36 protein-coding genes and 2 pseudogenes are annotated in these 46,365 nt (G+C 64.0%); 25 read left to right on the top strand and 13 right to left on the bottom strand.

What is annotated here, in order from left to right:
* The 3 genes from ACZYOF_RS21850 to ACZYOF_RS21840 all read right to left on the bottom strand — a co-directional run.
* Nucleotides 1–742: phosphohexomutase domain-containing protein (locus ACZYOF_RS21850; RefSeq protein ID WP_463717068.1), on the bottom strand; the 742-nt coding region annotated here is incomplete at its 3' end.
* A gap of 125 nt (nt 743–867) precedes the next feature.
* Nucleotides 868–1,077, bottom strand: coding sequence for a hypothetical protein (locus tag ACZYOF_RS21845; protein ID WP_130584128.1), 210 nt, complete (start codon nt 1,075–1,077; stop codon nt 868–870).
* A 197-nt stretch (nt 1,078–1,274) separates the two neighbouring features.
* On the bottom strand, nt 1,275–1,676 hold the full coding sequence (locus ACZYOF_RS21840; RefSeq protein ID WP_463717067.1) for a VanZ family protein: 402 nt from the start codon (nt 1,674–1,676) through the stop codon (nt 1,275–1,277).
* Between the two features lie 235 nt (nt 1,677–1,911).
* On the opposite strand from ACZYOF_RS21840, the gene ACZYOF_RS21835 reads away from it, so the two are divergent.
* The 12 genes from ACZYOF_RS21835 to ACZYOF_RS21780 all read left to right on the top strand — a co-directional run bounded on the left by ACZYOF_RS21835 (nt 1,912) and on the right by ACZYOF_RS21780 (nt 18,773).
* Entirely contained in the window at nt 1,912–2,583 is a 672-nt protein-coding gene (locus ACZYOF_RS21835; RefSeq protein WP_282526265.1) for a response regulator transcription factor, read from the top strand.
* Between the two features lie 116 nt (nt 2,584–2,699).
* The gene (locus tag ACZYOF_RS21830; protein ID WP_463717066.1) at nt 2,700–4,073 is read left to right on the top strand and encodes an ATP-binding protein; all 1,374 of its coding nucleotides are present in this window, start codon (nt 2,700–2,702) and stop codon (nt 4,071–4,073) included.
* 130 nt (nt 4,074–4,203) lie between these two features.
* A complete protein-coding gene (locus ACZYOF_RS21825) occupies nt 4,204–5,607 on the top strand; it encodes a hypothetical protein (RefSeq protein WP_282526267.1) in 1,404 nt (467 codons plus the stop codon).
* A gap of 198 nt (nt 5,608–5,805) precedes the next feature.
* A complete protein-coding gene (gene ccmI, locus ACZYOF_RS21820; protein WP_394567052.1) occupies nt 5,806–6,912 on the top strand; it encodes a c-type cytochrome biogenesis protein CcmI in 1,107 nt (368 codons plus the stop codon).
* Nucleotides 6,913–6,941: 29 nt separating this feature from the next.
* Entirely contained in the window at nt 6,942–7,430 is a 489-nt protein-coding gene (gene ccmE / locus ACZYOF_RS21815; RefSeq protein WP_130582456.1) for a cytochrome c maturation protein CcmE, read from the top strand.
* A complete protein-coding gene (locus tag ACZYOF_RS21810; RefSeq protein WP_463717065.1) occupies nt 7,427–9,409 on the top strand; it encodes a heme lyase CcmF/NrfE family subunit in 1,983 nt (660 codons plus the stop codon). The genes ccmE and ACZYOF_RS21810 overlap by 4 nt, the downstream gene beginning before the upstream one ends.
* Complete coding sequence (locus tag ACZYOF_RS21805; protein WP_463717064.1) at nt 9,409–9,909, top strand: cytochrome c-type biogenesis protein; 501 nt, start codon at nt 9,409–9,411, stop codon at nt 9,907–9,909. The genes ACZYOF_RS21810 and ACZYOF_RS21805 overlap by 1 nt, the downstream gene beginning before the upstream one ends.
* A 177-nt stretch (nt 9,910–10,086) precedes the next feature.
* The gene (locus ACZYOF_RS21800; protein ID WP_463717063.1) at nt 10,087–11,430 is read left to right on the top strand and encodes a methyl-accepting chemotaxis protein; all 1,344 of its coding nucleotides are present in this window, start codon (nt 10,087–10,089) and stop codon (nt 11,428–11,430) included.
* Between the two features lie 231 nt (nt 11,431–11,661).
* Nucleotides 11,662–13,245 (top strand): Do family serine endopeptidase, encoded by a 1,584-nt coding sequence (locus ACZYOF_RS21795; protein WP_282526272.1) that lies wholly within the window; start codon nt 11,662–11,664, stop codon nt 13,243–13,245.
* 324 nt (nt 13,246–13,569) lie between these two features.
* A complete protein-coding gene (locus ACZYOF_RS21790; RefSeq protein ID WP_027581499.1) occupies nt 13,570–14,250 on the top strand; it encodes a response regulator transcription factor in 681 nt (226 codons plus the stop codon).
* Between the two features lie 105 nt (nt 14,251–14,355).
* Complete coding sequence (locus ACZYOF_RS21785; RefSeq protein ID WP_463717062.1) at nt 14,356–15,816, top strand: ATP-binding protein; 1,461 nt, start codon at nt 14,356–14,358, stop codon at nt 15,814–15,816.
* Nucleotides 15,813–18,773 (top strand): bifunctional [glutamine synthetase] adenylyltransferase/[glutamine synthetase]-adenylyl-L-tyrosine phosphorylase, encoded by a 2,961-nt coding sequence (locus ACZYOF_RS21780; protein ID WP_463717061.1) that lies wholly within the window; start codon nt 15,813–15,815, stop codon nt 18,771–18,773. Before ACZYOF_RS21785 ends, ACZYOF_RS21780 begins: the two co-directional genes overlap by 4 nt.
* A gap of 248 nt (nt 18,774–19,021) precedes the next feature.
* Here the strand turns inward: ACZYOF_RS21780 and ACZYOF_RS21775 are convergent, their stop codons facing one another.
* Genes ACZYOF_RS21775 through ACZYOF_RS21755 form a run of 5 tightly spaced genes read right to left on the bottom strand, consistent with a single transcriptional unit; the run spans nt 19,022 to nt 24,973 of the window.
* The gene (locus ACZYOF_RS21775) at nt 19,022–19,234 is read right to left on the bottom strand and encodes a formate dehydrogenase subunit delta (protein ID WP_165421207.1); all 213 of its coding nucleotides are present in this window, start codon (nt 19,232–19,234) and stop codon (nt 19,022–19,024) included.
* A complete protein-coding gene (fdhD, locus tag ACZYOF_RS21770) occupies nt 19,224–20,054 on the bottom strand; it encodes a formate dehydrogenase accessory sulfurtransferase FdhD (protein ID WP_463717060.1) in 831 nt (276 codons plus the stop codon). Before fdhD ends, ACZYOF_RS21775 begins: the two co-directional genes overlap by 11 nt.
* A 2-nt stretch (nt 20,055–20,056) precedes the next feature.
* Complete coding sequence (gene fdhF / locus ACZYOF_RS21765; RefSeq protein WP_463717059.1) at nt 20,057–22,933, bottom strand: formate dehydrogenase subunit alpha; 2,877 nt, start codon at nt 22,931–22,933, stop codon at nt 20,057–20,059.
* A gap of 10 nt (nt 22,934–22,943) precedes the next feature.
* A complete protein-coding gene (locus tag ACZYOF_RS21760) occupies nt 22,944–24,500 on the bottom strand; it encodes a formate dehydrogenase beta subunit (protein WP_463717058.1) in 1,557 nt (518 codons plus the stop codon).
* Entirely contained in the window at nt 24,497–24,973 is a 477-nt protein-coding gene (locus ACZYOF_RS21755; RefSeq protein ID WP_282526279.1) for a formate dehydrogenase subunit gamma, read from the bottom strand. Before ACZYOF_RS21755 ends, ACZYOF_RS21760 begins: the two co-directional genes overlap by 4 nt.
* A gap of 237 nt (nt 24,974–25,210) precedes the next feature.
* Between ACZYOF_RS21755 and ACZYOF_RS21750 the strand changes: the two genes are divergently transcribed.
* The 3 genes from ACZYOF_RS21750 (at nt 25,211) to mdoH (ending at nt 30,036) form a co-directional block, all read left to right on the top strand.
* Entirely contained in the window at nt 25,211–26,125 is a 915-nt protein-coding gene (locus tag ACZYOF_RS21750; RefSeq protein ID WP_130579997.1) for a LysR family transcriptional regulator, read from the top strand.
* Nucleotides 26,126–26,428: 303 nt separating this feature from the next.
* Entirely contained in the window at nt 26,429–27,898 is a 1,470-nt protein-coding gene (locus ACZYOF_RS21745; protein WP_463702531.1) for a glucan biosynthesis protein G, read from the top strand.
* On the top strand, nt 27,886–30,036 hold the full coding sequence (gene mdoH / locus ACZYOF_RS21740) for a glucans biosynthesis glucosyltransferase MdoH (protein ID WP_463717057.1): 2,151 nt from the start codon (nt 27,886–27,888) through the stop codon (nt 30,034–30,036). Before ACZYOF_RS21745 ends, mdoH begins: the two co-directional genes overlap by 13 nt.
* Before the next feature lie 3 nt (nt 30,037–30,039).
* Here mdoH and ACZYOF_RS21735 read toward each other — a convergent pair whose 3' ends face one another.
* From ACZYOF_RS21735 to ACZYOF_RS21725, 3 genes are all read right to left on the bottom strand, one after another.
* Nucleotides 30,040–32,355, bottom strand: a complete 2,316-nt coding sequence (locus ACZYOF_RS21735) for a sensor histidine kinase (RefSeq protein ID WP_463717056.1) — start codon at nt 32,353–32,355, stop codon at nt 30,040–30,042.
* 193 nt (nt 32,356–32,548) lie between these two features.
* Nucleotides 32,549–33,922 (bottom strand): cation diffusion facilitator family transporter, encoded by a 1,374-nt coding sequence (locus ACZYOF_RS21730; protein WP_463717055.1) that lies wholly within the window; start codon nt 33,920–33,922, stop codon nt 32,549–32,551.
* Nucleotides 33,923–35,089: 1,167 nt separating this feature from the next.
* Nucleotides 35,090–36,058, bottom strand: coding sequence for a helix-turn-helix domain-containing protein (locus tag ACZYOF_RS21725; protein ID WP_130580001.1), 969 nt, complete (start codon nt 36,056–36,058; stop codon nt 35,090–35,092).
* A gap of 195 nt (nt 36,059–36,253) precedes the next feature.
* Between ACZYOF_RS21725 and ACZYOF_RS21720 the strand changes: the two genes are divergently transcribed.
* From ACZYOF_RS21720 to ACZYOF_RS21690, 7 genes and pseudogenes are all read left to right on the top strand, one after another.
* Nucleotides 36,254–37,042, top strand: coding sequence for a DUF2092 domain-containing protein (locus tag ACZYOF_RS21720; RefSeq protein WP_130580002.1), 789 nt, complete (start codon nt 36,254–36,256; stop codon nt 37,040–37,042).
* Between the two features lie 354 nt (nt 37,043–37,396).
* On the top strand, nt 37,397–37,654 hold the full coding sequence (locus ACZYOF_RS21715) for a hypothetical protein (protein ID WP_130580003.1): 258 nt from the start codon (nt 37,397–37,399) through the stop codon (nt 37,652–37,654).
* A gap of 79 nt (nt 37,655–37,733) precedes the next feature.
* Nucleotides 37,734–38,225, top strand: coding sequence for a DUF992 domain-containing protein (locus tag ACZYOF_RS21710; RefSeq protein ID WP_394569523.1), 492 nt, complete (start codon nt 37,734–37,736; stop codon nt 38,223–38,225).
* Nucleotides 38,226–38,275: 50 nt separating this feature from the next.
* Nucleotides 38,276–38,629 carry an HdeA/HdeB family chaperone gene (locus ACZYOF_RS21705; RefSeq protein WP_130580004.1) on the top strand — a complete coding sequence of 118 codons (354 nt, stop codon included), beginning with the start codon at nt 38,276–38,278 and terminating at the stop codon, nt 38,627–38,629.
* 224 nt (nt 38,630–38,853) lie between these two features.
* On the top strand, nt 38,854–40,365 hold the full coding sequence (locus ACZYOF_RS21700; RefSeq protein WP_463717054.1) for a DUF1254 domain-containing protein: 1,512 nt from the start codon (nt 38,854–38,856) through the stop codon (nt 40,363–40,365).
* 1,473 nt (nt 40,366–41,838) lie between these two features.
* Nucleotides 41,839–42,156, top strand: a complete 318-nt coding sequence (locus ACZYOF_RS21695; RefSeq protein WP_130580006.1) for a hypothetical protein — start codon at nt 41,839–41,841, stop codon at nt 42,154–42,156.
* A gap of 174 nt (nt 42,157–42,330) precedes the next feature.
* Nucleotides 42,331–42,510 (top strand): annotated as a pseudogene (locus tag ACZYOF_RS21690) (alkene reductase); the annotation flags it as partial.
* Nucleotides 42,511–42,536: 26 nt separating this feature from the next.
* On the opposite strand, the gene ACZYOF_RS21685 reads toward ACZYOF_RS21690, so the two are convergent.
* Nucleotides 42,537–43,580, bottom strand: a complete 1,044-nt coding sequence (locus ACZYOF_RS21685; RefSeq protein ID WP_463717053.1) for an AraC family transcriptional regulator — start codon at nt 43,578–43,580, stop codon at nt 42,537–42,539.
* 291 nt (nt 43,581–43,871) lie between these two features.
* Here ACZYOF_RS21685 and ACZYOF_RS21680 point away from each other — a divergent pair, with 291 nt between their 5' ends.
* The 3 genes from ACZYOF_RS21680 (at nt 43,872) to ACZYOF_RS21670 (ending at nt 46,018) form a co-directional block, all read left to right on the top strand.
* Nucleotides 43,872–44,249 (top strand): carboxymuconolactone decarboxylase family protein, encoded by a 378-nt coding sequence (locus ACZYOF_RS21680; protein WP_463717052.1) that lies wholly within the window; start codon nt 43,872–43,874, stop codon nt 44,247–44,249.
* Between the two features lie 43 nt (nt 44,250–44,292).
* Complete coding sequence (locus ACZYOF_RS21675; RefSeq protein ID WP_130584139.1) at nt 44,293–44,799, top strand: YkgB family protein; 507 nt, start codon at nt 44,293–44,295, stop codon at nt 44,797–44,799.
* A gap of 349 nt (nt 44,800–45,148) precedes the next feature.
* On the top strand, nt 45,149–46,018 hold the full coding sequence (locus ACZYOF_RS21670) for a class II fructose-bisphosphate aldolase (protein ID WP_282526417.1): 870 nt from the start codon (nt 45,149–45,151) through the stop codon (nt 46,016–46,018).
* 240 nt (nt 46,019–46,258) lie between these two features.
* Here ACZYOF_RS21670 and ACZYOF_RS21665 read toward each other — a convergent pair.
* Nucleotides 46,259–46,365, bottom strand: a pseudogene (locus tag ACZYOF_RS21665) (IS5/IS1182 family transposase); the annotation flags it as partial.

Below are 46,365 nucleotides of genomic sequence, written 5' to 3'. Positions count from 1 at the left end.
AGACCGCATCGCGGATCGCGTGCAGCATCTCCATGTCTTCCGGGTTCGGATTGTATTTCGGAAAGGTATGGTCGAGCTCGGTGTCGAGCGGGATCACCTCGCAGCCGATCTTCTCCAGCACCTGCGGTGCAAACGCGCCGGCGGTGCCGTTGCCGCAGGCGGCCACCACCTTGAGCTTGCGCGTCAGCTTTGGCCGGTTGGTGAAGTCGGCGATGTAGCGCGCCGGGAAATTCTCGTGGAATTGATACGCGCCGCCGGCCTTGTTCTCGAAGCTCGCGCCGAGCACGATCTCCTTCAATCGCGTCATCTCGTCGGGGCCGAAGGTCAGCGGGCGATTGGCGCCCATCTTGACCCCGGTCCAGCCATTGTCGTTGTGGGAGGCGGTCACCATCGCGACGCAGGGCACGTCGAGGTCGAACTGCGCGAAATAGGCCATCGGCGTCACCGCGAGCCCGATGTCGTGCACCTTGCAGCCCGCAGCCATCAGGCCGGAGATCAACGCATATTTGATCGCGGCGGAATAGCCGCGGAAATCGTGACCGGTCACGATCTCCTGCTTGACCCCGAGTTCCGCGATCAGCGCGCCGAGCCCCATGCCCAGCGCCTGCACGCCCATCAAATTGATTTCCTTGCCGAACAGCCAGCGCGCGTCATATTCGCGAAACCCGGTCGGCTTCACCATCGGCTCGGATTCGAAGGCATAGGTGTTCGGGAGGAGCACCGGTTTTGGTCTTGGAAACATGCAGTCGTCTTTCTGAGAGACAGTCAGTTGTTCGGGAGATCAAATCGAGACAGCATCATCGCGATTGCACGACGCGCCCAGCGCGACCCACGCGGTCCTTCATCGCGGAAATAGAAACGCCTCAGCTAGACCGCCGCGCCCGTCGTGCCGAGGCCCAAGCCGACATCGAACAAGTCGCGCCGATCTGATAGCGCCAGGCTGCGCAATTCGCCGAGCGTGCCGCGCGCGGCCGAGCAATGGCTGCATTTGACGATCGCGGAGGGCGGGGCGAGCTCACCATCGTCGATCACCACGCCGATGCTGTCGCATTCAATGCATACGAGCTGAAAACTCATTTTCGAAATTCAATCCACCGGACGCTGCAAATTGTCGACGAAGCAAGCCTCATGCCAGCAATGCATCGCCATGCGGCCGAGGTTATCCGGACGATCGTGGCATTTCAATGTGACGTCTGTTTTAACCCTAAGCGCTCAGCGCAAACGCTCCGCGTTTGTCGCGAGGGAAAACCGGTCTCCACTTTTCCGGATCATGCTCAAGGCCGCAGCGCCGACGGCGGCTCCTGCGCACCGTCGGGGCGTATTCCCTTGAACCGGTTGAGCGGGCCGCGCAGCAGCAATTCCACGAAATGGGCGATGGCAATCCCGGAGAGCCCGCCGCCGGCCTTGACCAGCGCGTCGATGAGGCGGCCGTGCCGATCCGGCGTCAGCAGTTGCAGGGCTTCCAGCGCGAACGCGCTGCCGATGACGACTGCGATGATCAAGACCAGCCGGTTGGGATAGGCCCGCACGAATGCAAATCCCATCAGCGCGAACGCTGTGAAATGCTCGAACTGGGGACCTGCGACGACAGGGCGGTCTTGAAGCGGGGAAAGCGTCGCGAAGGCGATGAAGGCGAGCACCAGCCAGGCGGCGCCCAGGGACAGTCGTTGATTCATAGGTTGTTGCTAAGCAAAAACGGGGCCGAGCTCAACCCACGCACGATCGCTGCCGCACGTATGGCAGCGCTATCAGCCGATATCGTTAACCCGGCGGCTGTTCAGCCGGTCCAAATCTGCTATCAAGCCGCGGAAATGAACAAAAAGTAACATGACACCGTTCATCTTGTTCATAGCCCGTTCACGCCGGTGGGTCTCATCTTAGCTAAGCTGCGACTCGCCATCGGAGGCCAAATTGCGCCTACTCGTCGTTGAGGATGATCCGGATCTCAATCGCCAGCTTACGACCGCGCTGACGGATGCCGGCTATGTGGTCGATCGTGCTTTCGACGGCGAGGAGGGGCACTATCTCGGCGACAGCGAGCCCTACGATGCCGTCGTCCTCGACATCGGTCTGCCGAAGATGGACGGCATCTCGGTGCTGGAAGCCTGGCGACGCAACGGCCGCGCCATGCCGGTCTTGATCCTGACCGCGCGCGACCGCTGGAGCGACAAGGTGCAAGGTTTCGACGCCGGCGCCGACGATTACGTCGCAAAGCCCTTCCACATGGAAGAGATTTTGGCGCGCATTCGTGCCCTGCTGCGTCGCTCGACCGGCCACGCCCAGTCCGAATTGACCTGCGGCCCGGTGACACTGGATACCCGCACCGGCCGTGTCAGCGTCTCCGGCAACCCGGTGAAGATGACCTCGCACGAATACCGGCTGCTGGCCTATCTGATGCACCACACCGGGCGCGTAGTGTCGCGCACCGAGCTGGTCGAGCATCTCTATGACCAGGACTTCGACCGCGACTCCAACACCATCGAAGTGTTCGTCGGACGCATCCGCAAGAAACTCGACGTCGACATCATCCAGACCGTCCGCGGCCTCGGCTATCTCCTGACGCCGCCGCCGAGCGGCGCGTAACCGCCCCGGCGCCGCTGGTCGCCGGGCTTACTTTTTGATCGCAGCATGATCTTATCCGAAAACCGGTGCCCACCCCGCATCAAATGCGGGGCCAGCCTTTTCGGGATCATGTTCTGATGCGTGGAAGCTCGCTCGCCACCCGCCTGTTCCTGTCGGCGACCGCATGGCTGGTGGTGATCCTGGCGATCACCGGCTTCATCCTGTCCTCGGTGTATCGTGATGCGACGGAGCGTGCCTTCGACCGTCGCCTCAACCTCTATCTCCGCACCCTGATCGCCGAGGTCGCCACGCCTGACGAGCCGGCGGACCACCAGTTCCAGCTCGGCGAACCGCTGTTCGAACTGCCGCTGTCCGGCTGGTACTGGCAGATCCTGCGCACCGACGTGGAAAAGGGCGAGACGCGCGCTTCGCGCTCGCTGTGGGACAAGAAACTGCCGAAACTGGAGGATCAGGGTTTTGAGCTGACCCCCGCCGGCATTCGCATCGGCTATGTCGATGGCCCCGAGGGACAGACGCTGCGCATGGTCGAGCGTCCGGTCGATCTTGGCAGCGACGGCAGGTTCCTGGTCGGCGTCGCCGGCGACGCCAGCGAGATATTCGACGAGACGCGCAGCTTCGACTACTACCTCGGCGGCACCTTCACCTCGCTTGGCATCGTGCTGTTGCTGACTACGATCTTCCAGGTCCGTTTCGGCCTGGCGCCGCTCAAGCGCATTTCGGAGGCGATCGCCGATATCCGCTCCGGCCGCGCCGAACGGCTCGAAGGCAAGTTTCCGGTGGAGATCGCGCCGCTCGCGCGCGAGACCAACGCGCTGATCGACGCCAACCGCGAGATCGTCGAGCGCGCGCGCACCCATGTCGGCAATCTCGCCCACGCGGTCAAGACGCCCTTGTCGGTGATCGTCAACGAGGCCGCGACGCATGCCGCCGATCCCTTTGCCGCCAAGGTGCTGGAGCAGGCCGTGGTGATGCGCGACCAGGTCACCCATCACCTGGAGCGCGCCCGCATCGCCGCGCGCGTCACCATCGTCGCCACCGTCACCGAAGTGGCACCAGCGTTCGAGGCGCTGCAGCGAACCATGGAAAAGATCCACCGCGACCGCGACATCACCATCGAGCTGAAGGCCGACCCATCGGCGAAATTCCGCGGCGAGCGCCAGGATCTCGAGGAGATGGCCGGCAACCTCGTCGACAATGCCTGCAAATGGGCGGCCTCTCAGGTCTTCATCGAGGTCCTGGTCGAGCCGCCGGCGGAGCCGGGTGCGGGCCCGCGGTTGCATATTATCGTCGACGACGACGGGCGCGGCTTGTCGGCCGCCGAGCGCGCCCAGGTGTCGCGGCGCGGCCAGCGGCTCGACGAATCCAAGCCGGGCTCGGGGCTCGGGCTTTCAATCGTCACCGATCTCGCAGGCCTCTACGGCGGCTGCCTATCGCTCCGCAATGCGCCGATCGGCGGCTTGCGGGCGGAGCTGGAATTGCCGGGCGTTTGAAAGCCGGGGAGCCGCCGCGAGGGGCGCCCGTGCATCATTTCCTAAACGCCTTCTTAACGCGCGCCCTCCTATCATGCCGAGCCGATGCGCTTCTGCGTCGCCATCACAAGCACTCAATCACCCCAGGCCCATGAGCCAGACACCAATCGAGCGGCTGAGGGATTATCTCGCGCAGCTTCCGCCGCAATCGCAGGCGCTGCTGATGCGCGAGTTCGAGCGCGCGGTGGAGCGCGGCGAGGACGTCAACGTCGCCACCCTCGTGCTCGAGCAGTTACGCAAGATCGTGCGCCGGGCCGAGGAGGAGGCGACGCGCCCCCGCGGCGATGATCCGGCGCGCCTGCTGTTCCGTCCGCTCGAGCCGTTCCTGGCCGAAGGCAATTTCCCGATCCGGCCGGGACAGGTCCGCCGCACCTCGCTGCTGCCGATATGGCAGTGGCTCGGCCGTGAAGGCGCGCCTGATGCGACCCGCGAATTCGAGGCCGCGCTTGTGAAGGCGCATGACAGTGGCGCAACTTCGGCCGCCGAGGCCGCAGCCCGCAAATACCAGCTCGCCGCAGCGGAGGCGGTCGTCAAGGTCGCGACGCCAGTCCCGGGCGATGACAAGCAGCGGGCGCTGTCGCGCGTCGGCCCGCCCAATGTGGTCGAAGACCTGGTGTCGATCGGGCTGGTGTTGCGCACGCGCGAGGCGCTGGAGACGCTCGGCAGCCGGCTTCCCAGCCAGCTCCGGATGTTCGGCGAAACCCAGATCGCCTCCGTCACCGCGGCGCTCAACGTCCCTTCGCTGCAGACGCCGCAATTGCTTCCGTTCGCGCTGTCGCTGGTGATGCAGCGCCTGGTCGCGCCCTGGCAGATCATCCGCCTCGCGATCAAGATGGCGGCTTCCGACGACGAGATCCGCGTCGCCGCTACGCCCTATGGCGTCGCCGTCACGATCGCCTTGCACGATCTCTCCTATCTCGCGGCCTGCTTGCGCAGCGACATCCGGCGCGGTCATCTCGACAATGTCGGGGATCAACTGAAGACGCTGCATGACGGTGTGCGCGGCCTGCGTACGGAGCTCGATTTGCGCAACGAATCCACCTGGGGCAAGCAACTGACCTCGATCCGGGCCGACATCTCCAACTCGCTGCAATCGGAGATCGACAGCGTTTCCGGCCGGGTCCGCCGCATCCTGCGCCAGCGCCCGGACAAGGATATCTCCGCCGCCGCCCGGATCGACCCGACCGAAGTCGAGGAGGTCGCCGCCCTCATCGATTTCGTTGCGGTGTGCCGCACCTATGCGAGCGAGCTTGCCATCAACGAGGTGACGCTGCGCACCTATTCCGACCTGCAGCAATATGTCGAGCAGTCCACGGAGGCGCTGGTGCAGTCCTTGCGCGCCGGTGACCATCGGGTGCGCGGCTATCGGCAGCAACAGGCCAGCGCAGCGATCCGGTTCTGCGAGGTCCTGTTCGGCCATGACTACGCTTCGCTGATGAACCGCGCCGCGGAAAACGCCATGACCGGCGAGCGCAAGTCGTCCCGCGCCGGCTGATCCTCATTTTGACGGTTTTCCTTCTGCGAACCGATATCGGGTTCGCGCGAAAATACGGTTGCTCCCGCAATTTCGCCCTCCGGTCGGTTACGGAGGACGGTTCCGATCCAGCAATTGTCAATTGCTCCTCTTCCCGCCGGTAGTGTAAAGCGGCACATCGGTACCAGCTTTCGGTGCCGTTCGCCCGGGAACTCGTTGATGACACTGTGGTTTGTGTTCGCGCTGATGACGGTCGCGGCGATCTTCGCCGTGCTTTGGCCGCTTGGTCGCGCGACGCCTGCGACATCCGGCGGCAGCGAGGCCAATGTCTACAAGGACCAACTCGCCGAGATCGAGCGCGATCTCGCCTCCGGCTTGATCGGGGCATCGGAAGCCGAAGCGGCGCGGGTCGAGATCGGCCGACGCTTGCTTGCCGCCGTGGATAGCGAGGCCGCGGCGGCGCCGAAAGCCAACCTGCCGCTGCGGCGCTCGGCCGCCGTGGCCGCGCTGGTCGGACTGCCGGTGATGGCGGCGGCGTTCTATCTTGCCCTGGGCTCGCCACAGCTCGGCGATTTTCCGCTCGCCGCGCGCAGCCGCATGGCAGACGTCAATCAGCCGCTCGCCAATCTGGTGGCGCAGGTGGAAGCGCATCTTGAGAAGAATCCGACCGATGGACGCGGCTGGAACGTGCTGGCGCCGGTGCTCTCCAGGCTCGGCCGTTACGACGACGCGGTGCGCGCCTATCGCAATTCGATCACCTATAACGGCGACAGTTCGGAACGCCGCGCCGATCTTGGCGAAGCGCTGACCGGTGTGGCCGGTGGTGTCGTCACCGCGGAGGCCAAGGCCGAATTCGAACGCGCCGTGGCGCAAAATGCCGACGATCCCAAGGCGAACTACTTCCTCGGGCTCGCCGCCGAGCAGGACGGCCGCAAGGCCGACGCAGCTTCGATCTGGCGCGGGATGCTCGCCAAGGCGCCGGCGGATGCGCCGTGGCGGTCGCTGGTGCAGGCCTCGCTGACGCGGGTCGGCGGCGGTGTCGTCGCGCCAGCGCTGTCAGACGAGACCATGGCCGCGGCCAAGGACATGGGCGCGGACGACCGTTCCGCGATGATCCGCGGCATGGTCGACCGGCTCGCCACGCGCCTGAAGCAGGACGGCAACGATGTCGAGGGATGGCTGCGGCTGGTGCGGGCCTATATGGTGATGGGCGAGCGCGACAAGGCGGTTGCCGCGCTCACCGATGCCCGCCAGGCGGTTGCCAATGATGCCGAACGCTTGCGCCAGCTCAATGAAGGCCTGAAGAATCTCGGGCTGGATGGATGACATGCGCACAGACAGGACCATAGGGAACCATGACGCGTAAGCAGCGGCGTTTGGTGATGATCGGCGGCTCGCTGGCGGTGCTCGCAGTGGCGGCTGCGCTGGTGCTCAGCGCCTTGCGCGATTCCATTGTGTTCTTCTCCACGCCCTCGATGGTTGCCGAAAAGCACATCTCCGCCGGGAAGCGGTTCCGCCTCGGCGGCCTTGTGCAGCCCGGCTCGCTCAAGCGCGGCGACAACCTCGCGGTGACGTTTGAGGTCGCCGACGGGAGCGCCACGCTGCCGGTTGCCTACAAGGGAATTCTGCCGGACCTGTTCCGCGAAGGGCAGGGCGTCGTCGCCGAGGGCGCGCTCGATCAATCCGGCGTGTTCCGCGCCGACACCGTGCTCGCAAAGCATGACGAGACCTACATGCCCAAGGAGGTCGCCGACGCCCTGAAGAAGCAGGGCCACTGGAAGGACGATTACGGCAAGCCCAGCGCCTCGGCCGAGACGCAGCCGGTGCAGGGGGCGATGCGTTGATCGCGGAAGCCGGACATTACGCGCTGGTGCTGGCGCTCGGGCTGGCGCTGATCCAGTCGGTCGTGCCGATGCTTGGGGCCCGCTGGGGCGATGTCGCGCTGATGAACGTCGCGCGCTCCACGGCGCTCGCGCAGCTCCTGTTCGTTGGCGCCTCGTTCATGGCGCTGGTGACGCTGCACGTGACCTCGGATTTCTCCGTCGCCAACGTGTTCGAGAACTCGCACTCGATGAAGCCGCTGATCTACAAGATCACCGGCGTCTGGGGTAACCACGAGGGATCGATGCTGCTCTGGGTGTCGATCCTGGCGCTGTTCGGCGGCCTCGTCGCCGCCTTCGGCAACAACCTGCCGCTGACGCTGCGCGCGCATGTGCTCGCCGTGCAGGCCTGGATCGCGAGCGCCTTCTATCTCTTCATCCTGCTCACCTCGAATCCGTTCCTGCGCATCGCCAATCCGCCGATCGAGGGCAGGGATCTGAACCCGGTGCTGCAGGATATCGGCCTCGCCGTGCATCCGCCGATGCTCTATCTCGGCTATGTCGGCTTCTCGATTTCGTTCTCCTTCGCGGTCGCCGCCCTGATCGAGGGCCGCATCGATGCCGCCTGGGCGCGCTGGGTGCGGCCGTGGACGCTGCTGGCCTGGATATTCCTCACGCTCGGTATCGCGATGGGCTCGTACTGGGCCTATTACGAGCTCGGCTGGGGCGGCTGGTGGTTCTGGGATCCCGTCGAGAACGCCTCGCTGATGCCCTGGCTCGCCGGCACGGCGCTATTGCATTCGGCGGTCGTGATGGAGAAGCGGAACGCGCTAAAGGTCTGGACCATCCTGCTGTCGATCCTGACCTTCTCGCTGTCCTTGCTCGGCACTTTCCTGGTGCGCTCCGGCGTCCTGACCTCGGTGCACGCATTTGCGACCGATCCGGCGCGCGGCGTGTTCATCCTCTTGATCCTCTGCCTTTTCATCGGCGGCAGCCTGTCGCTTTATGCGGCCCGGGCGGCGTCCTTGAAGCAGGGCGGCCTGTTCGCGCCGATCTCGCGCGAGGGTGCGCTGGTGCTCAATAACCTGTTCCTGACCACGGCCTGCGCGACCGTGTTCATCGGCACGCTCTATCCGCTGGCGCTCGAGGTCCTGACCGGCGACAAGATCTCGGTCGGCGCGCCGTTCTTCAACCTGACCTTCGGGCCGCTGTTCGTGCCGTTGATGATCGCCGTGCCGTTCGGCCCCTTGCTGGCCTGGAAGCGCGGCGACCTGCTTGGCGCCGCCCAGCGCCTGACCGCGGCCGGCATCGCCGCGCTGATTGCGATCGCGGTGCTGTGGTCCTGGACGCATGGCGGCAGCACCTTTGCGCCGCTCGCGATCGGGCTTGCGGTATTCGTCGTCGCCGGCGCGCTCACCGACCTCGCCGAGCGCATCGGGCTGTTTCGGCTTCCGTTCGGCACCTCCGTGCAGCGGGCGCGCGGCCTGCCGCGCGCGGCCTGGGGCACGGCGTTCGCCCATGCCGGCGTCGGGATCGCCCTGATCGGGATCGTCTGCGAGACCACCTGGAACAGCGAATATATCGGCACCATGAAGCCGGGCGATTCCGCGAAAGTCGCCGGCTACGAATTGAAGCTCGACGATCTCGGCCAGCGCCAGGGGCCGAATTTCCGCGAAATGGTGGCGAGGTTCACGGTCGGCCTCGACGGCAAGACCCTCAGCGTCATGACCCCGTCGAAGCGCAATTTCACCACGCGTGGCGCGTCCACCACCGAGGCCGCGCTGCTGACGCGTGGGGTGAGCCAGCTCTATATCTCGCTCGGCGATATCGCCGCCGATGGCGGCATAGCCGTGCGCATCTATCACAAGCCCATGGTGCTCTTGATCTGGTTCGGCCCGGTCCTGATGGCCTTTGGCGGCTTCTTGTCGCTGTCCGACCGGCGCCTGCGCGTCGGCGCGCCAAAGCCGGCCAGGGCCGCGCGCGCATTGCAGGCGGCGGAGTGATGCGAAAGGCGCTTGCCGTTTGTGCGCTGGTGGTCGCCGTGTTGCTCGGCGCACCGGCGGCGTTCGCCGTGCAGCCCGACGAGATCATGGCCGATCCCGCCAAGGAAGCCCGGGCTCGGGAGCTGTCGCGCGAGCTGCGCTGCATGGTGTGCCAGAACCAGTCGATCGACGATTCCGAGGCGCCGCTGGCGCGCGACCTGCGCATCCTGGTCCGCGAGCGGATCGCGGCCGGCGACAGCGACCGGCAGGTGATCGATTTCCTGGTGGCGCGCTACGGCGAGTTCGTGCTGCTCAAGCCGCGCTTCAATCCGCATACGCTGCTGCTCTGGCTGGTGCCGCCGCTGGTACTGGTCGGAGGCGGCGTGGCGCTTTGGCGGCTTGGCCGCCGCCGGCCAGCCGCCCCGGCGGCCGCCACAACCGGCGCCCATCTCACCCCCGAAGAGGAGAGCCGGTTGGCTGCGCTGATGTCGGAGGAAGCGCCGGAGGAAAGGCGGACCTGACCTACGTACTGTTACGTAGGTCCATACGCTCCGGCTTCTGCCGCAGCATTCATCTAATCTTGACCTTTTGTGCGGAACTTGGCCTCGCCCCTTCGTCCAGAGCATGACCTGCGAAGATCGTGTTCACAAAGAGATGGAGCGTGATGATGCTTCGTCATAACGCTCTTGAGCAAGCCGATGTTTTCCAACAGCAATTTGACTATCCGCTTCCTCGTCGCATCCGTCGTCATTGCGCTTCTGGTGCTGCTTGGGATCGGCGGCGGCACGGGCTTCATCGCCGTGCTCTACCTCAACAACGAGATCACGGCGCTTGCCGCTGAGTTCAAATCGCTGAGCGGCCCGGGCCGCGAGCACGCCATGCAGATCTATCAGGAAGCGCAGACCGCGTTCTCCTACTTCCTGATCGCCTGCGGTGCGATCGCCGTGATCGCGCTTACGGTTTGCCTGACGACCTATTTCGCCGTTCGGGACGGCGTCATGCGGCCGCTCGCCGCCATGGTGCATGCGATGCGCGAGGTGGCCGAGCAGAAGTACGAGACGCCGATTCCGGGCCTCGGCAGGAGCAATGAAATCGGACTGCTCGCGGGCGCGCTCGAAGTGTTCAAGACCAACGGGATCGAACGCCAGCGGCTAACCGACCAGGAACTGCGCGACGCCCACAACCAGCGCGAGCGTACCCGCTACCTCGACGAGAAGATCCGCGACTTCAACGGCCTCGTCGCCAATGTCGTCGGCAGCGTCGCGGCATCGGCCGTTCGCCTCAGGGGTAACGCCGAAACGCTGTCGCGTGCCGCCAACGAGACCAGCCAGAAGGCGAGCGCGGTTGCCAGCGCAGCCGGCCAGGCCAGCACCAGCGTCCAGACGGTAGCGACTTCCACTGAGCAGATGACGACCTCGATCGCGGCGATCAGCCAGCGCGTCACCGACGCCACCCAGCGCGCCGAGGGCGCGGTGGCGCAGGCGCGCCAGAGCGCCGACACCATCCACGCCCTCTCGGACGCGGCCGAGAAGATCGGGGCCGTCGTGCAGTTGATCCAGACGGTTGCCTCGCAGACCAACCTGTTGGCGCTCAACGCCACCATCGAAGCCGCGCGCGCCGGCGAGGCCGGCAAGGGATTTGCGGTGGTCGCCTCCGAGGTGAAGAACCTCGCGAGCCAGACCAGCAAGGCGACCGAAGAGATCTCGCAGCAGGTCGCGAGCATCCAGGCAATCACGGCGGAAACGCGCGGCGCCATCGACGGGATCTCGAACACGATCGCCGAAATCAGCTCGATCATGTCGGGCATCGACGTCGACACTGCACGCCAGCGCAACGCCACCCAGAACATCTCCAGGAACGTCCAGGACGCGGCGAGGGGAACCATGGACGTGACCAACCACATCGTCCAGATCACCACCACCTCGTCCGACACCGGCCGCATGGCCGGCGAGGCCAAGGATTCCGCGGTCGACCTGTCGCAGCAGGCGGATATCCTCAAGCGCGAAGTCGAGGGTTTCATTGCCAGCGTCAGGGCGGTCTGACCGCTCGCGATTTTGCGACCCCGGAACCCTCCGGGCGGAGTTAGCCGCAAGCGCTGCAGCTCGCGGCTAACTCATTGGCGAAGCTGCGATATTCTGCCGCACCCGGTCTCGTCTCTATTACAAAAGTTTAATTCCGCAGCCAGCGCGCCGTAAGGCTGACGCCCCCATGTTTAAACACGTCCGGTGCTTGCCCCCGCACCTTTCGAATTCTGGCTCTTGGAGATTTTTAGAATGACCGAACGACCCACCGATCTTTCGTCTCTGCCGTCTTACGGCGCGCCGCGGCGTTCGCTGTTCTCGGCCCGCAGATTTGCGTTGATGGCTTCGGTCGTCGCCGGGCTCGGCGTCGCCGCCTATGGCTTGAGCCCGCAGCACACGCCGAGCGATCTGTTCGCCAGCCCGGCGCAGGCGCAGGTCAACAACGAGGTCCGCAAGGTTCAGCAGCCGGTCGGCTTTGCCGACATTGTCGAGCGCGTGAAGCCGTCGGTGATTTCGGTCAAGGTCAATATCGGCGAGAAGCTCGCCAAGGACGACAGCAATGAGGACTCGCCGTTCCCGCCGGGTTCGCCGATGGAGCGTTTCTTCCGTCGCTTCGGTGGACAGGATGGGCTCCCCCCGGGCATGCGCGGCGGACCGCGTGGCCGTGGCATCGTGACCGGCCAGGGTTCGGGTTTCTTCATTTCGGCTGACGGCTTTGCCGTGACCAACAACCACGTCGTTGACGGCGCTGATAAGGTCGAGGTCACGACCGATGACGGCAAGACGTATTCGGCCAAGGTGATCGGCACCGATCCGCGTACCGACCTCGCGCTGATCAAGGTCGAGGGTGGTTCCAACTTCCCGTTCGCCAAGCTGTCCGACACCAAGCCGCGGATCGGCGATTGGGTGTTGGCGGTCGGCAACCCCTTCGGGCTGGGCGGCACGGTCACCGCCGGTATCGTCTCGGCCTCCGGCCGCGACATCGGCAACGGCCCGTACGACGATTTCATCCAGATCGACGCGCCAGTGAACAAGGGCAACTCCGGTGGCCCGGCGTTCGACGTGTCCGGTGAGGTGATGGGCGTCAACACCGCGATCTATTCACCCTCCGGCGGCAGCGTCGGCATCGCCTTCTCGATCCCGGCCGCGACGGTGAAGAACGTGGTCGCTCAGCTCAAGGACAAGGGCACGGTCAGCCGCGGCTGGATCGGCGTCCAGATCCAGCCGGTGACCTCCGACATCGCCGACAGCCTCGGCATGAAGAAGGCCGAAGGCGCGCTGGTGGCGGAGCCCCAGGCCAATGGTCCGGCGGCCAAGGCCGGCATCGAGTCCGGCGACGTCATCACCGCCGTCAACGGCGAAACGGTCAAGGATGCGCGCGAGCTCGCCCGCACCATCGGCGGCCTGGCGCCCGGCAATGCGGTGAAGCTCAACGTCCTGCACAAGGGCCAGGAGAAGACCGTCAACCTCACGCTCGGCCAGTTGCCGAACACGGTTGAGGCCAAGGCCGATAACGACAACAGCGATCGCGGCTCTTCCTCCCGCGGCACCGACGTGCCGAAGCTCGGCCTGACGGTGGCCCCCGCCAACAGCGTGGCCGGCGCCGGCAAGGACGGCGTCGTGGTGACCGAGGTCGACCCAAAGAGCGCCGCGGCCGAGCGCGGCTTCAAGGAAGGCGATGTCATTCTTGAAGTCGCCGGCAAGAACGTCACCAGCGCCGGTGATGTGCGCGATGCGATCACCTCCGCACGGAACGACAACAAGAACAGCGTTTTAATGCGTGTAAAGAGCGGCGGTTCGTCGCGCTTTGTGGCAGTGCCGCTGGCGAAGGGTTAAATAAGAGATGGAAGGCGTCGCCGGCAATCGTCGCCCCCGCCGACGGCCCTTCCTGGGGAGCGAGCCGCAATGCTCGCCCCCTCTTGCTACCTTCCGGTGGAATGCGCCCCCCTCCGTCGGAAGGCCTAGGGCGGTGAAGTCCCCCAGCTTCACCGCCCACTCTTTCCCCTCCAGCATGATCCGGAAAAGCGGAAGCCGGTTTTCCGGAAGGATCATGCAAATCAACGCGAACGCGCGCGGCCGTCTTGCATGTGCAGGGCGGCCGCGCCATGCTGAGAGGAAACCAATCCCGTGACCGCCACCGCACCTTTAGCCGCACCCCAGATGCGCCTCCTGATCATCGAAGACGATCGCGAATCCGCCGACTATCTCGTCAAGGCGTTCCGCGAAGTCGGCTATATCGCCGACCTCGCCGACGACGGCGAGGAGGGCCTGTCGATGGCCGAAAGCGGCGACTATGACGTCCTCGTCGTCGACCGCATGTTGCCGAAGCGGGACGGCCTGTCCCTGATCGGAACGCTGCGCGAGAAGGGGAACCGCACGCCGGTGTTGATCCTCTCCGCGCTCGGCCAGGTCGACGACCGCATCAAGGGCCTGCGCGCCGGCGGCGACGACTACCTGCCGAAACCCTATTCATTCGCCGAACTGCTGGCGCGCGTCGAAGTGCTGTCGCGCCGCAATGTCGGCCCGGCGGAAGAGACGGTCTATCGGGTCGGCGATCTCGAGCTCGACCGCCTGTCGCACCGCGTCGCCCGCGGCAAGGACGAGCTGACGCTGCAGCCGCGCGAGTTCCGCCTGCTCGAATATCTGATGAAGCATGCAGGCCAGGTGGTGACGCGCACCATGCTGCTCGAGAATGTCTGGGACTATCACTTCGATCCGCAGACCAACGTCATCGACGTACACATCTCGCGCCTGCGCTCCAAGATCGACAAGGGTTTTGAGCGGCCGTTGCTGCACACGATCCGCGGCGCGGGGTACATGATCCGCGACGGGATACGGTAACAGCGGACGCGTTGAATACGTCTGCTACGCTCTGGCTCAACTTGCAGAACGCATACGACGCTCAGACAGCAACGCGCGGCAGCAACAGCTTGGGTAGCATCATCCGTGACGGCATTCGGTAAACTGATCCGCACCACGGCGTTCCGGCTGACGCTGGTCTATCTGTTCTTGTTCGCGCTGTTCGCCGCTTCGCTGCTCGGCTATTTCGCGTGGAATACGCGCCGCCTGATCACCGAGCAGATCACCTCCACCGTCAATGCCGAGGTCGGCGAGGTCACCGAGATCTACAACCGGCGCGGCCTGCGCGGCCTCGCGCTCACCATCGGCAACCGGGCGCTGCGGCCGGGCGCGAACCTCTACCTCGTGACCGCACCGAACGGGCAGGCGATCGCCGGCAATGTCGGCTCGTTGGCGCCGGGCGTGATGGGAATGGAGGGCTGGACCGAGACGGCCTATCGGCGGCTCGACGACAACGACAACACCGATCACCGCGCGCTGGTGCGCGTCACGGAGATGACCAACGGTTTCCGGCTGCTGATCGGACGAGACCTTGAGGAGCGGCGGCGGCTGTTCGGCATCGTCGCCAAAGCCGCGCAATGGTCGATCCTGGTCGTGGTCGTGCTCGGCATCGGCGGCGGCATCTTCGTGGCGCGGCGGGTGCTGCAGCGGATCGATGCGATGACCGGCACCGCGCAGCGCATCATGGCCGGCGATCTCTCCGACCGCCTGCCGGTCGGCCGCAGCGGCGATGAGCTCGACCGTCTCGCCGAGAACCTCAACGCCATGCTGGAGCGCATCGAGGCGCTGATGACGGGGCTGAAGGAGGTCTCCGACAACATCGCCCACGACCTCAAGACGCCGCTGACGCGCCTTCGCAACCGCGCCGAGGAGGCATTGGCGCGCGCCAGGAGCGAGGCGGATTACCGGGCGGCGCTGGAGCGCACCATTGAGGAATCCGATGGCCTGATCCGCACCTTCAATGCACTGTTGATGATCGCACGGGCGGAGTCCGGGCAGGCGCGCGGCAACATGGATGATTTCGACGCGGCCGACGTCGCCGCCGGCATCCATGAGCTCTATGAGCCGCTCGCCGAGGATGACGGCATGAGCCTGCATGTGAAGACCGCGCCCAGCGCGATGCATGGCAACCGTGAATTGATCAGCCAGGCGCTCGCCAACCTCGTCGAGAACGCGATCAAGTATGGCAAGCCGGTGGTGCAGCCGATCGACTCGGAGGCGGCCGCCGCAGCCAAGGAAATCCTGATCGAGGCGCGGCGCGAGGCCGACTCCGTGCTGCTCAGTGTCACCGACCACGGTCCCGGCATTCCCGAGGCCGACCGCAAGCACGCAGTCGAACGATTCGTCCGGCTCGAGGCGAGCCGCACGCTGCCGGGTTCCGGGCTCGGGCTGAGCCTAGCCGCGGCGGTCGCGACACTGCACGGCGGCGAGCTCAGGCTCGGCGACGCCCGTCCCGGCCTGGTCGCGACGCTGGTGCTTCCGGCGCGGGCCGGCGCGGCCGACAGGCTTGCGGCCCAAACGCAGGATGTGCCACAGAAGGCGGCATGAATGCTTCCGCGCCGGGCTCCGCGGGACATCGTCTGGCCGCGCGGTTCGCGGACGGACCGTATGTGTCCGCGCCCATCCAAGCCGAACAGCGCCTGACAGACTGGCTCGCCGAACTCGAGCCGGCGCAATCGGCTGCGCTCGCCGAACTGCTCGGCTATCCCTTCGCCAGGCGCATCCTGCTCGGTATTGCGGAATGCTCGCCGTTCCTGTTCGAGCTCATGCGCGTCGATCCGGCGCGGCTGATCCGGCTGCTCTCCTGCGACCCGGAGCCGCATCTGGCCGGCCTGATCGAAAAGACCTCGCACGACGTGTTCGCCGCCTCGGGCGAGGCCGAGGTGATGCAACTGCTCCGCCGCATGAAGGCGGAGGCGGCGCTCCTGATCGCGCTTTGCGACATCGGCGGCGTCTGGCCGGTCACACGGGTCACCGCCGCGCTGACCGACCTTGCGGTCGCCTCCGTGCAGTCGGCGCTGCGCTACCTGCTGCGTCAGGAGATGGCGCGCGGCCGCCTCCGTGCGCCCGACGCCGACCATCCCGAAGAGGGCAGCGGGCTGATCGTGCTCGCGATGGGCAAGATGGGCGCAGGCGAACTGAACTATTCCAGCGATATCGATCTCATCGTCTTCTACGATCCGGCCGCGACCTCGCTGGCCGACGACATCGAGCCGCAGCCGTTCTTCGTCCGCGTCACGCAATCGATGGCGCGCATGCTGCAGCAGCGCTCCGGCGATGGCTATGTGTTCCGCGTCGACCTGCGGCTGCGGCCTGATCCGGCGTCGACGCAGGTCGCGATCTCGACCGATTCGGCGCTGAACTATTACGAGCGGGAAGGGCGGACCTGGGAACGCGCCGCGATGATCAAGGCGCGCCCCTGCGCTGGCGACAGCAAGGCGGGCGAGGTGCTGGTTGCGGAAATCGCCCCCTTCGTCTGGCGCAAGCATCTCGACTTCGCCGCGCTTGCCGATGTCCACGACATGAAGCGGCAGATGCAGACCTACCGCGGCCAGAGCGAGATCGCGGTCGAGGGCCACAACGTCAAGGTCGGCCGCGGCGGCATCCGCGAGATCGAGTTCTTTGCCCAGACCCAGCAGTTGATCGCGGGCGGACGGCATCCGGAATTGCGGGTGCGGCCGACGCTCGAGGCGCTTACCATGCTCGCCTCCAGCAACTGGATCACCTTTGAGGCGCGCGACGAACTCGCTGCGGCCTATCAGTTCCTGCGCCGTGTCGAGCATCGCTTGCAGATGATCGCCGACGAGCAGACGCACACGTTGCCGGAGGATCCCGCGGCGATCGAGCGCTTCGCTCATTTCCTCGGTTATACGAGCAGGGCCACGTTTGCGATGGAATTGCTCGCGCATCTCAACATCGTGCAGGGCCACTACGCCAAGCTGTTCGAGGGCGACGAGCCGACCGGCACGGCAAAGCTGCCGAAGGCGAACTACGGCGCCGGCCCTGAAGACCAGCGGCTGCTCGAGCATCTCGTCAGTCTCGGCTTCGAGAAGCCGGTTGCGGTCGCAAAGACCGTGCAGCAATGGATCGAAGGCGACTATCGCGCGCTGCGCGTGGAGGCGACGCGCAACGCTTTCCTCGAATTCATTCCGGGCCTGATCGACGGCCTCGCGCATGCCGAGGAGCCGGACGCTGCGGTTGTGGCGTTCGACCGTTTCCTCGGGGCGCTACAGCGGGGCGGACGGCTGATCACCCTGCTCAGCCAGAACCGCGACCTGGTCGCGCTGGTGGCGCTGATCCTCGGCGCCGCGCCGCGGCTCGGCGACATGCTGGCGCGGCAGCCGCAGATCATGGACGGGCTGATCGATCCGCGCTTCTTCGGCGCGATGCCGGACCAGCGCGAATTGTCGGAGCGGCTCGCGATCACGCTCAAGGACGCCGGTTCCTACGAGGACTTCCTCGATCGCCTGCGGCTGTTCGGCCAGGAAAGCCTGTTCCTGATCGGCACGCGGATCCTCTCCGGCACGGTGTCGGCGCAGCAGGCGAGCGTCGCCTTCGCCGACGTCGCCGAAGGCATCGTGCACACCGTGCATGGCCTTGTCACCGACCAGTTCGCCACGCAATACGGCCGCATCAACGACCAGGAGACCGCGATTCTCGCCATGGGCAGGCTCGGCAGCCGCGAGATGACGGCGTCCTCCGACCTCGACCTGATCCTGCTCTACGACTACGACCACGAGCAGCCGGACTCCGACGGCGCCCGCGCGCTGCACGGCGCGCAGTATTTTGCCCGCTTCACCCAGCGCCTGATCTCCGCCTTCACGACACGGACCAATTACGGCGTGCTCTACGAGGTCGACATGCGGTTGCGCCCGTCAGGCCGCGCCGGCCCGCTGGCGTCACGGCTCGATTCCTTCGCCGAGTATCAGGAGCGCGAGGCCTGGACCTGGGAGCACATGGCGCTGACGCGCGCGCGCGTGATCTCGTCATCGCCGGCGTTCCGCGAGAAGATCGAAGACATCATCCGTCGCGTGCTGACGCGCAAGCGCGATGCGGCCGCGACCGCCAACGACGTCGTCGAGATGCGGCGCGCGATCGCGCTCGAGAAGGGCGAGGACGACATCTGGGACCTGAAGCTCGCCGCAGGCGGCCTCGTCGACATCGATTTCATCGCGCAATATCTGCAGCTCGTGCACGCTGCCGAGAAGCCCGACATCCTCAGCGTTTCCACATTGCAGGTGCTCGACAACGCCGCAAAGCTCGGCGTGCTCGGCCAGTCGGAGGCCGAAGTGCTGCGCTCGGCCGCGCGACTCTATCATGACCTGACGCAGATCCTGCGGCTTTGCGTGACCGGCAAATTCAATCCCGAAACCGCCGGTGACGATCTGCTACGCGTGATGGCGCGGGCAGGCGACACGCCGGATTTCTCCGCCCTCGAAGCCGGCGTGCGCGAGACGCAAGGTGAGGTGAGGCGGGTGTTCAACGCGCTGGTTGGCGGACGTTAGGCGCAGCGCCGATCGCCATAAATTCGGTGTCGTCCCGGGCTTGACCCGGGACCCCATAACCACAGGCGTTTGTAATGTGCTCCGCCACAACCGCTTGCTCGCGCCACAACGCGATCCTGTGGTTATGGGTCCCGGCGTTCGCCGGGACGACAGTGCCGTAGGGTGGGCAAAGCGGAGCGTGCCCACCACCCACGGTCGGTGAAGAAAGGTGGGCGCGCTGCGCTTTGCCCACCCTACAATTCCGTGGCTTACGCCTTCTTCAAGCTCTTGAGCGCCTCGTGGACGTACGGATCAAGCCCCGCGCCGCCGGCGTCGAGATGGGCGAAGATCGCCTTGCGCATCCTTGGGTCCCAGAACTTCTTGATATGCTCGGCGATCCCCGGCACCGCGCGCTCATGCCCCTGGTTCTGGAAGAACTTGCCGATCTGGTTGGCCATGTAGATCAGTCGGTCAGGCGACATGGACGGCCTCCCTGGCATCGGCGCGGGTCGCGATCCGCTCCGCATGCGTGAATACCTCGAACCCGTCGGTGCGCGCGATCGCCGCAAGCGTGATGCCGGCGGCGTCGGCCATGCGCACGGCAAGCGCTGTCGGCGCCGATACCGCGACCATCAGCGGCGCGCCGATGGTTGCCGTCTTCTGCACCATCTCGACCGAGACGCGGCTCGTCAACGGCACCATGCCCTCGCTGGTCGGCACTCTCGTCTGCGCCAGTGCGCCGGCGAGCTTGTCGAGCGCATTGTGGCGCCCGACATCCTCGCGCAGCGCGACGATGCCGCGCGCCGGCGTCCAGAACGCAGCGGCATGCACCGCGCGGGTCCTGAGATTGATCGCCTGCAGCGGCGCGATTGCCGCCATCGCGGCCATGATCTCGCGCGGCGAGAAGCTGCGGCCCATTGGCACGATCGCCGCCGGACGAACCGCTTCCGCGATCGAATCGATGCCGCAGATGCCGCAGCCCGTCGGGCCTGCGATGTGCCGCCGCCGCTCGTTGATCAGCGCGGCCTTTTCGGGCGCCAGCCACATCCGCAGCTCGATGCCGTCATCGAGTTCGATGACATCGAACGTCTCGATCTCCTCGGCGGACTGAACAATGCCCTCGCAGAGGCTGAAGCCGACGGCAAAGTCGCGCAGGTCTTGCGGCGTGCCCATCATCACGGCGTAGGTGCCGCCATTATAGGTCAGCGCCAGCGCCGTCTCCTCGGGGATCTGGCGCGTGCCTTCGCTCAGGCTGCCGTCGCGCCAGACCTGCCGTTCCGCGCTGGTGACGGGATCGTGCATCCTCACTCCGCGGCTTCCACGACCGGCGCGATCCGGCGCGAATGCTTCGCCTGCGCGTCATAGGCCTTCTGCCAGTCGGACGGACCGTTGGACGGCGAGACCTGGACTGCGGTGACCTTGTATTCCGGACAGTTGGTCGCCCAGTCCGAATAATCGGTCGTGATCACATTGGCCTGCGTGTCCGGATGATGGAACGTGGTGTAGACTACGCCCGGCGCGACGCGGTCGGTGATGAGCGCGCGCAGCGTGGTCTCGCCGGCGCGGCTCTTCAGGCGCACCCAGTCGCCGTCGCGCACGCCGCGCTGCTCGGCATCGTGCGGATGGATCTCCAGCAGGTCCTCGCTGTGCCAGACCACATTTTCAGTGCGGCGGGTCTGCGCGCCGACATTGTACTGGCTGAGGATGCGTCCCGTCGTGAGCAGCAGCGGGAAGCGCGGGCCGGTGCGCTCGTCGGTCGCGACATATTCGGTGACGATGAACTTGCCTTTGCCGCGCACGAAGCCGCCGATATGCATCACTGGCGTTCCCTCGGGCGCCTTCTCGTTACAGGGCCATTGCACCGAACCGAGCTCGTCGAGCTTGGCATAGGAGACGCCGGCGAAGGTCGGCGTCAACGCCGCGATCTCGTCCATGATCTCGGAGGGATGGTTGTAGTGCATCTCGAAGCCCATCGCCTTGGCGAGGCGGATGGTGACCTCCCAGTCGGCCAGCCCGTTCTTCGGCGTCATCACCTTGCGCACGCGCTGGATACGACGCTCGGCATTGGTGAAGGTTCCGTCCTTCTCCAGGAAGCTCGAGCCCGGCAGGAACACGTGCGCGTAATTCGCGGTCTCGTTCAGGAAGAGATCGTGCACGATCACGCATTCCATCGCCGACAGCGCCGCCACCACGTGGGAGGTGTTGGGGTCGGACTGCAGGATGTCCTCGCCCTGCACATAGAGGCCCATGAAGGTGCCTTCGATCGCGGCGTCGAACATGTTGGGAATGCGCAGGCCCGGCTCCGGGTTGAGCTTCACGTTCCACATCGCCTCGAACTGGTCACGCACCGCATCCGTCGCGATGTGGCGGTAACCCGGCAGCTCATGCGGGAACGAGCCCATGTCGCAAGAGCCCTGCACGTTGTTCTGGCCGCGCAGCGGGTTCACGCCGACGCCGGGACGGCCGATATTGCCTGTCACCATCGCGAGGTTGGCGATTGCGATCACCGTGGTTGAGCCCTGGCTGTGCTCAGTGACGCCGAGACCGTAATAGATCGCGCCGTTGCCGCCAGTGGCGTAGATGCGCGCCGCCTCGCGCAGTGCCTTCGGGTCGACGCCGGTGAGGATCGCGGTCGCCTCCGGGCTGTTGTTCGGCTGCGCGACGAACGCCGCCCATTCCTCGAATTCGCTCCAGTCGCAACGCTCGCGCACGAAGGCTTCGTTGACGAGGCCCTCGGTGACGATGACATGCGCGAGCGCGGTCATGACCATCACGTTGGTGCCCGGCATCAACGGCAGATGCAGCGCCTTGAGGTGTGGGGCTTCCACCATTTCGGTGCGCCGCGGATCGATCACGATCAGTTTTGCCCCCTGCCGCAGCCGCTTCTTCAGCCGTGAGGCGAACACCGGATGGGCCGAAGCCGGATTGGCGCCGATCACGATCACGACGTCGGTCTCTTCGACCGAATCGAAATCCTGCGTCCCGGCCGAGGTGCCGAAGGTCTGCGACAGGCCATAGCCGGTCGGCGAGTGGCAGACGCGGGCGCAGGTATCGACATTGTTGTTGCCGAAGCCGCCGCGGATCAATTTCTGCACCAGGTAGGTCTCTTCATTGGTGCAGCGGGACGACGTGATGCCGCCGACCGCGTCGCGGCCGTATTTCTGCTGGATCGCCTTGAACTTCGCGGCGGCGAAGGAGAACGCCTCGTCCCACGACACCTCGCGCCAGGGATCGGCGATCCGCTCGCGGATCATCGGTTTCAGGATGCGTTCCTTGTGGTTGGTATAGCCCCAGGCGAAGCGGCCCTTGACGCAGGAGTGGCCACGATTGGCCTTGCCGTCCTTGTACGGCACCATGCGCACCACTTCCTCGCCGCGCATCTCGGCCTTGAAGGCGCAGCCGACGCCGCAATAGGCACAGGTGGTCACCACGGAATGCTCGGGCTGGCCGATTTCGATCACCGATTTTTCCGTCAGCGTCGCGGTCGGGCAGGCCTGCACGCAGGCGCCGCAGGAGACGCATTCGGAGCCGAGGAAGCTTTCGCTCATGCCGGGCGAGACGCGGCTGTCGAAGCCGCGGCCGGCGATCGTCAGCGCGAAGGTGCCTTGCACCTCCTCGCAGGCGCGGACGCAGCGCGAGCAGACGATGCATTTGGCAGGGTCGTAGGTGAAGTAAGGGTTGGACTCGTCCTTCGGCATCCAGGCCGGATTGACCGCGCCATCGGACTTGGCGAACACATGGTTGTCGCCCTCATAGCCGTAGCGCACGTCGCGCAGGCCGACGGCGCCGGCCATGTCCTGCAATTCGCAATCGCCATTGGCGGCGCAGGTCAGGCAGTCCAGCGGATGGTCGGAGATGTAGAGCTCCATCACCCCCTTGCGCAGCTTCTTCAATCGGTCCGTCTGGGTGTGAACCACGAGGCCCGGCGCCACCGGCGTGGTGCAGGAGGCCGGCGTGCCGGCGCGTCCCTCGATCTCGACGAGACACAAACGGCAGGAGCCGAAGGCGTCGACCATGTCGGTCGCGCAGAGCTTCGGGATCTGGTGACCTGCGTCCATCGCCGCGCGCATGATGGAGGTGCCCTCGGGCACCGTGATGGGCTTGCCGTCGATGGTCAGCGTGACCATGGTCTCCGATTTGGAGCGCGGCGTGCCGAAGTCGATTTCCTCGATCAATGACATGGCGATTTTCCTATTCCGCGGCCTCTAAGCGGGCCGGTGCCGGGCCGAAATCATCCCGGAAATGCCTGAGGGCACTCAGCACGGGGTAGGGCGTGAAGCCGCCGAGCGCGCAGAGCGAGCCGAACTTCATGGTGTTGCAGAGGTCCTCGACGAGGGCGAGGTTTTCGGCCACGTGCTCGCCGCGGATGATCTTCTCGATGGTCTCCACGCCGCGGGTCGAGCCGATGCGGCATGGCGTGCACTTGCCGCAGGATTCGATCGCGCAGAATTCCATCGCAAAGCGCGCTTGCTTGACCATGTCGACGCTATCGTCGAACACGACGATGCCGCCATGGCCGATCAATCCGTCGCGTGCAGCAAAGGCCTCATAGTCGAACGGCGTATCAAAGAGAGCGCGCGGGAAGTAGGCACCTAGGGGACCGCCCACTTGCACCGCGCGCACCGGACGGCCGGTGAAGGAGCCGCCGCCGATCTCATCGACTAGTTCGCCGAGCGTGATGCCGAATGCGGTCTCGAACAGGCCGCCATGCTTCACATTGCCGGCAAGCTGGATCGGCATCGTGCCGCGCGAGCGGCCCATGCCGAAATCTGCGTAAGCCTTGGCGCCGTTGTCGAGGATGAACGGGATCGCCGCAAACGACAGCACGTTGTTGATGACAGTCGGCCGCCCGAACAGGCCCTTGTGGGCGGGCAGCGGCGGCTTGGCGCGCACGATGCCGCGGCGGCCTTCTATGCTTTCGAGCAGCGAGGTCTCCTCGCCACAAACATAGGCGCCGGCGCCGACGCGCACCTCGAGATCGAAACTATGTGCGGAACCGCCGATGCGCGCGCCGAGATAGCCGGCGCGCTTCGCCGCCGCGATCGCGGCATTCATCGCCTCGACCGCGTGCGGATATTCGGAGCGGGTGTAGATGTAGCCCTTGGTGGCGCCGACCGTGATGCCGGCGATCGTCATGCCCTCGATCACGACGAACGGATCGCCTTCCATGATCATGCGGTCGGCGAAGGTGCCGCTGTCGCCTTCGTCGGCATTGCAGACGATGTACTTCCGGTCGGCGCTGGCCTGCGCCACCGTCTTCCACTTGATGCCGGTCGGGAAGCCGGCGCCGCCGCGGCCGCGCAGGCCGGAGGCGGTGACGTCGGCAAGGATCTCGTCGGGGGAGAGCGTCAGCGCCCGCTCCAGGCCCCTGTAGCCGCCATGGGCGCGATAGTCCTCGACCGAGTGGGGATCCACCACGCCGCAGCGCGCGAAGGTTAGGCGGGTCTGGCGCTTGAGCCAGGGGATCTCGTCGGCAACGCCCAGCCGCAACGGATGCGGCCCGTCGGCGGCCATCGCATCGAGCAGGGAAGCTGCGTCCGCGGCGCTCACCGGGCCGAACGCGATCCGGCCCGCCGCTGTTGCGACTTCGACCATCGGCTCCAGCCAATAGAGCCCGCGCGAGCCAGTCCTGACGATCTCGATCGCAAGGCCGTGGTTCTCGGCGGCGAGCTGCAGCGCCGTCGCGACCTCATCAGCGCCAACGGCGACCGCGCCAGCATCGCGGGGGACAAAGAGTCGCATCGTCATCGCTGCGCCTCCCTGACCAGCGCGTCGAGGCGCGCCTCATTGAGCCGGCCGACCACGCGGCCATCCAGCATCGCTGACGGCGCGGTGGCGCAAAGGCCGAGGCAGTAGATCGGCTCCAACGTCACGCGCTCATCGGCCGTGGTGTTGCCGAGCGCAACGCCGAGCTTGGCTTCCGCGCGCGCGGCCAGCGCGTCGCCGCCGGCGGCCTGGCAGGCCTCCGCGCGGCACAGCTTCAGCACATGGCGGCCTGCAGGCGCCTTGCGGAAATCATGGTAGAAGGTGAACACGCCGTGGACCTCGGCACGCGAGAGATTGAGCGTGGAAGCGACCATCGGGATCGCGGGCTCGGGCACGTGGCCGAAGGCTTCCTGCAGGGCGTGCAGGATGACCAGCGTCGCGCCTTCGAGCTCGGCATGCTCGGCGATGATCTCGGCGCCGCGCGCTTCGTTCCAGGGTTCGTAGGCCGATGTCATCCATGCCTCTCAAATCGGAGGGTTTTCACTCGCGCCCATGAAAGTTGGAATCGATCCAGATATCAATAAAGCTGTCTCATGCTGCGATCGTGAACAGCGATCGATTGGGATATGAAATCGATCAATATAGAAATAGAATTGGTAGCAGAACACCTTGTGCGGTACGGCTTTTTCTCGTGTTCGTCCCGGCTGTGATCGTTATATTCGAAGTGGCATGCCAGAGCTGATGAGGCCTTCTTGATCGACAAGCTTGAACTCCTGTTGGCACTCGCAAAGGAGCGGCATTTCGGCCGCGCGGCGGAGGCGTGCGGCGTCACGCAGCCGACGATGTCGACGAGCCTCAAGCAGCTCGAGGATCTCCTCGGCGTGATGCTGGTGCAGCGCGGCTCCCGCTTTCAGGGCTTCACGCCCGAAGGCGAGCGCGCGCTCGACTGGGCGCGCCGCATCGTCGGCGATGCCCGCGCGATGCGGGAGGAGATCAACGGGCTGAGGCACAAGCTCTCCGGCGAGATCCGGATCGCGGCGATCCCGACTGTGCTCGGCATGGTGGCTTCGCTCACCACGCCGTTCCGCGCCCGTCATCCCGACGTGCGTTTCCGCATCCAGTCCTGCACCTCGTCCGACGTGCTCGGCCTCTTGGAGAACCTCGAGGTCGATGCCGGGCTGACCTATATCGAGAACGAGCCGATCGGCAAGGTTCGCACCATCCGTCTCTATAACGAGAGCTATCGGTTGCTGACATCGCCCGACGCCATGTTCGGCGATCGCGACTCTGTGACGTGGAAAGAGGTCGGCCAGGTGCCGCTGTGCCTGCTGACGCCCGACATGCAGAACCGCCGCATCATCGATCGGGCACTTCGTTCAGTCGGGGCGGAAGCAACGCCGACGCTGACCTCGAACTCGCTGCTCGTGCTCTACACCCATGTGAAGACCGGGCGCTGGGCAAGCGTGATGCCGGCAAAGCTCGCGGAGACACTCGGCCTCGCCGACGCCGTGCGCAGCATTCCGATCGTCGACCCCGTGGTGAACTACAGTATCGGCCTGGTGATCCCGCAGCGCGACCCGATGACACCCTTGATCGCCGCCCTGGTTCAGGTCGCGCGCGAAGTCGCCCCCACGCTGGAGTCGGTATCTCCAAATCATAGCGCGTGACCAACGCGCCACCGCCATTGCTTGCGAAAGATGGCGGTGAGCCACGACGCTGCCGTGGGCGGTTTGCTATTGCCTGAATTGCGGCTCATGTTGTTGACGAGTTCCGGACATTTTCGTGGCTGCGCCGCGGCCGGGTGCGGAGTTTTCCCAAACGACGGGGACGGAGATCGTCTGAGAGGAATCTTTAGCTGAACGTTCCAGCATTCATGGAACTTGCCGACGGCTTGGCTGTTTCCATGCGGCGCCTGGTCCAAATGCTGAGGAGTTCTCGTGAATCGTCGCCAGCTACTGCAAGGCTCGGCAGTGCTGCCGACACTCGTATTGTTTCCGGGAACCGAAGCGGTCGCGACTGTTCCGTTTGATGCGTCCACCGTTCGGGAGCTCGCGCGCAGCCTCGCGAGCAAATCGTTCGAGGCGCCCGACGAAAAGCTGCCGGCCGAGCTGAAGGATCTGAACTACGATCAATATCGCTCGATCCGCTTCATGCCGGAGCGCGCGCTCTGGCGCGCCGACAAGCTGCCGTTCCAGGCGCAGTTCTTTCACCGCGGCTTCTTCTACAAGAACAGGGTCAACATCTTCGAAGTCGTCGACGGCCAGGCCAACGAAATCCGCTATCGCAAGGACGACTTCTCGTTCGGCAACGATGTGCCGGCGTTCGCCGCTGATGATCTCGGCTTTGCCGGCCTTCGCATCCACGCGCCGATCAACAAGCCCGACTATTTCGATGAGGTCTGCGTCTTCCTCGGCGCGAGCTATTTCCGTGCCGTCGCCAAGGGTGAAACCTACGGATTGTCGGCGCGGGGATTGTCGATCGATACCGGCGAGGCGAAGGGAGAGGAATTTCCCACCTTCAAGGCGTTCTGGCTGGAACGCCCCGCGGCGAACGCGACCTCGCTCGTCATCCACGCGCTGCTCGACAGCAAGAGCTGCGCCGCCAGCTATCGTTTCACCTTGCGGCCCGGCGAGACCACGGTGTTCGACGTCGAGATGTCGCTCTATCCGCGGGCCGATCTCGAGCACGCGGGGCTGGCGCCGATGACCAGCATGTTCTTCTTCGGCCCCAATGACCGCAACGATGTCGACGATTTTCGCCCCTCGGTGCACGATTCCGACGGGCTCGCGATCTTCAACGGCAAGGGTGAAAGCCTGTGGCGTCCCCTGAGCAATCCGCGGGATCTTCAGGTCAGCACCTTCCAGGACCTCAATCCACGCGGCTTCGGGCTGATGCAGCGCGAGAAGAGATTCGCCGCCTACGAGGATATCGAGTCACGTTTCGAAGCACGCCCGAGCCTCTGGGTCGAACCGATCGGCGATTGGGGCGAGGGCGGCGTCGTACTGATCGAGATTCCGACCAAAGAGGAAATCCACGACAACATTGCCGCGTTCTGGCGGCCGAAGGTGCCGCTGAAGGCGAAGAGCGAAAACAATTTCACCTATCGCCTGCACTGGGGTCCGGATATGCCGAAGCCTCATTCGCTCGCCCGCTTCGTGCGCACCGGCATCGGAGCGCGTGGCGACGACAGCAAATTGTTCGTGCTGGATCTGATCGGCGACAACCTGAAGGGTGTCGATCCCAACAGCATCAAGGGCGTTGTGAGCGCCGAGAAGTCCGAGATCACCAACATCGTCACGCAACCAAATCCTGACACGGGTGGATGGCGGCTCAGCTTCCAATGCGCGGTGAAGAAGGATACGCCCATCGAGCTTCGAGCCTTGCTGGTGCAAGACGATAAACCTCTTTCCGAAGTGTGGGTTTATCGATGGGCTCCGTAGCGACGTCGTCGCCGCTGACGCCGGATGCGCCCACCGACGGGTTCCTGCCACGCGAATATCCGCTCGAGATGATCACATCGGACTTCGCGCATGCGCCGCAGGCGACGCGGCAGCCCGTGCCGGTGGCGTCAAGCATGTGGCTGCGGCGGACATTTGTCTTTGCAGCCACCATCGCGCTCACCGGCGCCGGCGCCTATGAGATGTACAAGGTGCTCGAAGTCGGGGGCGTGACCGTCCTGGAATGGATGGTGCTCGCGCTGTTCGTGGCGTTGCTTGCCTGGATCGGTTTCTCGTTTGCCTCCGCCCTTGCGGGCTTTTTCGTCCTGCTCGGCCGAAGAGGGAACGCACTGCAAATCGCCGCCAGCGGCGCCTTACCCGAAATCGCGAGCCGGACGGCGGTGCTGCTGCCGACCTATAATGAAAACGAAAACCAGTTGATGGCTCGGCTGCGTGCGATCTACGAGTCCGTCGAGGCGACCGGGCATGGCGAGCACTTCGACTGGTTTGTGCTGAGCGACACCACCGATCCCGATATCTGGATCGCCGAGGAACGCGCTTTCCTGAAACTGCGGCAAGCCTGCGGTTCCGATCGGCTCTACTATCGTCACCGCGCCAACAACGTCGCGCGCAAGTCCGGCAACATCGCCGAGTGGGTTTCCCGCTTCGGGAGCGGCTATCAGTTCATGATCGTCCTCGATGCCGACAGCCTGATGACGGGCGACACGATGGTGCGGATGGTTCATGCGATGGAGGCAAACCCCGCGGCCGCGTTGCTGCAGACGTTGCCGATCATCGTCAATGCGCGAAGCCTGTTCAGCCGCCTGCAGCAATTTGCGGGCCGGCTTTATGGGCCGATGATCGCAGCGGGCGTTGCCTGGTGGCACGGCTCCGAAGGCAATTACTGGGGGCACAATGCCATCATCAGGGTGAGCGCATTCGCCGAAGCTGCCGGGCTGCCGGAACTGCACGGGCGAAAGCCGTTCGGCGGACATATCCTGAGCCACGACTTTGTCGAGGCCGCGCTGATGCGACGCTCCGGCTGGGGCATCTACATGGCGCCGACGCTCGGCGGCAGTTTCGAGGAAGTGCCGCCTTCGCTACTGGATTTCGCGGCGCGCGACCGGAGGTGGTGCCAGGGTAACCTGCAGCATCTCGCCGTGTTGCCGACGCGCGGATTGCACTGGATTTCGCGCCTGCATTTCATGACCGGGATCGGTTCGTATATCACCGCGCCGCTCTGGTTTACGTTCCTGCTGCTCGGGATACTGATCTCGCTGCAGGCCCGCTTCGTCCGCCCGGAATATTTTCCGAAAGGGTTTTCGCTGTTTCCCAACTGGCCGGCGCAGGACCCCGTTCTCGCGGCCTGGGTGTTCGGCGCCACCATGGCGCTTCTGATCGTGCCGAAACTGCTCGGCTTCCTGTTGCTGTTGACGCAGCGGGAAACGCGCCGGCGGTTCGGCGGCGCCATTCGCGCTTTCCTCGGCGTCATCGTCGAAGTGCTCATCTCCGCCATGATCGCGCCCGCAATGATGGTGTTCCAGTCGATCGCGGTGATCGAGATCCTGATTGGCCGTGACGCCGGATGGCAGACGCAGCGCCGCGACGACGGCTCGGTCGAGCGGCGCGAGCTCTATCGAAAATACGGAGTGCCCACGGCCTTCGGCGTGCTCATGGCCGCGAGCGCCTATGCCGTCTCTCTGCCGCTGCTGTTGTGGATGTCGCCGGTCATCATCGGGCTCTTGTTTGCCATTCCGATCGGCGCCTATACGGCGAAGCCGCGGATGAGGGCGCTGTTTGCGACACCGGAGGAGGTCGCGCCGCCGGCCGTGCTGACCCGCGCAAACGAACTGGCCGCATCGCCTTCGGTTGATCGCGGCCGCGCGCTGGTCGAACTGCAACGCGACCTGTCATTCCTGAGGCAACATCTCCGCTCGCTTCCCCCACCGACGCGCCGGCGACCGGAGGAAATCGACTCGCAGCTCGCAATCGCCCGCGCCCGCATCGAGGCGAGCGACACCTTCGAGCAGGCGGTCGCCTCTCTCACCGCCCGCGAGACGCTGGCGGTGCTGAATGACCGGGCCTTGCTGGAAACGAGTCTCCAGTTGCCACTGGCAAGGGCTGCTTCGACAGCGGTGTGAAAGCTACGCCGCCTCCCGCATCCTCGCCGCAAAGGCGTTGCGCGGCAGGGCGATGCGGACGACGGTGCCGACGCCGAGCTTCGAGCGCAGCTTCATCGAGCCGCCGTGCAGGCTGGTCAGCGAGCGCGCGATCGCAAGGCCGAGGCCCGAACCCTGATAGGTCTTGGTGAGCTGGCTCTCGACCTGCTCGAACGGCTTGCCGAGGCGCTGCAGCGAGTCCTGTGCGATGCCGATCCCGGTGTCGGCGATCAGCATCACGATGCGATCGTCCAGCACCTGGCTGCGCACGATCACCCGGCCATTGTCGGGCGTGAACTTCACCGCATTGGAGAGCAGGTTGACGACGATCTGCTTGATCGCGCGGCGGTCGGCCACCACGGGAATCGTGCGTTCGATGTCGGCATCGAGCGTCAGCTTCTTGGCCTGCGCACGCCCCGACACCACGCGCAGCGATTCCGCGAGCGTCCTCGACAGATCGAGCGGCTCCAGGTCGAGCTTCATGCGGCCGGCTTCGATCTTCGACATGTCGAGGATGTCGTTGATGACGTCGAGCAGATATTTGCCGCTGGTGAGGATGTCGTGACAATATTCCTGATACTTGTCCGAGCCGAGCGCGCCGAACATGCCGCTGCCCATGATCTCGGAGAAGCCGATGATCGCGTTCAGCGGCGTGCGCAGCTCGTGGCTCATATTGGCGAGGAATTTCGACTTGGCGGCGTTGGCTTCCTCGGCCCGCGTCTTCTCCTGCGAATACTTCTCCGCGAGGTCGGCGAGCTCGAGCGCCTGCCGCTCGAGCTCGGACTGCGAGCGCTTCAGATCGACGACGGAGGCGCGCAGGCGCAGGTCGTTGTCGACGAGCTTCTGCTCGTGCGCCTTGATGCGGGTGATGTCGGTGCCGACGGAGACGTAGCCGCCGTCCTTGGTGCGGCGCTCGGAGATATGCAGCCACTTCCCGTCGTCGAGCTGCGCCTCGAAGGTGCGCGCGCCCGGCATCGGCACGCCGGTCTCGTGCAACCGCGTGCGCACCTCCGGCATGCTGCCGACCTCGATCACGGTCTCGTAGGAGGTCCCGGGGGCAACGGCCGAATCCGGCAGCTTGTGCAGGCGCTGGAAGTGCGAGTTGCAGAGCACGAGGCGGTCCTCGGCATCCCAGAGCACGAAGGCTTCCGGAATGGTCTCGATGGCGTCGCGCAGCCGCAGGTCTGCTTCCACCGTCTTCTCGGCGAGGCTCTTCTGCTCGGTGATGTCGACCGCGATCCCGATCAGGTGCAGGGCGCCGTCGGCGGTGGCCTGGCTAAGCTCGCAGCGCACGCGCAGCCAGATCCAGTGGCCCTCGGTGTGCTGCATGCGGAACGACTGGTCGATGTGGTCGATCTTGCCGGAGATGAGCTGGTCGGCGATGTCGAACAGATCGATGTCGTCGGATTTCACCAGCGCGTTGACTTCGCCGAAGGTCAGGAGGTCGTTGCGGGATTCGAGGCCGAGCAGGGTGAACATCGACTGCGACCAGAAGATGCGGCCGCGCGAGAGGTCCCAGTCCCACAGGCCGCAGCGGCCGCGGTTGAGCGCGGTGTCGATCCGGCCGCGGACGGCGTCATTGATGAGATCGCCCTCGCGGGCGCGGGTCGACTGCCAGTGGAAGGCAAAGCCGAGGATGAGCACGACGAAGCCCGTGGTCGCCGAGAGCGTGACCGAGAGCGCGGCGTCCGATCCCCAGATCGGCTCGTTCATCTCCTGGATCACGATCACCTGGCCGGGCAGCGATCTCACCTGAACCGAGATGGCCAGCGCGCCGTCGCCATTCGGCAGAAGCATGTCGGCGAGGAGGCCCTGCTGGCTCGGCGCGGCGAGCAGTTGCGCGGTGGAGACGATGTCGAGCACCCGGTCGTTCTCGCCGAGCCTGTCGATCGGGGCGCGAGCGAGCATGCGGTGGTCGGCGCTCGTGACGATGATGTGGCGGCCCCTGGCGATGCCCCAGGACGGGATGAGATCGGGCAGCAGGCTCTGCAACTGCTCGATATTGCCAAGGCGTTCGCGGCGGCTCGAGGTCAGGCGATCGAGCCGCTCGGCGAGGATATCGGAGAGGGCGGAGAGGTCGCGCTTCAGGGCAGCGCGCTTCTGCCGGTTCTGGTCGACCACCTGGACGAAGGCGCCGAGGCAGATCGTGATCAGGAAGGCGATGATGAGCGTGGGCACGGCCCGACGCAACGCAGGCTCAGCGGTCAAGAGCCTGTGGTAGTCAGGTTTCGCGATCGATTGCGCCAATCCCTTGATCGAATCGGATTGAACGCACGCGTTCGCCGCATGCGCACGCGCCATGCCCTAGACCCCCACCGCAATCTGATTTGCACACCGTCGGAAGCCAACCCCACGTCGCTCCCGAATCAATGTGATTTGAATCCAGTTTTCCCGGCGTGTCGAGAGTCAACGATTCGTTAATGCGAAATAATTCTTGTCCAAGACAGAATCTCGGCTCTCAAAACAGAGTCCGAAACGAGAACGTTGACGGTTCCTACAAATGCGGCGGCTCGGCGTGGCTGATCACGCGCTTGATGGTGGGGAAGGCGCGGCGCAGCGCGCGCTCGATCGCGTCGACTCCCTCATGCACCTTGATGACGCTCATCGACGGGGCGGCCCGGCAGTGGAAGTTGACGATCTCGCCGGCGTCGGAGTCGCGGACACGCACATTGTGGATGTCATGGATCGGGCCATCAGCGGCAAAGCGCGTCAGCGCCTCCCTGATGGTCTCGACGCGATCGGGTGTGGCGTCGCTGCCCCACGGCAATTCCGGCTCGAGCGGCTCGATATGGGTGTCGACCTCGACGTCCTCGCCGAAGTCCTCGCGGATCGCGCGTTCGAGGTCGTGGGCGATGGCATGGGCCGTGGTGAGCTCCATCTCGCCATCGACTTCGAGGTCGATGCTGACGATCAGCTTCTCACCGAGCGCGTGCACGGTGACGTGATGGATGGCAAGACCGGAATTGCGCGCGATCACCATGATGCGCTCGCGCACGCTCTCATTGTCGCGTGCGACCGGCACCGCGGTGAAGGTGAGGTCGGCATCGCCAAGCACGCCGGCGACCGCGGCCTGCGCCCTGCGCTTGATCTCTTCGACGCGGTCGATCGGAATGGTGCGCGGCACCTTGGCGATGGCGTCGATGAAATAGGTCGGGCCGACCATGCGCACGCGCAGCCGCTCGACCTCGACGACACCGGGCAGGTTCCGGATCGCCGCGGTCGCCTTCTCAAGCACGCCTTCCGGAGCCCGGTCGGTCAGCGTCTCCACGGTCGAGCGCGCCATCCGCAGGCCGAGCAGGGCGATCATGACGGCGACAGCGATGGCCGCGGCGGCGTCGCCCCACCAGAAGCCGAGCCCGGCGAGGATGAGGCCGATGATAACGGCAAAGGAGCCCATCACGTCGGAGGCGAAATGCAGCGCGTCGGCTGCGAGCGCCTGGCTCTTGGTTTCGCGCGCCGCACGATGCAGCGCCCGCGCCCGCCACAGGTTGACGACGATGTCGATGATGAGGACCACGAAGGGGATCGCGGAGATCGACGGCGGCGGCGCGCCTTCGCTCAGCCGGCTATAGGCCTCGACCAGGATGCCGCCCGCGAGCACGTAGAGCAGGGCGATGACGCCGAGCGCGGAGACGCTTTCGAGCTTGCCGTGGCCGTAATGATGCTCTTCGTCCGCGGGCAGGTCGGACACCCGCACCACCGCCCAGGTGATGATGGTCGCGATCAGGTCGACCGAGGAGTGCAGGGCCTCCGAGATCAGCGCCAGCGAGCCGATCGCGATCCCGACGACGAATTTCGCCGCGGCCATGCCACCGCTGGCGAAGACCGAGATCGCAGCGACCGAGGATTTGACGTTGTGAGCGCTCATGTGCCGCGGTGTAGCAGCCCACCCGCTAACATCAAGCGCCGATCGCAGTCGCAATCGCCACTCACTCGCAGCAGCAGGTTGTTGCGAATTATTCCGAGTCCAGAAAATGTTTTGCGTAAGTTCACCAGACACATTTCAGATGCAGCTCCACATTCTCGCGGCGCGTTTCACCCGAGCTTTGCAAAATCATTCGCCCAGAACCAAGAGGGCGCAGGGAACGCCGGGTGCGCGCTGCACCCGCGGTCTCGTGTGCATAAGTGCACAAAGAAGTGCACACGAGCATACAGGTTCAGCGGAAGCACTCCGGCATTCCCTGCGCAATGGTTTTACGGCTTATATCGTGCTCTCCTCGGTGAGACCGGGCTTCTTGCCACCGTCGCCCGTGAGAGGCGTTAGCTTCTCACGGACTTGACGCCAGCGTCGGGGCGTCAGGACCACACGACTTCGCCGTCCGCCTCATGCGCACTCGTCCGTTGCGCAATCCGCGTCCATCGCATCCCACCGCAACACTCGTGACGATCGCGAAGCGCCCCTCAATCGGGTGAGACGCGCGAACTATTAGACTGATTTGCATTTCGGAAAAACAGAAATATTTTTTCCGCGCGGACTCGACAGGTTTTTGCTGATTTGCCCGTCGGGTTAGTTTGTCGCACCCAGCATCCACGTCGTCATTGCGAGCCACCGGGTCGGCGCGTAGCGCCGCCCGATGACAGGCTCCGCGAAGCAATCCATAGCGCCACGCGTGGAGGCATGGATTGCTTCGTCGCGGAGCCTGTCATCGGGCCCGCCAGAGGCGGGACCCGTTGGCTCCTCGCAATGACGGGTGCTGTCAGTCATTCCGGGGCGATGCGAAGCGTCGAGCCCGGAATCCATCTAGCTAGATCGACGACCGCCAACCGATGCTTGACTACATGCGATGACCGGCACCGATTAAATGCACCGTCACCGTAATTGATTGCGGCCCATCCATAGTCGCGAGTTCGCAGCCACGATTCGAGGCCCCACTTGTGAGCTTGAATCACAACCGTGAGATCAAACACAGTGCTCGGGCCGGCAACATTTTGGAGCAAAGCGGACATTTGGTAGGGCCCGCGGAATCGGTCGAAAATGACCCATAACTGGCTTCTAGGCCACTCATTTGGATCTCTTCGGGGAAACCGAGGGTTTTCAGACGCCGCGAGCCTTAGCGAAGGTCACGGACGGCAGTTCGCCGAATCGACGCCGATAGGCGGCGGCGAAACGTCCAAAATGCGCAAAGCCGTAGAGCACGGCGACGGACGTGACGCTCGTTTCCCTTACCGGACGGGACAAGGCGCGATGGGCTGCATTGAGCCGCAGTTCGGCGAGCAGCGTCGCCGGTGGGCGGCCGAAGGCCTCCACGCAACTCAGATGAAGTGTCCGCTCCCGCGCGCCGACGGCGATGCAGAGATCAGTAATGCTCGGCGGATCGTCGAGCCGCTCCTTCAGGACCTTCAGCACCTCGCGCGCAATGCGGGCGCGGCTGTGCAACGGCTCGATGACTTCGGCCGACGGGATCATGTCGAGGATGACATCGAATATGCGTTCCTCGACCTTTGAAAGGCCGGCTCCGGCCAGATGGTCCGGCTTGCTCGCGAGAGAATCAAGCAGGCCGCACAACGCGGACGCGCGCCGCTTCATTTCCTCTGTGGGCACCTGCCAGCGCGGCGAGGGAAGGTCGACGTTGAACTTGTCCACGCCTCGCCGCGCCTGGACCCATCGATCGATCAGCGGCGTGGGCATCACCACCACCATCGCGTCTGTTGGTCCGGTTGCCGTGAAGCCGACATCGTCGTGCGAGGTGGCTGCGATGAGTTCTCCGGGACGGACCGGCCTCCGGCGAACATGCAGGGAGCCTTCTGCCGCAAGCGGAAGGCCGAACACCCAGGTGCCGACCGGCGCTGCGCCGCGTTGCAGCACGCCGGGCGACCACAGCACGCGGGCCAGTTGGAGCCGCCCCATCAGAAGCTGGATCAGGCGTCCTTCAAAGCGGCCGCGTCCGATCTGCTCGTATTCCTGATTCCACGCCAGCGGACTAGCCGCCATCGCATCGATGTCGTCGAACCGCGCTTCGATGAGCTGAGGCCCTGTCGATTGTCCTTCAAGCGAAGCCGGCATTGATGCTGCCCTTTGTGATGCCGGCCCAGCTTACACGAGATCTTGCAGAAAGCGGATAGTCCGCATCCGGTTTTGCAGAATCCGGATAGTCCCCCGTTCTCCCCGTGTGAGATGAAAGCGTCATCGAGGTGCCTCACTCTACGGCGGAAGAAGGAAGGTACCCCCCATGATGACGTTGAACGGGAGAGCCGCGCCATGAAGAAGATGCACGAAGTGATCCGGTGGCCAATCCTGCTTGGCACGATAATGACCGCGAGCGTCACCCTCGTGTCGCAGGCCGGCGCGCAGGGCGATGCCGAAAAGCTCCTCAAGGCGATGACGGACTATGTAGTGAGCCAGAAGGCGATCTCCGTCACCTATGACTCCGACATCGAAGTCATCACTTCGCAACTGCAGAAAATCCAGTTCACCAGCTCCGGCCAGGTGCAATTGAGTCGCCCGGACAAGTTGCGCGCCACACGCACCGGCGGCTACCGGGACGTCGAGATCGTGTTCGACGGCAAGATGCTGACCATAAACGACAAGGACAACAAGGATTACGCTCAGATCGAAGCGCCCGGTACCGCGGAGGAATTGATCGACGGTCTGCGGGAAAAGCACGGTGTGGTCGCTCCCGGGGCCGACCTGCTGCTGTCCAACGTCTTCAATGTCATGATGCTCGACGTGGTCGAGGCTGCCGTGATTGGCAAGGGCGTCATCGACGGCGTCGAGTGCGACCATCTTGCCTTCCGCAACATGGAGACCGACTGGCAGATATGGATCGAATCCGGCGCTAGGCCGATCCCGCGCAAATATGTCATCACCAGCAAGGGGACCGGCCAGGCGCCGCAATATACCCTCCGGATCAAGGACTGGAAGGCGGACGTCGCGGCCGACACTTTTGCGTTCAAGCCGGACCCGGCCGCCAAGAAGATCGCGATCGGCGAACTCGGCGACATCGACGAAGTGCCTGAAGGCACCACCATGGCAGGAGGAAGGAAATGAACCGTAGTCTCACCGCTTTCGCTCGTCTCTCGCTTGGTGCCATGCTTGGCGCCGCCGTCCTATTGTGGAACGGTCAACTGCCGATAGCCCCCCAAGCCGCGTTCGTTTCTTCTGCCGAGGCGCGCGTAGGCCGCCCGCTGACGCCGATGAGTTATGCGGGCGTTGCCCGGCGGACCACACGCAGGGCCGTGGCAGTCGGTGCGGTAGCGACAGGTGCGGCCGTCGTGGCTGCGCCCGTGGTGGTCGCCCCCGCGTGCACGCAGGTCGTGGACGCCTATGGACGGATCGCCACCGTTTGCCGGTGAGACCAGTTCATAGCTGACAATAGGAGGATGACAATGGGAGGAGGCAACGATGAAGCGTTCGATTGCACTATCAGTCCTGCTGACAGCGGGCTTGATGACCGCCAGCAGTGAACAGGCCAGCGCCGTCGTCTACTGCCAGTATATCGCCTATCCCGCTGGTTGCGTCGTCAGACCCGGCGTCGTGTTGCGGCCGCGGCCGGTGGCGCGAGCCGTGGTGACTCCAGGCGTCGGTGCCTCGGGAGTGGGTGTACGACCAGGAACACCGATGAACCGTGGCGGTCCGGTCAATCGGGTTGGCAGGCGCTAAAACGGCCGAGACCGCTTTTTCGGGTCGCCGCGCTCCGTCATGTCGATCAATCCATTTTTCGAAGCGTTAGGGGATCATCATGTTCCAGAAAGTGTGCGCCGCTCCTTGTCTTCTGTTTGCTTCGAGCGTCGTGTCATTGATTGCGGTGATACCGGCCTCGGCGCAGGGTAACACCATCCGTCAAGGTGTACTCACTTGTCGAACTTCGGCGAGCGTCGGCCTGGTGGTCGGGTCACGCCAGAGGCTGGCCTGCCAGTTCAAATCCGAGTCCGGCCGGACCCAGAATTATGTCGGCACCATCGGACGCCTGGGCCTTGACCTCGGCGTGACTGCAGGAGGCGTGATGGCATGGGCGGTGCTGGCGAGCACGCCCACGGTCCCGTCTGGCGCATTGGCCGGCGAATTCGTCGGTGCCAGCGGCGACATTTCGGTCGGCGTCGGTGTCGGTGCCAACCTGCTCGTCGGCGGCACGCGCAAGTCCGTCTCGTTACAGCCGCTGTCGGTGGAAGGGCAGGTCGGCGCCAACCTCGCGCTGGGCGTTGCGAGAATGAAGCTCCAACCAGTCAGTTGATTGCCACGACCACGCGCCGTGAGGTCACAACAACAGAAGGAATTGTCCAAATGATTGCGAAGAAACTCATCCTATGCTGCGCGGTTACCCTCACTGCGGGACCGGCTTTAGCCCAGGTCGAACTCAAAACCTACGCGGACCGCGACGGCTATCTTGATGTTCAAAAGCTGACGTGCGCCCAATTGGCGAACACGTTTCAGGAAGACGCCGATTATCTCGCTGCCTGGTACAGCGGTTGGTACAACGGCCTTGCCAAGAAGCACGTGATGCAGGTCGCCCGCGCCAAATCCCTGCAGCACGAAGTCATCGTCCATTGCAAGGCTAATCCGGGCAAAAAGATCATCGAAGCGATCGACGTGGTCTTCAAGGACTACCGGACAGCAGGCACCAAGATGAAGAAGTGATGGAGTGCCGACAGCCTGAGCCCTGTTGAGAATGAAAAAAGACGGGGCTGGCCGGCTGCTTTGGCCGCCAGGTTCCGCAACGGCGCAATCTGGACGCGATGCTCGGCTATCGCACTCCATGTCGACTTCGAAAAAAGGCGCAGACATTGCTACCAATATGACATGCTGACGCATGGACCTATCGCCGGTGTAACTCCGAAATGTTTAGTAATAGGGGGATTCGAATGAAGTTATCTTACATGGCGCTCGTTGCCATCTTGGCATCGACCGTCGTCCCGGCCTTCGCTCAAGAGCTGCCGAAACACAAATATTCTGCGAACGTGCCCTCATACATTCTCACGCCCGACACGGTGCAGACTCGCATCGGGACGCTGAAATTCTTCGACGGCTTGCCGGACAAGGAGACGGTCGAGAAAGTTTACGACCAGCTTGATTTTGGTCGGGGGGTTGAAGCTTTCATGTCGGGTATGCCGGCCGCATCAGTTTACGGGCTATGCGAGGGCTTGAGCGGCATCGGAGTCGAGCGCAACGGCGCCATCGGGATCACCGAAGATTTGATGGACGCGCGTTCCATATTCCTCACGCCCAATTCGACGACCGTCTATGTGTTTCTCTGTCTCGACCTGAACAAAGGTCCGATGGTCGTGCAGGTTCCGCCCAAAGTGCTTGGACCGGCGGATGACGCCTACTTCCACTGGATCACCGACGTCGGCCTCACCGGGCCCGACAGGGGCAAGGGCGGCAAATATCTGTTCGTTCCACCCGGCTACAAGGACGCTGTGCCGGATAGCGGCTATTTCGTTGCGCGGCCGAAGACCAACGGTGTTGTCATCTTCTATCGCGCCTTTGTCGAGAAGGGCGACGTTGCCGGCGCGGTAAAAGGCGTCAAGGCGAACGCTCGTGTTTACCCGCTATCGGCTGCGGCCAGGCCACCCGCGCAGAAATTCGTCAACACATCCGGCATGAAGTTCAATACGGTTCATGCCAACACCTTCCATTTTTACGAAGAACTCAACGCCGTGGTCCAGAATGAGCCGGCGGGATTTGCCGGACCGGAAACGATGGGTCTCTTTGCCGCAGTCGGCATCAAGAAGGGCGAGCCATTCGCTCCGGATGCGCGCATGAAGGCGATTCTCACGGACGCCGTCGCCGTCGCCAATGCCGCAGCGCGCGCCACCGTATTTGCGCCGCGGGATCCGCGCGTGAAGATCTATCCCGACCGTGAATGGGGGACGGCTTTTCCGGGCGGCAGCTATCAGTTCATGGACAACGGCGCCTACAATCTGGATGCGCGGTCATTGTTTCATTATTACGCGACCGGGATTACGCCGGCGATGGCGGCAGCAAGCCCCGGAAGCGGCTCTGCTTACGCGTATTCCGCCCGCGATTCCCAGGGGAGCTATCTCGAAGGCGGCAAGACCTACAAGATCACCTTACCGGCGCCGGTTCCGGTCAATCAATTCTGGTCTTTCACCGTTTACGACAATCAGACCCGCTCGATGCTGGAAACCAACCAGAAGCTCGCCGGTATCGACAGCAACCAGCCAAGCATCAAAAAGAATGCGGACGGCTCGGTGACGATCTGGTTCGGCCCGAAGGCGCCGGCCGGCCAGGAGAGCAACTGGGTCGAAACGGTACCCGGCAAGGGATGGAATTCACTCTTGCGGCTCTACGGACCGCTCGAGCCGTGGTTCAACAAGTCCTGGAAGCCCGGTGATTTCGAGTTGGTAAATTGACGGGCGCCTTGCCGGCGCTCGGTGAGGGCGCCGGCAAGCAGCCGCTGATAGCTGATAGTCGCCTTGCACGGCATCAGACCTTCGAAACGCCGGCAACAAACCGAGCGCTCACTGTGGATAGGAAGCTGATTCTAGCCAGCGAAAATTCCTTACGGCACCACGCTGTTTCCGGCGATACTGTGCGGCCAATGTCAGCTTCTGGCCCATCACGTTGTTTTGCTGTCAAAAGGTAACCGCGTCGCTCTAGGGCAAAGCGGACGTCGCTTCGCTGCGTTGCCCCAGCGTGAGAAGGCGGCCCAATCCGCCCTGGTCCGAAAAGCCGCTCACCGCTTGATGGCTAATACGTGCTGGCCGCAGTCAGAGGGCCGGAAATCGAAAAGTGAGGGCCAATCACCACGCGGCAAATGTTGCGGTTGAGTAGCCGACGTTCGATATCGCATAATCTTCAATCAGCCGGAGGCACAGCGATGCAATTGCGGGTCTTTGGACGCACGGGAATGCAGCTCTCGGTGTTGGGCTTCGGCTGCGGCGCGGTCGGCGGTTTATGGTGCGCGGCGATCCCGTCGACCAGGTGCGGACCATCGCGCGGACTGGATCGACGACCGCCAACTGATGCTTGAATACATTCATGACCCGGCACCGATTAAGTACACGGTCACCGTAATTGGAATCGCCTAGAAGGCGGTGCCGACAGGTTTACACGTCAAGCTTGATTGCGGCCCATTCATAGTCGCGAGCTCGTAGCGCATCATTCGGACCCCACGGCTTATGAGCTTGCATCACAACCGTCAGGTCAAACACAATGCTCGGCCCGACAACCGTTTTGGAGCAGAGCGGACATCAAGTGGTAGGCAGAGCCCGCGGCATCGGTCGAAAATGACCCGAACCGGACAAAAAGCACTAAACGGTCCACACATAGTCCACAACTGAGCACGGACTGGGTCATACCGTACTGCGCGCGACATCTTTCGCCGTGTCGACGAGTTGATACACCTCGAGGCCCTCGTGCTTGCCTTTGACGAGATGCGTTCCCCGGCTGATGCAGTGAAAGCCGTCCGGGAGCATCTCAAAAATCTCGCGGCTGATCAGGGTGATCGACTCGGCCGGTGATCCAATTCAAAGCTAGAATTGAACTGACTGAAATCAACACAAGCAATCGCATACTTAGCAAGAGCGTCGGCATCAGTCCCAGCCGAGCATTATCTCGGCTCGACGCGATGCGTTTGGGTGCGAGATCGCTCATGTTGACGGTAGTGGCATTGGTCCACGTTAGCTTGTGAATGCCTGCCTTCCGAGGCCAGCACTATATCACGCGCGACTGGCCGCCGCTGCACTCAAGCCCGCTGCGCTCGCTCATCACGAGACGAACGAGCATGTCTTCGATCCCGGGCGGCATTCAGCCTTTTGGGACAATGAGTACGGTGACACGCAACGGAGTTGCTCACCCCGAGCCTCCTCCAAAGGAGTGTCGCCATGTCCCGCATCTCGATTCTGAAGCGCGCAATCAGCACGGCAAGGGCAGGCCTCGTCTTTGTCGGAATGCTTTCGCCGGCGCATGCGGCCTATCAGTACGATGTCGTCCGCGTTTTCCCCGATCTGCCAATTAGCCAGACTGCAGACCAAGCGCCGGCCGTGCTGACCGCGCAGCGGCCTTGGCTTGCTCCGGTCGGCCATCGGCAACCGCACCAAGCCGATGTCCCCCGGCACGAGGCCGTCGCGGCATGGGAGCGTCAGCAACAGCAGTTCGACCAGGAACTGGACCGGAAGCTGATCATCTGCCGCGGATGTTGACCGTTCCACAACGGTCATTCCCGGCGGGAATAATCACTAGTCCAACGGACCCGCTACCCGGCACGGCTGCCTTCTTTAGCTTTCTGGGTGTGAGTTCAACGAAACGAATGGCGGCCGCCGTCCTCCACGTAAACACTCAAACGAGAACCGTGATGCAAGGCAAGGTCGAGCCTCGTCGCGGCCGGGGACGCCGACCTCGTTGCATTCGGCCGTCACTGCATCTCCAATCCGGATCTGCCCGGGTGGCTGCGGCGCGGCCTTGCGCTCAACCACCACGATCGGTCGACCTTCTACGGTGGCGGTGCGCGCGGCTACACGGATTACCCGACTGCCGAGGCGGCAGCGGCGGCCTGACCGGCATCGCGCCTTCATCTTCTAGGTCAGCGAGGACGCATCGCCGCCTCTCGTTGGCTAGACTCGTCAATCGTAGTCGCTTCGGCTGCTTCCGCAGGCTTCCCTTCGATGGGTGTTACGGGCCTTGCGAAGAGGTCCCGGCCAGATGGCGCCTGCATCTTGCGCCACTGCGCCGGAGTGACGCCCATGTGGCTCTTGAAGGCGCGCTGGAAGGCCGCTTCCGATTGATAGCCTACTGCCTCTGCCACAGCGCCGGTCGAAAGCGAAGACTTCTTGAGTTCGTTGGCTGCTAGCGTCATGCGGATGTCGGTGAGGAGATCACTGGCCGATCTTCCCAGCTTCTCCTGGAATTGCCGCGCGAGCGTCGCGCGCGACAGGTTGCTGAGGCGCGCAAGGTCAGGCAGCGACCATGCCCGCGCGGGCTCGTTGAACAGAGCAGCCACCGCCGGTGCGAGGCGGGGATGACCGGCCAGGGCAAGAAGACCCCGCGGGGCGTCTTGGGTCTCGCTCGCGAGCCGCAGCACAAGCGCGAACATCGCCGTCGACAGCGCGTTCAGCATGGCGCGGCCGCCCAGGTGATCGTCCGCCGACTCGCTCCGCATCAGCGCGACGAGGCCTGCGAGCTGCGCGGCTGTTTCCTTTCCGGCGTGAGTGCCGGCATGCACGACCAGGCGCGGCGGCAGATAGCTGCGCAGCAGGCGGTCGTGCGGCGGCGCGACGGCGAAGTGACCGCACAACAGATCGAGCCGTTCGTCCGATCCGAGATTTTCGCTGATCGTGAAGTTGAGGGCCGCACGGTTGCGGGCCGGCAGCGGCGCGGCCCCGCTGTCGTCGTGCATGATGTGACGAGGATTGCCGGGGAGTAGCAGAATGTCGCCGGGCTTCAGCTGCAGCGGCCTTCCTCCCGCCGGGTCCTCCAGCAGCGCGGAGCCGGCGAGCACGGCGTGGTACGGGATTTCGTTGGCCTCGCCGGGCCCCTGGTCGATGCGCCATGGAGCGCCATAATTGCAGCGCAGGTCGAGCCACCCGCGCACCGGCATCATCTCGAAGAGCTGGCTAAGCCAATCCATCGCGTCCCTCCGGAAGTTATCGCCATGAGACGATAGGGCATATATTCGAGATTTTATGACATTCAAAGTATCGCGGCGCGGTCATACTGTCACTCCACGATCGTTCACACCCCCAATCAAGGAGTGCGACCATGTCCCGTCTCTCAATCCCCAATCTCGAATCCGACATCGGCCCGTCGGGCCAAGTCTATGCCCAGATCAAGTAGGCGATCGGGAGCGTCCCGAACACCTTCGCCGCCATCGCCGCGCACGGCCCCCGCTGCACTAAAGTCGGTCCTGGCCGCCGATGCAGTGCTCGCCACCGGCACACTGACCAAGCGCGATCAGGAGGTCATCAAGCTCATCATCAGCGCCGCCGGCGGCTGCGATTACTGCGTCGCTGCCCACAGCTATCTCGCCAAGCTCGCCGGCGCGAAGCCGGAGGTGCTGAAGCAGATCCGCGAGGGCCAGCCCACCGGCGACGCCAAGCGCGACGCACTGGTCGGCTTCGTCCGCAAGCTCGCGCAGTCCAGCGGCACCGTCAGTGACGAGGATTTCGCCGCGATCAAGGCCGCCGGTTACAGCGACGCGCAGTTGGTCGAGATCAGCCTGGCCTTCGCGACCACCGTCTTCACCAACGTCTTCAACCGCATCAACGACACCGAGATCGACTTCCCGGCAGTGGCGTGACGCAACTGCGCTCAGTCAGATCTTGGATGAAAGGATCACGACCATGACCACGATTACCAACACCACTCAAAATCCGCTTGTTCGCGCGCTGCACAGGTCCGGCCTGCTCGCGGAAGACCTCGACTATCACGTCGTCCGGGCCTCGATGGTGATCATGTTTTTCTTCTTCGGTTACCAGAAGTGGTTTCCGTACGAATTCGAACGACTGGTTCCGTTCATCAGCAATGGCCCTCTGATCTGGTGGCTCTATCCCGTATTCGGCCACGCCGGCGCCAGCTACTTCCTGGGCGTCTCAGAGTGGACGTTCGGGACCTTGCTGCTGGCGGGCTTCTGGGACAAGAAGTTCGGCGTTCTCGGCGCGCTGGGCTCGACCGGCACCTTCATCGCAACCGTCACCATCATTCCGTTCATGCCTGAGGGCTGGGATATCACCGCGGGAGGCTTCCCTGCGATGACGGGCAACGTGCCTTTCCTGATGAAGGACGTCGTTCTGCTCGCCGTCTCGCTCTACCTGCTGAGGCAGGACGTGGTCCGCCTGATGCGGCAATAGGTGGCACTCTGCTGATGGCGATGCGTCGCCGGCGAGCTTCTCCCTCGCCGGCGATTGCGCGGTCGAAACTGCCGAACGGGCGCGGCGGAGAACTCCCGATGGTAGGCACGGCGCAAGTGTGTCTTTGCCCACGCCACGAAGCCGACGGCCGATATCTTCTTCCCGCATCATCGCGGTGTCGGCTATCGTTGTCACTGCCAGATTGCAACAGCTTCTCACCGGCCGCAATGGATTGAGCGCCCCTGCATTCAAATGCCCGTGTTTCGTGTCTTGCGAGAGGCAACAGGAGACCCAGCTATGCGAATACGGTGCAGAGCGCCACGCAGCAACATTGATGAGGAGGCTCTTGATGCATGGATTGCGGGATGCTTTGGAGCAGAGTCAGAAAGACGGTGCCGCGATCGGCCATTTCAACGTCGGCGATTGGGTTCTATTGAAGGCGGTGTCGGCAGCCGGACAGGAACTTAAGGTCCCAGTGGTGGTCGGTGCATCCGAGGGCGAACGGGAGTTTTTCGGAGTCTCCGAAATTGCGGCTCTGGTGCGGAGGTTGCGTGAGGAATGCGACTGCCCATTATTTCTTAACGCAGATCATACGCATTCCCTGGCAAAGGCCATAGAAGCGGTCAGGGCTGGATTTGACGCCATCGTCTTCGATCTTTCCGCGCTGCCGTTCGAGCAGAACGTACGGCAAACAAAAGAAGCGGTCGAAGCCCTCAAAACAATCAATTCTGACGTCCTTGTCGAGGGAGAGATCGGCGACATTGGAACCGGTTCTGAAATACATGAAGAGGCTCCCGACTTGTCGAGGGGCTTAACATCTCCTGCAGAAGCGAGACAGTTTGTCGAGTCTACAGGGGTCGACATCCTCGCTCCGGCCGTGGGCAACATGCACGGGATGCTAAAGAGCATGGTGCAGGGACAAACACGGAAGCGGTTGGATATCCAGAGAATCGCCCAGATCAAGAGCGCGGCCCAAGTGCCACTTACCCTGCATGGCGGATCGGGAACCGACGACGAAGACTTGCGGAAGGCAATCGCCGCTGGGATCAATATCATCCACATCAATACTGAATTGCGGGTTGCCTGGAGACGCGGCTTGGAGGAGGGTTTGGCCCAACAGCCCTACGAAGTCGTCCCTTATAAGATCCTGCCGTTCGCAGTGGAATCGGTGAAAAACGTAGCTCGCTCACGCTTGAGCCTGTTCAACGGCGATAAGTAGCTCATAGAGCTCGGTCTCGGTAAAATCGCTCCTCGTTATCCGAGGCGCGCACCTCATTACGCTCCACGACCGGCCCGGATCCCGGCACCGATTTAATGCACCGTCACCGTAATTCGAGTTGACTAAAGCGCGATGAGATGAGGATGAATCATCATCGCGCTTTAGGTTATTGTTTGAGCATGATCTTTTCGGAAAACCGTTTCACACTTTTCCGGATCATGCTCTAGGTCGCGTGGACAGTTATCTTAGCCAGAGCAGAGTTGCGGCGATAGCGACGACAGCGAAGTAATTTCGTGCGGTTTTTTCGTAGCGCGTAGCAACGCGCCTGAAACGCTTCAGTTTCGAGA

The organism is Bradyrhizobium sp. LeoA1Lang (genome assembly GCF_055413685.1).
The sequence above is the reverse complement of the archived record's forward strand: the minus strand, read 5'-3'. Positions and strand labels throughout refer to the sequence as shown.

What these genes read in the sequence shown, in the direction of transcription:
- ACZYOF_RS21845 (WP_130584128.1), bottom strand. Translation starts at nt 1,077, where the DNA reads ATGAGTTTTCAGCTCGTATGCATTGAATGCGACAGCATCGGCGTGGTG.
- ACZYOF_RS21840 (WP_463717067.1), bottom strand. Translation starts at nt 1,676, where the DNA reads ATGAATCAACGACTGTCCCTGGGCGCCGCCTGGCTGGTGCTCGCCTTC.
- ACZYOF_RS21830 (WP_463717066.1), top strand. Translation starts at nt 2,700, where the DNA reads ATGCGTGGAAGCTCGCTCGCCACCCGCCTGTTCCTGTCGGCGACCGCA.
- ACZYOF_RS21825 (WP_282526267.1), top strand. Translation starts at nt 4,204, where the DNA reads ATGAGCCAGACACCAATCGAGCGGCTGAGGGATTATCTCGCGCAGCTT.
- ccmI (WP_394567052.1), top strand. Translation starts at nt 5,806, where the DNA reads ATGACACTGTGGTTTGTGTTCGCGCTGATGACGGTCGCGGCGATCTTC.
- ccmE (WP_130582456.1), top strand. Translation starts at nt 6,942, where the DNA reads ATGACGCGTAAGCAGCGGCGTTTGGTGATGATCGGCGGCTCGCTGGCG.
- ACZYOF_RS21805 (WP_463717064.1), top strand. Translation starts at nt 9,409, where the DNA reads ATGCGAAAGGCGCTTGCCGTTTGTGCGCTGGTGGTCGCCGTGTTGCTC.
- ACZYOF_RS21800 (WP_463717063.1), top strand. Translation starts at nt 10,087, where the DNA reads ATGTTTTCCAACAGCAATTTGACTATCCGCTTCCTCGTCGCATCCGTC.
- ACZYOF_RS21795 (WP_282526272.1), top strand. Translation starts at nt 11,662, where the DNA reads ATGACCGAACGACCCACCGATCTTTCGTCTCTGCCGTCTTACGGCGCG.
- ACZYOF_RS21790 (WP_027581499.1), top strand. Translation starts at nt 13,570, where the DNA reads ATGCGCCTCCTGATCATCGAAGACGATCGCGAATCCGCCGACTATCTC.
- ACZYOF_RS21780 (WP_463717061.1), top strand. Translation starts at nt 15,813, where the DNA reads ATGAATGCTTCCGCGCCGGGCTCCGCGGGACATCGTCTGGCCGCGCGG.
- ACZYOF_RS21775 (WP_165421207.1), bottom strand. Translation starts at nt 19,234, where the DNA reads ATGTCGCCTGACCGACTGATCTACATGGCCAACCAGATCGGCAAGTTC.
- fdhD (WP_463717060.1), bottom strand. Translation starts at nt 20,054, where the DNA reads ATGCACGATCCCGTCACCAGCGCGGAACGGCAGGTCTGGCGCGACGGC.
- fdhF (WP_463717059.1), bottom strand. Translation starts at nt 22,933, where the DNA reads ATGTCATTGATCGAGGAAATCGACTTCGGCACGCCGCGCTCCAAATCG.
- ACZYOF_RS21760 (WP_463717058.1), bottom strand. Translation starts at nt 24,500, where the DNA reads ATGACGATGCGACTCTTTGTCCCCCGCGATGCTGGCGCGGTCGCCGTT.
- ACZYOF_RS21755 (WP_282526279.1), bottom strand. Translation starts at nt 24,973, where the DNA reads ATGACATCGGCCTACGAACCCTGGAACGAAGCGCGCGGCGCCGAGATC.
- mdoH (WP_463717057.1), top strand. Translation starts at nt 27,886, where the DNA reads ATGGGCTCCGTAGCGACGTCGTCGCCGCTGACGCCGGATGCGCCCACC.
- ACZYOF_RS21735 (WP_463717056.1), bottom strand. Translation starts at nt 32,355, where the DNA reads ATGGCGCGTGCGCATGCGGCGAACGCGTGCGTTCAATCCGATTCGATC.
- ACZYOF_RS21730 (WP_463717055.1), bottom strand. Translation starts at nt 33,922, where the DNA reads ATGAGCGCTCACAACGTCAAATCCTCGGTCGCTGCGATCTCGGTCTTC.
- ACZYOF_RS21725 (WP_130580001.1), bottom strand. Translation starts at nt 36,058, where the DNA reads ATGCCGGCTTCGCTTGAAGGACAATCGACAGGGCCTCAGCTCATCGAA.
- ACZYOF_RS21720 (WP_130580002.1), top strand. Translation starts at nt 36,254, where the DNA reads ATGAAGAAGATGCACGAAGTGATCCGGTGGCCAATCCTGCTTGGCACG.
- ACZYOF_RS21715 (WP_130580003.1), top strand. Translation starts at nt 37,397, where the DNA reads ATGAAGCGTTCGATTGCACTATCAGTCCTGCTGACAGCGGGCTTGATG.
- ACZYOF_RS21710 (WP_394569523.1), top strand. Translation starts at nt 37,734, where the DNA reads ATGTTCCAGAAAGTGTGCGCCGCTCCTTGTCTTCTGTTTGCTTCGAGC.
- ACZYOF_RS21705 (WP_130580004.1), top strand. Translation starts at nt 38,276, where the DNA reads ATGATTGCGAAGAAACTCATCCTATGCTGCGCGGTTACCCTCACTGCG.
- ACZYOF_RS21700 (WP_463717054.1), top strand. Translation starts at nt 38,854, where the DNA reads ATGAAGTTATCTTACATGGCGCTCGTTGCCATCTTGGCATCGACCGTC.
- ACZYOF_RS21695 (WP_130580006.1), top strand. Translation starts at nt 41,839, where the DNA reads ATGTCCCGCATCTCGATTCTGAAGCGCGCAATCAGCACGGCAAGGGCA.
- ACZYOF_RS21685 (WP_463717053.1), bottom strand. Translation starts at nt 43,580, where the DNA reads ATGGATTGGCTTAGCCAGCTCTTCGAGATGATGCCGGTGCGCGGGTGG.
- ACZYOF_RS21675 (WP_130584139.1), top strand. Translation starts at nt 44,293, where the DNA reads ATGACCACGATTACCAACACCACTCAAAATCCGCTTGTTCGCGCGCTG.
- ACZYOF_RS21670 (WP_282526417.1), top strand. Translation starts at nt 45,149, where the DNA reads ATGCATGGATTGCGGGATGCTTTGGAGCAGAGTCAGAAAGACGGTGCC.